The sequence below is a fragment of the Dermabacter sp. HFH0086 genome (assembly GCF_000413375.1).
Lineage (GTDB): Bacteria > Actinomycetota > Actinomycetes > Actinomycetales > Dermabacteraceae > Dermabacter > Dermabacter hominis.
The window spans coordinates 1-57,671 of record NZ_KE340308.1 but is presented as its reverse complement, the minus strand read 5'-3'; the positions used below and the strand labels follow the sequence as shown (position 1 = coordinate 57,671).

The window sequence follows — 57,671 nt, the reverse complement described above, 5'->3', positions numbered from 1 at the left end:
TGAGGCTCTTGCCGCTGCCTGACCGCGTAGGCTTAAGTATCAAGCGTTGGGAGGTGCGGCATGGACGGTGAGCCGTGGCAGCGCGCCATCGCGCATGTCGACATGGATGCCTTTTTCGCCTCCGTCGAAGTTCGCGACGACCCGCGTTTGCGGGGCCGCCCCCTTGCGGTTGGTGGCGATGGGCCCAGGGGAGTCGTCGCGACCGCTAGTTACGAGGCACGCCGATACGGGGTCCACTCGGCGATGCCCATGAGCCGCGCGCGTGCACTGTGCCCCGATCTGATTGTTTTGCCCGGTCGGCACGCCCACTATCGGGACGTGTCCGCGCAGATCATGGCTGTTCTCGACCGGTTTACGCCCCTTCGGGAAGCGGTAAGCGTAGACGAGGCGTATCTCGATATCTCCGGGGTGCAGCGCCTGCTAGGGGAGCCGGCAACGATCGCGAGAGACATCCGCCAGGCTGTATGGGACGAAGTCCACCTGACCTGCTCCGTGGGCGTTGGTATCTCAAAATCCGTCGCGAAGATCGCGTCCTCGCGCGCCAAGCCCCACGGCATTGACGTCGTTGAGCCTGAACGCACGGCTGAGTTCCTTGCGCCGCTTCCGCTTTCCGCCATCGGTGGCGTGGGCCCCGTCGCGCAGAAGAAATTCACGAACCTCGGTGTGGTCACCGTCGGAGATCTTGCGGCCCTCCCTCCGAGCGTTGTGAACAGAGCCGTGGGCTCCGCCGCCCCCGCGCTGCTTGCGCTCGCGCGCGGCGAGGATCCGCGTCCCGTCGGCGCGAGTGCGAAAGATAAGAGCATCGGAAAGGAGCGTACGTTCTCGACCGATATCGCTGATCCCGTGCGGCTGCGCTCGATCGCAACGAGCATGGCTGACGAAGTCTCGTTCCGATTGCGCAGGCGGGGCCTGGCCGCGAAGAGCGTCTCCATCAAGGTTCGCCGCCCCGATTGGTCGAGCCTCACGAGAACGGGTAGCTTCCCCATTCCGGTTCAGGAGAGCGAGGAGTTTCGTGAGCGCGCCCTCGTCGTGTGCGAGCGTGCTCTCGAGGGGGTGGGTGCCGTGCGCCTTCTCGGGGTGCGGGCCGAGCACCTCGTGCCTGCCTCGAGTGTGCATGCGCAGGGTGATCTCGAAGGGCGATCGGCGACGTGGAGCGATGTGGATCGGGCGATGGACCGTGCTCGTGAACGCTTCGGCGTCAGGTCGCTCGCCAGAGCGTCCGGGCTCGACAAACGTGACCTTGAGGCGAAGGACGGCACGGATGCGGGCACAGGCGAGACGCGAGGCGGGGGCTCTCGGTAGCAGTGCGTTTTCCGAATCTCAGGTTTGCTGCCTACACTGAAGGCACGACGATCCGCCGAGCAGCGCCCCTCACTCTCGTGCGTGGATAGGGCCTACTTTGTCTCGGTGTAAGGAGGCACCAATGCCACTTTCCGAAAAAGAGCAGAGGATCCTCGACGAGCTCGAAAAGCAGCTCTCGAGCGATGACCCCACGCTTGCGCACCAGTTCGGTGGGGCTGAAAAGTCGTCGTCGTTTAGCCCGCGCCGCATCGCGCTCGGTGGTGGCATCATCGTCGGTGGTCTCGCGCTTCTGATTTTTGCGGTGTCGCTGCCGGCAGTGTGGCTCGGTGTTCTTGCCTTTATCGTCATGGTCGTTGGGGCATTCGTGTGTCTTTCAGCGGAAAAGCCAAAGACCATTCCCCTCGATGACCCTCGACGGATGCACCCGTCCTTCACGCAGGGAGTTGCGGGGAAGAATTCCAAGGGGTCTCAGCAGTCGAGCTTCATGAAGAAACTCGAAGATCGCTGGGACGAACGCGGTCGCGACCGCTAGCGTTTCCCGGGCGCCGTTGCCCGGATCGTCCTGTAGGAACCGGCTTCACGAAAGGGAAGCCGGTTTATTTGTGTAGGCAAGCGCTAGCGATAAAGGAAACCGGCATCGTCCTTCGATCCCGGCTCTCTACTGCATTCCTTAGGTTCTAAGTCCTAGAGCGTGCTTCCCTCGCCCTTGACTTTCCACTGCCTCCTCCACTTCCCTCCACTCTCCCCACTTTCCTCCACCCGCGTTGCCCTCCAGGATCCTGCGACCTTGGTGCGACGGTGCACTCTTTGCGCCAATTAGCTGTTCTGAACAGGCATTTTGTGTGTAAATGCGTCTCGGTCGGTGTCGCGCAATTTCCTTGCGGGTAGTGCGGTGAGTCTGGGAAAACCCTCCGATTTTGGGTGCTTGAAGAGCTGTGCGGGGAATCTCCTCCACTTGCCTCCACTGCCATGAACTGCAGTTTTATGCCGATTTCGTGACAAAGTGGGGGAGGGGGTGTTGTTTGTGGTGGGAAGTGGGGTAAAGTGGGGGCGTAAGGAGAGGTCCACCCGAATTGAACGGGGGAATGGAGGTGCCCATGTTTCTTGGCACCTTCACGCCCAAGCTCGATGACAAGGGGCGGCTCATCTTTCCGGCAAAGTTTCGTGACCAGCTCGCGGCTGGACTCGTCATGACCCGCGGCCAGGAACACTGCGTGACGGTGTATCCCATGCGTGAGTTTGAGAGTCTCCACGAGCAGTTGCGGCAGGCGCCGGTCACGAGCAAGGACGCGCGCGATTACCTCCGCGTGCTCCTCTCGGGAGCGGAAGACGTCGTGCCGGATAAGCAGGGGCGCGTGACCATTCCTTCGCACCTTCGCTCGTATGCGGGACTCGATCGCGAATGCACGGTTATTGGTGCCGGTAATCGCATCGAGATCTGGTCGAGCGAGGCGTGGGAGACATATCTGGGACAGACCGAGGAGGCCTTCGCTCAAACGGCAACCGAAATCGTTCCAGGTTTGTTCTAGACGACGTGCCGCGAGGCATCTCTTCGCTTGCGCCCCGACGCATCTTCCCCGGTGGCGGGACGCAAGCGAGGAGATGTCTGACGGTATGACGTCACCCGCGAAACGACCACGACATCGGCGCCGCAACGGCGAAAGTAAGCGAAGCGCGAAGGGAGGCACGGCATGGACGCATCCCAGCTTCACGCACCCGTCATGCGCGAGGAGTGCCTCGAACTCCTTCGACCGGCGCTTGAGCGGGAAGAATCCACCTACGTGGATTGCACCCTTGGAATGGCTGGCCACGCCTGTGCGGTGCTCGAAGCCTTCCCGCATGCGCATCTCGTCGGTATCGACCGCGACCGCGCCGCGCTTGGTCTCGCGCGTGAGCGGCTCACGAGCGAAGGCTTCGAGGGGCGTTTCACTCTCGTACACACCACGTACGATCGCGTTGCCGACGCGCTCGCACACGCGGGGCGCGATAGGGCCGACGGCATCCTCATGGACCTCGGGCTCTCGAGTTTTCAGATTGATACGCGCGAACGCGGGTTTGCATACAGCGCAGATGCCCCGCTGGATATGCGTATGAACCCCGATGGAGATGCGCTCACCGCGGCGGACATCCTCAACACGTGGTCGGAGCAGGACATTGCGAACATCCTCTACCGCTACGGCGAAGAAAAGTTTTCCAGGCGCATCGCGCGCACGATCGTGAAGGAACGAGCGTCGGAACCCTTCGAGCGCTCCCCTCAGCTCGTCAGTGCGATCGAAAAGTCCATTCCCGCGAAGTCCCGCCACTCAGGCGGTCACCCGGCCAAGCGCACCTTCCAGGCGTTGCGCATCGCCGTGAATGAGGAACTCGACATCCTGCACGGCGCGCTCGACAACGCTCTCGCGGCCCTCGCGCCGGGAGGGAGGCTCGTGATCGAGTCGTACCACTCTCTCGAGGATCGAATGGTCAAGGAAGCCTTCACCGCGGCGAGCTCGTCGAAGACCCCCGAAGGATTGCCCGTCGACCTCGCTCAGTTTGCCCCCGATTTTTCGCTCGTGAAGCGTGGCGCCATGAAGGCGCCAGCGAGCGAGCAAGAAACCAACCCCCGTTCCGCAAGCGTGCGTTTGCGCGCCATTGAACGCATAACACCACCGGAGATCTCATAGCTATGGCACAGCTCGCTGCATCCCCCGCCTCACGCAGGCGTGCTGGCTTCGCCCCTGCTCATGCGCGCAAGGCGAACCTCGCGCTTGTCTCGCGCCCGCACATCCAACGCAGCTCCATCCCGTTCACGGTGCTGTGCACCCTCGTGCTGCTCGGCGCCGTGGTCGCGACCCTATTGCTCAACATTTCGATGACGAACATGAGCTACGAGGTCGCGAAGCTCCAGCGCGAATCGCGTGAACTGAGCGAGCAGACGCAGATGCTCGAGGAGAAGTCGGATCTTCTCGGAACACCACAGGAGCTTGAGCGCCAGGCACGTGAGCTCGGGATGGTGCCTGCAGGGAAGGTCGCCTACATCGATCTCGCGAACGGCAGCATCATCGGTGAGGCTGCGGCCGCGACGCAGGGAGCGGCCGCGCTCGTTCCGCACGTCACAAAAGCGCCGAAGAATCTTTACGATTACGGCATGGGTAACGAGAGGGCGCGCTAGACGTGCCGAATTCCCGTCCGCCGCGAGATTCTCGCAGCCGCCCGCCGCGCACCGTGCGTGACGGGCGTTCTCACGCTTCCCGTCAATCGGCCGGCGCCGCGCGTGCCCGGAACGGGTATGAGCCTTATCGCCGCCACCGCGTGATCGTGGCGCTCATGCTGATTGCGGCCCTCGCGATCAGCCTGCGCCTGGTGTGGATTCAGGGCATCAACTCGGCGGAGCTCGCGGCTGAGGCCCGGGCGAAGCGCTTGCACACCGAGCCAGTTCCAGCTCTACGCGGCGATATTCTCGACGCGAACGGGCAGGTGCTCGCGACGAGCACCGAGCGCTACACGATCATTGTGGACCAGCGTCAGATGCCCGAGTACCGAGCAAAGTCTCAAACGGCGACGGTCAAGGGAGTCAAGGCCGTCGCGATGGAGCTTTCACCTCTTTTGCAGATGAGCGTGGAGGAGCTCGAAGAGAAGCTCACGGGTAAATCGGGCTACACCGTCCTCGCGAAAGACGTGAGTCCGGAGGTTGAGGCTGCCGTCAAGCAACTCAAGATCGGTGGTGTCACCTCGGAGCGAGTCGCCGAGCGTCTGTACCCGGCGGGCCAGGTCGCCGGTAATATCGTGGGCTTCACGGGCTCCGACGGCACGGCCCTCGCGGGCGCTGAGCTGTCATTCGACAAGATTCTGCGAGGGACCGACGGCGAACGCCAGTACGAGCGGGGTGCGGGCGGCCAACTCATCCCCTCGGCTAAGGTCCATGAAAAAGAAGCGATCGACGGTGAAAGCATCGAGCTCACGATCGATCGAGACCTTCAATACCGCGCCCAGGAAATTCTTGCGCAGCGCGTCAAGGATTTTGGTGGCAGCGGCGGTTCGGCCGTGGTGATCGATCCCAAGACCGGCCATGTTCTCGCGCTCGCGGACTACCCCACGTACGATCCGAACAACCCGGGCGCGTCCGACGCAAAGTACCGCGGAAACCAGTCCGTTTCCAACGTCTTCGAGCCCGGCTCCACAGGCAAACTGTTCACCGTGGCTACGGTGATCAACGAGGGCAAGGCAAAGGTCGACGACCACTTCACGATCCCCTACCGCAAGGAATTTGGCGGAGAGAGTATCAAGGACTCGCACGAGCACCCCGTAGCGCACTACACGCTCGCCGGAGTCCTGAAGCACAGCTCCAACGTCGGCACGGTCGAAATCGCTGAGCGGGTCCCGAAGGAAAAGCGGGAAGAGTACTTGCGGGGGTTTGGGTTCGGCGCGAAAACTGCAGTGAACCTCCCCGGTGAATCCGCAGGCATCCTCCACGCGGCGAAGGACTGGCGCGGGCGTACGCAGTACGCGACGGCCTTTGGCCAGGGATACGCCGTCACCGCGCTACAGATCACCTCGGCGGTGGGGACGTTTGGGAACGACGGTGTGCACATTCAGCCGCGCATCGTCAAGGGACGCGTCGCTAATGACGGCTCTTTCACCCCGGAGCCCGAGGGAGAGCACACTCGCGTGGTCTCGAGTGAGACCGCTGCGACCATGAGGGCCCTCATGGATAACGACGTCGATGATGATGGCAAGGCTGCCGGTAGCGTCGCGGGCTACGCGGTCGGTGGAAAATCCGGAACGGCGCAGGTGCCCGGGGGAACGTACACCTCATCGTTTATCTCGATGGCCCCGATGGATGACCCGCAACTCGTCGTCGGCGTGTTCGTCTACGGAATTAAGGGGTTCAAGTCGGGCTCGGTCGTGGCGGGCCCCGCGGTTTCCGAACTCCTTGGCTACGCTCTTCAACGCCGCGGCATCGCCCCCTCCGGCGAGCCTGGAACTCAACTTCAGAACGAATGGAAGTGAAACTCGTGAGTGATCGCACCGATCTCATGCTGGGAGATCTCGCCCGGCAGCTCGAAGGGGCGCCTGGAGCGGGCGTACTCGAGCTGCGCGGTAGGAGTGTGCCGATCTCATCCGTGACGATCGATTCCCGCAAGGCGGGAACCGGCGCTCTCTTCGTCGCCGTTCAGGGTGAAAACGCGCACGGAGCGACCTACGCCAAGGCGGCGCTCAGCCAGGGCTGCGCCGCAATTCTCACGGACGAAGCGGGCGCTGCGATCGTGAACGACGCGCATCCGGGGGGCGACTACTCGGTGCTCGTGTGCGAGGATCCCCGCGCGCTCGCGGGCTTCGCCGCAAATCTCGTGTATGGCGAGCCCTCGCATGCCATCCCGCTAATCGGTGTGACCGGAACGAACGGCAAGACTTCGGTCACGACGATGTGTGCGCGCACGCTCCAAGAGCTCGGTGAAAGTGCCGGAATCGTCGGCACGAACGGGACGTTTCTCGCCTGGGCAGGCGGGCGCGAGGAGCAAATTCCGACGGAGCGCACGACCCCCGAGGCGACTGACGTCCACGCGCTTATGCGCCACATGGTCGACGAGGGCATGACGTGTGCCGCGCTCGAAGTATCGAGCCACGCGATGGTGCTCCACAGAGTAGCCGCCGTCCAGTTCGAGGTTGCGGTGTTTACGAACCTCAGCCAGGACCACCTCGACTTTCACAAGGACATGGAGGAGTACTTCGAGGCGAAGGCATCACTGTTTACGCCCGCGCATGCGAAGCGGGGAATCGTGTGTGTCGACGACGAGTGGGGCCGTCGTCTCGCAGCCCATGCGAGCGTTCCGGTGACGACGTACTCCGCAAAAGGACACGAAGCCGACTTCACGGTGGGGGAGATCCGCCGCGGAGAGTACGGAACGGTGTTCACCGTGCAACCGTCGGAAGGCGAACCTTTTACGCTTGAAAGCGCGCTTCCGGGAACCCACTACGTAGCCAATACCCTCGCGGTCGCACTCGTCCTTCGAGCGCTCGGCTTCGAGGGGGAGGCGGTGCGTCGGGCGCTTGCGGTGGCGGGCACGGTCCCGGGGCGCATGGAGAGGGTCGCCGAGTCCGACGCTTGCCCGCGCGTCGTCGTGGACTATTCGCACACTCCGGACGCGCTTGAGCAGGCTCTCGAGACGCTCCACACCCTCGAGGGCGTCGGAAAAATCGTGACGGTTTTCGGTGCGGGTGGGCACAGGGATTCGCTCAAACGACCGATCATGGGAGAGATCGCTGCGCGACTTTCTGATCGCGTGTTCGTCACGGACGACAATCCGCGCGATGAGGATCCGGCATCGATTAGGCGCGATGTGCTCGCGGGCATTCCGACGACGTGCCGTGCCGACGTCGAGAACGTGGGAGATCGTGCCGAAGCGATCGCACGAGCGATCGGCGAAGCGGACGCGCGTGACGTCGTGCTTATCGCGGGCAAAGGCGCGGAAAGTGGACAGGTACTCGCCGATCGCACGATTGAGTTCGACGACCGGGTCCACGCACGCACGGCGCTAGCGGCGTGGCAGCGTGCACATAAGGCGGACCTGACGACGGAGGTGCGCGATGCGTAAGACGACGGTTGGCGCAATCGCGCGTCTCGTGGGCGGCCGACTCGTCGGTGGCGCTCACGGCAACGAAAGCGTCCACGGAAAGGCGAGCGTTGATTCGCGTGTCATCGGTGAAGGAGACCTGTTTGTCGCCTTCGAAGGCGAGCACGTCGATGGTCACGACTATGTGGGCGCGGCCGCGAGGGCCGGTGCCGCTGCGGCTCTCGTGACGAAGGCTGTCCCCGGTCTCGAGCTTCCCGCTATTCAGGTCGCGGATCCTCTCGAGGCGCTCGAAATCCTCGCACGACACGAGTTGGCCGAAGCACGTGCGAGTGCGAGGCCGCCGATCGTGATCGCGCTGACAGGCTCGAACGGTAAAACGAGCACGAAGGATCTGCTTCACGCAATCCTCGCGCCAGTCGGGGACACAATCGCACCCATTGGAAGCCGCAATAACGAGCTGGGTCTTCCCCTCACCGTCCTCGAGCTCAGCGAAACGACGCGCTTTCTCGTGCTCGAGATGGGGGCACGGGGCATTGGGCACATCGCCCATCTCACGCACATCGCGCGCCCCGATATTTCCCTTGTTCTTAACGTCGGCTCGGCCCACGTGGGCGAGTTCGGAGGCCTCGACAACATCGCCCTCGCGAAAGGGGAGCTCGTCGAGGTTCTCGAGGAAACCGGAACCGCCGTGCTTAATGCCGACGATGCGCGGGTAAAGGCAATGCAGTCGCGCACGTGCGCTCGAGTCGTGCACTTTTCCCTTACTGACGACTCCGCGGAAGCCTACGCGAGCGATGTCGGCCTTGATGGCGCCGCTAGGGCGAGCTTCATGCTCCATATGGGCGGTAAGAAGGCGCCCGTCTCTCTCACGCTCACGGGCGAGCATCACGTGAAAAACGCTCTTGCAGCCGCGGCCGCGGCCGCAGCTGCTGGGGTGGGCTTTGAGGACGTCGTCGCAGGGCTTCGCTCCGCCGAACAGCGCTCCCCAGGGCGCATGCAGGTGAGCGAGTTGCCGGGCGACGTGACACTCATCAATGACGCCTACAACGCGAACCCCGATTCGATGCGCGCGGGCTTGAGCGCCCTTGCGGTTCTTGGTCATGAACGCCACACCGTTGCGGTCCTTGGCGAAATGCTCGAACTCGGTCCCGAGAGCGAGAAGGCACACCGGGATATGGGTGTTTTCGCAGTAGAGCAGGGGATCGACGTCATTGTCACGATTGGGTGCGGGGCGCATGCGATCCACCAAGGTGTGACCGAAACCCGCGGTGAGAACGAGCGCGCGGTGTATGTCGAACGCCTCGAGGATGCGCCCGCTGTGCTAGAAACGGTGAAGAGGCCCGGAAGTACCCTCTTGCTCAAATCATCGAACGGTGCGGGTCTCGCGAAACTTGGTGAGTCCCTCGTGCGCACGTGGGCAGCTGAGCCCACGAAAGCGGAAGACGCAGGAGAAAAGGCATGATCGGAATCTTGATCGCGGGGGCCGTAGCCGCGGTCCTGTCGTTCTCCCTGACCCCGCTTTATATTCGCTTCCTCGTGAAGAAGCAGTACGGGCAGTTTGTGCGCGACGACGGCCCCACGACCCACGCGACCAAGCGTGGAACGCCCACGATGGGCGGCGTCATGATCATCCTCGCGACCCTCATCGGCTACGGCATGGGGCACCTGAGCATTCTTCGCGCGCCGTCAGTGTCGGGCCTGCTTGCACTCTTGCTCATGGTCGGGCTCGGCGTGCTCGGCTTCATGGATGATTACGCCAAGATTGCCAAGAAGCAGTCGCTCGGTCTTTCTCCACGCGCAAAACTTGTGGGGCAAGGACTGATCGGTACCGCCTTCGCCGTTCTTGCTCTCCAGTTCCCCGATCGCTGGGGGCACACGCCTGCCTCGATGCACATCTCATTCGTGCGCGACATCCCGTGGCTGAATCTCGCGTTTGCCGGTACGGCCGTCGGCATTGTCCTGTTTGCGATCTGGTCCAACTTCCTTGTTGCCGCGTGGTCGAACGGGGTCAACCTCACGGATGGCCTCGACGGTCTGGCCTCTGGGGCCACGATTATCTTTGCGGGTGCCTACGTGCTGATTTCATTTTGGCAGTGGCGCCAGCAGTGCGGCATCGAAGAGATTCGCTCGTGCTATGCCGCGAGGGATCCGCTCGACCTTGCGATTGTCGCTGCCGCGGTGCTCGGGGCGTGCGTGGGCTTCCTGTGGTGGAACACCTCGCCCGCACGCATTTTTATGGGCGACACGGGTTCGCTGGCTCTCGGCGGCGTGCTTGCGGCCCTCACAATCCTGTCGCGCACGCAGCTCGTCGGCGGAATCATTGGCGGCCTCTTCGTCATCATCTCGCTGTCCGTGATCATTCAGGTCACGAGCTTCAAGCTGACGCGCAAGCGCGTTTTCCGAATGGCGCCTCTCCAGCACCACTTCGAGCTCAAAGGCTGGAATGAGGTGACGATCGTCGTGCGCTTCTGGATCATCGCGGGGGTGTTCGCGGCGTTCGGCCTCGGCCTGTTCTACCTTGACGCTTTGCGCTTTATCTAACCCACGTCCGTTCTCGACCAATTGCCAGGTGGCATCGCGTGACTGCATCTGAAACATCTAAGCGACTTCCCGAGCGCCCCTTCCCGGGTCTCGACGTGTCGGGCGCCCGCATTCTCGTGACGGGTTTTGGAGTCTCGGGCTACGCGATCGTGGACCAGACCCTTCAGCGAGGAGCGCACGTCACCGCCGTGGACGCGTCGCGATCAGAATCGAACCTCGAGCGTGCCAAGGTGCTCGAGACCCTCGGAGCCCGGATCCTGCTCGGCGAAGAGCACACTCGCGCGCTTCCCACGAACGCCGACGGTTCCCCCTTCGACGTCGTTGTCACGTCTCCCGGGTGGCGGCCCGACCACCCGCTTCTCGTTGCCGCGCAGAACGAAGGCATCGAGATCTGGTCGGAGATCGAGCTCGCGCGTCGCATGCAAAAGGCCGATGGCCCGGCGTGGCTCGCGGTCACGGGGACGAACGGGAAAACCACGGTCGTCACGATGATTGAGTCGATTCTGCAGCATGCCGGTGTTCGGGCGGTCGCAGCGGGCAATGTCGGGCTCCCGCTCATCGAAGCGGCCCTCGATCCCGTGGGCTTCGAGGCGATTGCGTTGGAGCTGTCGAGTTTCCAGCTTCACTGGACGGACAACCTCGGCGCCCATTCGAGTGCAATCCTGAACATCGGTGCCGATCATCTCGATTGGCACGGGGGGATGGACGCCTACGCGCAGGCAAAAGCGAAGGTTTATGCCGGGACTGAGCACGCGTGCCTGTACAACAAAGCCGACGAAAGGACGCTCCGTGCACTTGAGGATGCCGATGTGGTCGAAGGCTGCCGCGCAATAGGCGTTGGGCTTTCCTCGCCGGGGCCGAGCGAACTTGGCCTTGTCGAGGATCTCCTCGTGGATCGCGCTTTTTGCGAGAGCCGGTACTCTCAGGCAGCGGAGATCGCGAACCTCGATACCGTTGCGCACCTCGGTCCCCACGGCGCCCCGCCGCACGTTGCACTCAACGCCCTTTTTGCCGCCGGCCTCGCGCGCTCGTTTGGCGTCGAACCGATCCACGTGCGCGAAGGTCTCGCGGCTTATCGCGCCGGCGAGCATCGAAGCGAAATCGTCCACGTTGAGGGCGGCGTCGCCTTCATCGACGATTCGAAGGCGACGAACCCCGATTCTGCAGCGGCGGCGCTCAGCGCCGCGCAGTCAGTGGTGTGGATCGCCGGCGGCGACGCTAAGGGGGCGGACCTCCACAGTCTCGTCGCCGCGCAGGCCGAGAGGCTCAAGGCGGTCGTGCTCATTGGCCGCGATCCGGAGCCTTTCACCGCGGCGCTTAATGACAACGCCCCGGATGTCCCTCGTGTCTGGATTGACCCCGAAAAATACGGGGACACGCGTGCGCTTATGCAGGCGGCCGTGACCGAAGCGGCGTCGCACGCGAGCGACGGTGACGTTGTGCTTTTGGCGCCGGCTGCTGCGAGCATCGATCAGTTCACGAATTACGCCGAGCGGGGGAACCTGTTCGCGGAAGCTGCTCGGGGGCTCGGGGGCACGCCGTGAGCGAGCGCGCACGGCAGCGAGGCGCACGCACGCCGCAACGCCCGAGCGAGCAAAACCCGCTCGGTGACGTTGGCGGCGAAGTGAAATCAACGCTCGGCCGCTGGCTCCAGTCGCCCGCGCTTGATTTCTACGCGATCGCCGTGATCGGCGGTATTCTCATCACGGTTGGTCTCGTGATGGTGCTGTCCAGCTCCTCGGTGACCAATATCGCGAAAGGCAACTCCCCGTACGCGTCATTCATGACCCAGGGAGCATTTGCCGTCATCGGCCTTGTACTGCTGATTGCCGCGGCGCTCACTCCGGTGAGGTGGTACAAGAACATCGGCGTTGCGACGCTGCTGCTCGTTCTCGGCCTGTTCCTCCAGGCGCTCGTGTTCACGCCTCTCGGGCTCGGCAAGGGCGGCAATAGGAACTGGATCCACATCGGCCCGATCCGTGGCCAGCCGTCGGAATTTCTCAAGCTTGCACTCGCGGTGTGGCTCGGCGCGTTCTTGTCGAAGAACCGCGACCGGCTGCGCGAACTTCCCGTGCTCGCAACCGCTATCGCGGGAACGAGCGCGGCGCTCGGACTCATTATTCTCGGCCGAGACCTCGGCACGATGATGATGGTGGGCATTCTCGCCGCGGGAGCCTTCTGGGTTGCCGGCGTGCCAAAACGCTGGTTCCTCATCGCTGGTAGCGGTGCCGCCGCGATCGTCATAGGACTCGTCCTCGCGAGCCCTAACCGCATGGCGCGCGCTCTCAACTGGTTGCACGGAGAGTGCGCTGGCGATTCGTGCTACCAGGCCGACAACGGCCTCATGGCGCTCGCGACAGGCGGTTGGTGGGGCGTCGGTATCGGGCAGTCCCGCCAAAAATGGGGGCGTGTGCCCGAGGCCGACAATGACTTCATTTTTTCGATCATCGGCGAGGAACTCGGACTTTTCGGCACACTTTTGATCGTGGTGCTCTTTACGCTGCTCGCTCTCGTGCTGTACCGCATGATGGTCCGCCTGCGCGATCCCTTCGTACAGATCACGATCGCGGGCATCACGTCGTGGATTCTCGCGCAGGCGTTCGTGAACATGGCCGTTGTGACGGGCCTACTGCCGGTTCTTGGCGTGCCGCTACCTTTTGTGTCGGCTGGTGGATCGGCGCTCATTGCCTCGATGCTCGCGCTCGGCGTGCTACTCGCCTTTGCGAAATCGGAACCCGGTGCGGCCGAGGCACTTCGGGCGCACGCGAACTACTCGAAGAAGTCGGCGACGGTGGTCGCGAAGCCGGCGTCGGAAACACGTGCCACGAAGGGATCGCGCTCATGACACCTCAACCCAGCATCCAGGCAGATGCCGAGGCAACCGTTCTCGTCGCGGGCGCCGGAAGCGCGGGACACGTCTCGCCCATGCTCGCGGTTGCCAGAGCACTAACGGAGCGCTATGAGGGAGTGCGAGTGGTCGCCCTCGGCACGAAGGTCGGCCTCGAAGCGGATCTCGTTCCGGCGGCGGGCTTCGAGCTCCTCACGATTGATAAGGTGCCATTCCCTCGCCGTCCAAACGCCGCAGCCTTGCGATTTCCGCGCGAGTTCGGTCGCGGACTGGGCGATGTTCGGCGGTTCATTCGCACCGAGCACGTCGATGCGATCGCGGGGTTTGGTGGCTACGTGTGTCCGCCCGCCTACCTTGCGGGGAGGCACGCCAAGCTTCCGCTAGTGGTCCATGAAGCCAATAAACGGCCCGGAATGGCCAACAAGCTTGGGGTGCGGCTCGGGGCGCGCGCCATGACCGCTTTCGATATGAGCGGGACGTCGGGGCCGTTTTCACAGGCAGAGTGGGTAGGAATGCCCATGCGACCCGAAATCGCGCATCTCGATCGCGAGGCAAAGCGGGCCGAGGCGCGGGAGTCGTTCGGCCTTGACCCCGACAAGCCGACCCTTCTCGTGACGGGCGGCTCGCTCGGCGCGCAGCGCCTCAACGAAACCTTGATCGCGGCTATGGGCCCGCTCGAGGGCCTCGGCGTGCAGATTCTCCACGTCACCGGCAAGGGCAAGCGGATCCCGGCTCGGGGAAAACACTACGTGCAGGTCGAGTACGTGGACGGCATGGAAGGCGCCTACGCAGCCGCCGATTTCGCGCTCACACGCTCGGGAGCGGGAACCGTGTGTGAACTCGCCGCCGTCGGGCTGCCCGCGCTGTTCGTGCCGCTCCCCATCGGCAATGGCGAACAGGCGCTCAACGGGGCCGACATGGTCGCGGCCGGCGGCGCGCGCATGATCAAGGATGCGCTCCTTACCCCCGAGCTTCTCGTCGAGACCGTCGGTGAATGCCTGCTCGATACCGAAGTGCGCGGGCGGATGGAGAAAGCGGCTCTCTCCCTCGGCAAGCGGGATGCTGCTGAAAAGGTCGCCGACCGCATCGCTGCGACGATTCCGGCGCTCGCGACTCAGCGCCCCAAAGGAGGTGCCCGATGACCACGTCGAGCGATTTTCTCTCTCACCTTCGCCCGTTCTCCCCGGGGGAGGTGCGCACTATGCTGAGGCCCGGCGCAGTCGTGACTGCTGCCGAGTGGCCCGAAGAGAGCGTCAGGAAGGTCCACGTGATCCGCATCGGCGGGGCGGGTATGAGCGCCGTCGCGCGCCTCGCGCTCGAAGCGGGCCTCGAAGTTACGGGCTCCGAATCCCAAGAGGGTCGGTTCCTGCCGCCCCTGCGCGAACTCGGTGCACGTATCACCGTCGGTTTCGACGCTGACTCCGTAGAAGAGGACACCGATCTCGTGATCGTGTCGACTGCCGTACGTGCCGATAACCCCGAAGTACGACGCGCGCACGAGCTGTCTATCCCCGTGATTCACAGGGCGGCGGGGCTCGCGGGTCTCCTCGGCACGCATGCGATCATCGCTGTCGCGGGCACTCACGGCAAGACTACGACGAGTGCGATGGCGACACTGGCCCTGCGCGCAGCGGGTGCCGAGCCCGCCTGGGCGGTTGGTGCGGCGGTCGCGCAGCTCGGTGCGAACGCGAGCCAGGGCGCGGGTGAATATGCGGTCGTGGAGGCGGATGAGTCCGACGGCTCCTTTGTCGCCTTCGCTCCCTCGGTTCTCGTGCTCACGAACTTCGAGGCCGACCATCTCGACTTCCACGGCACCGAACAGAACCTCCGCGCGGTGCTCTCGGCGTTCGCCGCGAGGCTCTCAGAGACGAACGGCACGCTCGTTGCGTGCGCGGACGACCCCGGCGCGCACGCCTTTGCCCTGGACGCGCGCGACGCAGGCCTTCGCGTCGTGCTGTATGGCGAACACCCCGAAGCGACGTGGCGGATTGTCGCCGATCACTCGAATGCTTCCGGCGCTCACGTCCAGGTCGTCGCACCGAACGGGCAGAACGTCGACCTCGCCTTGCGCGTTCCAGGCCGACATAACGTCCTCAACGCCCTCGGCGTGCTCGCCGCTCTCGACGTCCTGGGCATTGAGCGCGAGAGCGCCCTTGGCGGACTCGCCGAGTTCGAGGGGGCGGATCGTCGCTTCCAGGTTGCGGGCGAAGTGAATGATGTCGCCGTGATCGATGATTATGCGCACCACCCGCGCGAGGTCGCGGCTGCGCTTGCGGCGGGCCGCGAGCGTGCAGAGGGCGGGCGGCTCGTTGCCGTCTTTCAGCCGCATCTGTTCTCGCGCACGAAAGCGTTTACGCGCGAGTTTGCCGAGGCACTGAGCCTCGCAGATGAAGCCGTTCTCCTGCCGATCTACCCGGCACGCGAGGATTTCGATCCGAGTATTCGAAGCGAGGACATCGCCGCTCTCGTGGACGGCGGTGCCCGCGTTTTGGAGGCGGGCGATGTGCCCAACTACCTCGCTGAGCACGCGCATGACGCGCGCGTGATCCTCATGATGGGGGCCGGAGACATCGTGGATGTGAGCCCGCGCGTGCTCGAGGCGCTCAAGGCGAGGGGCGCATGAGCCCAGCAAAACGCCCGCCGCGCCCCGTGCGCCCCACGCGCAGGACGGAACACTCAGCCCGTTCAGGTGCGAAGGCCGCGCCGAACGCGAGCGCCGAAGCTTCCCACGAATCCGCCCAACAGTCTCGAGTCGTGGCAAAGCCTCGCTCGGGTGCACACCCTCGTCCGTCCGTGAATCCCGAACGCGCGGGGGATAAGAAGGCAAAGAGCAGCCAAATCCCAAAGTCCTGGCGTGCGCTCGGCAACCGTCGGAAGAAAAAAAAGACTCCCGTTGGTGCCCACGCGCCTTCCCGAACGAGACCCTCGGAGGGGCCGATTGTCGATGCAAGGGAGAGGTTCACGAGTCGCGTGCGGAGGAAGCCGTGGCAGCAAGGCCGGCACTGGCTTACTCTCACCGTCGGCACGATCGCGGCGCTTGTCGTTCTCGCGTTGCTCGCCCTGGCCTTTCTCCCGCAGCTCAAGGTTTCCGAGGTGCGCGTGGCTGGCGCAACGTACGTCGATGCGAGTGCCCTGGAACAGATCGGGAGCGCCCGTGAGGGTCAGGCTCTCGCCTTTGCCGACCTTGACTCTCTCGAAAAGGACCTCGCGGCTGTTCCAGGGGTCAAGGAGGCGAAGGCATCGCGTCACTGGCCGAGCACGATCCGCGTCGTCGTCACGGAACGGACCGCGATCGCCAACCTCGATTCGGGCGGCCGCAGCGTGCTCGTAGACGGCTCAGGCACCGCGCTTCCCTCGACTGCGGCGAACCCGGCGGATCTGCCGCACCTTATTGTCGATCCGGCATCGGCGAACACGAAGGCGACTGAAGCGGCCCTCCTCGAGATCGTGCGCGTACTCCCGCCGAATTTGCGTGCCGCCCTCACGAAGGCCACGGCAAGCGCGCCGTCTAACGTGACACTCGAAGTTTCCACGGAAGCGGGCCCTCGCACGGTCGTGTGGGGAGGCCCCGAGGATTCCGAGCTCAAAGCGAAGGTGCTCGAGGCGCTTCTCAGCCAGCCTGGCGCGGTGATTGACGTCTCTTCGCCGGAAGCTCCGACGATTCGCTAAAGGATGCGCGTACGCCCAAGTACGGGCGCGTCGTTCCCACGTTCCGTGGAGGCTGTGACGAGAAAATGACATTCGTGTAAGACACGCGCCCGACAATGTTGCCCTAGACGCCTGTCAGGCAATAGCGTCGAGTACGAGACAAATGTGCCACTCCCCATGTCTCTTCTGTCCTGTCCGCGCCGGGCGCGGGAGGCGCACTAGGCAGTGTGATGGGGTGGAGCTGGAGCAACGAAAGCAAGGACATCCACGTGGACGGATCGCAGAACTACCTCGCAGTCATTAAGGTCGTCGGTGTCGGCGGCGGCGGCGTCAACGCCGTGAACCGGATGATCGAATCCGGCCTCAAGGGCGTCGAGTTCATTGCCATTAACACCGATGCCCAGGCGCTGCTCATGTCGGATGCCGACGTCAAGCTCGATGTCGGCAAGGAACTGACCCGCGGCCTCGGCGCCGGTGCTGACCCGGAGGTCGGGCGCAAGGCTGCCGAAGATCACAACGACGAAATCGCCGAGGCGCTCGAAGGTGCCGACATGGTGTTTGTGACCGCTGGTGAAGGTGGCGGCACCGGAACGGGCGGCGCGCCCGTCGTCGCGAAGATTGCTCGCTCGCTCGGTGCTCTCACGATCGGCGTGGTGACGCGTCCGTTTACGTTCGAGGGCCGCCGCCGCTCGACCCAGGCCGATTCGGGCATCGATGCTCTCCAGGCCGAGGTCGACACGCTCATCACCATCCCGAACGACAAGCTGCTCCAACTTGCCGATGTCAAGGTGTCGATGATCGACGCGTTCAAGCTCGCCGATCAGGTTCTCCTTCAGGGCGTGCAGGGCATTACTGACCTCATTACCACCCCGGGCCTCATCAACCTCGACTTCGCTGACGTCAAGAGCGTGATGAAGGACGCCGGCACTGCGCTCATGGGCATCGGCACCGCGAGCGGTGACGACCGCGCCCTCCAGGCCGCTGAACTCGCGGTCTCGAGCCCCCTGCTCGAAGCATCGATCGACGGCGCCTACGGCGTGCTCCTGTCGGTTCAGGGTGGCAGCGATCTCGGCCTCGTCGAAGTGTCGGATGCCGCGCGCCTCATCCAGGAAGCTGCTCACCCGAGCGCGAACATCATCTTCGGTACCGCCATCGATGATGCCCTCGGCGACGAAGTGCGCGTGACCGTGATCGCCGCGGGCTTCGACCCGAAGCCCGAGCGCGCAGAGGATGCCGCGCAGCAGAAGCAGCAGGGTGTGCCGAATAGCGCCCCGCAGGCTGCCCCCGCCCAGCCCGAGCAGCAAAGCTCGAGCCGCGACTGGGTTTCGGCTCCCGCGCAGGGCCAGGGCTACATCCCGGCTCGCTCGCCGCAGGTCAACACCGAACAGGCTCAGGGGGCGCAGCAGGATCCAGCTGAGGCGGAAGGCGCAGTCCAGGTTGAGCGGCCGCAGGTGCCCAACGTTCCCTCGATCCAGCAGGATTCGAACCCGGACGACGATCTCGATATTCCCCAGTTCCTTCGCTGAACCATGAGCAGCGAACCATATGCGCGGGCCTTCGACTTGTCGGGGGCTCGCGCCCTTTTCACGGGCGTTGCTGAAGGCAACCTTGCGCTGCATGTAGGCGACGATCCGAATAGGGTGCGTGCGCGTCGGGAGGTTCTCGAGCGCGAACTCGGGGTACCTCTCGTTTTCGTCGAACAAGTGCATTCCGCGGACGTCGCTATCGTGCGCAGTGAGCGGGACGTCCGTGCCATGCGGGAGCACGCGCACGTCGCGGATGCCCTCGTGACGGACCGTTCCGACGTCGCCCTTGCGATCATGGTCGCCGATTGCGTTCCGGTGCTGCTCGCCGATGAAGAGCGTGGCGTGATCGCGGCAGCGCATGCGGGGCGCCGCGGCCTTCTCGGCGGAGTCCTCGGTGCGAGTGTTGAGGCGATGATGGGCCTCGGTGCATGCCCCGCGAATATCCGCGCACTTATCGGCCCGTCGGTGTGCGGGCGATGCTACGAAGTTCCCGAGCCGATGTTCCGGGAATCGGTCGAGATTCAGCCTGCGCTAGCCTCGCGCACGTCGTGGAATACCCCGGCGCTCGACCTGCCTGCCGGTGCTGTCGCCGCGCTGCGAGACGCGGGTCTTGCACCCGAGGGGATCGAGGTTCTCGAGCGGTGCACGCTCGAAAGCGAAGAACTCTTTTCCTACCGCCGTGATCCACGAACCGGGCGCTTTGCGGGCGTCATTACGCGAAGCCCCCGGGCCGTGTGAGAATCGCGCCTAAGCGCAACGTGCGACACGCGTGTAAATTCCGCGGCGCCAGGGTTTCCTGCGGTAGTTTCAAGAAAGACCCCGCACTCCCGTGCTTCCCCAGGGGCGAACAACCGGCTTCTTTATAGGGAGAACTTCGATGGGCGCATTGCGCAACTTGATGGTGAGCGTTGGGCTCGCCGAAGAACAGGACACCTACTACGACGACACTCAGAGCTACGCGGCCGAGGACACGCACGCTGCGCGTGTCCCGGAGCGCACCGTGGAGCCCAAGGTCCAGGAGGCAAACGTGACCCCGCTTCGTCCGCACCAGACTGGCGTCTCGCTTGCGCCGGCCGCACCGGAGACCATGCAGCGCATCACGACGATTCACCCCCGCTCCTACAACGACGCCAAGAGCATCGGTGAATCGTTCCGCGATGGCGTTCCCGTTATCCTCAATCTCTCCGATATGAGTGAAGCTGACGCCAAGCGCATGGTGGACTTCTCGGCGGGCCTCGTGTTTGGTCTTCGCGGCACGATTGAGCGCGTGACCACCAAGGTGTTCCTGCTATCGCCGGAGTTCATCGAAGTTGAGGGTGAGTCCCGCACCGACGAGGGCACGTTCTACAACCAGAGCTGAACATGGCGATCCTCGCCTCTGTCGTCTACCTCGCGGCGTATGTTTTCTCGATTCTTCTGCTCGTGCGGATTGGCCTCGAGATGATCCAGTCGTACGCGCGATCGTTTAAGCCGCGCGGCTTTGTGCTCGTCGTATGCGAGTTGATCTATACGGTGACGGACCCTCCGGTGAAGGCCCTGAGGTCCGTGATTCCGCCACTGAGACTCGGTGATGTAGCGCTCGATGTGAGCGTCCTCGTGATCTTCTTTGCGTGCTCGATCATCTCGATGCTCGTCGCTCCCTTCGTGCTGTGAGCGTAGCTGCGGGAAACGATCCGTGTTTTCAGGGTGCGCCCGCACTCTCAGGTAGAGTTAAATGGTCATCATCTGTTCAAACGACAAGAGGTGGAACCCATGGCTCTTATGCCAAAGGATCTCGAAGACAAGCGCTTTACTCCCGTGCGCTTTACCGAGGGCTACGACATGGACGAGGTCGACAAGTACCTCGACGACGACGTCATTCCCCGCCTTCGTGAACTCATCGAGGAAAACGACCGCCTGAAGCGCGAGCTCGAGGAAGCACAGAGCCGCGTTGCCGAACTCGAGGCCCGCGTCAACCAGGAAGGCGACGGTGCCGTCGCACCGGCAGCCGTCGGAACCGAAAGCGCCGATGAGCCGACCGAGGCCCCCGCGACCGAGCCGGAGACCGAAACCGCTGTCGCTGCCGTCGCTCCCGGTGCGGCCGCAGGCGCGACTCGCGTTGGCGAAACCGATTCCGCCTCTGAGCTCATCGCGCTCGCGCAGCGCCTCCACGACGAGCACGTCGCGAACGGTCAGGCCGAGCGCGATCGTCTCATCAGCGAGGGTACCGCCGAGCACGAGCGCATCATCAACGAGGCCAACGAGACCTCGCGCACCACGCTTGAGCGCCTCGAAGGCACCAAGAGCGAACTTGAGAAGGAAATCGAATCGCTGCGCACCTTCGAGCGTGACTACCGCACTCGCCTGCGTAACTACCTCGAGAACCAGCTTCGCGATCTCGACACTGGCGAAAGCCAGGAGAAGGCCGCCAACTACGGCCTGTGAGCGGCAACACGATGAAGGGAAGCGCCGGAACCGCACGTGCGGCCGGCGCTTCCGCCCGTTCCACCTTGATCGTGGCGTTCGCGATCGCCACGATCGTCTTTGTGCTCGACCAGCTGTCGAAGCTGTGGGCCGAAAACACCCTCGAGCACAACGTCGCGCAGCCCCTCGTCGGGGACATCCTCAAACTCCGCCTCATCTATAACTCGGGTGCTGCTTTCGGGCTCGGCGGTTCGATCACCCCGATCATCACCGGTGTTCAGATCGGGATCGCGCTCGCCGTTGTCTTCGTTCTCGTCCGCTCCGTGCGCTCGCGCGCGTGGGCGATATCGCTCTCGCTTCTTCTCGGGGGCGCACTCGGAAACATCGTCGATCGCCTCTTTCGGGACCCGGGGCCGCTCACCGGTCACGTTGTCGATTTCCTCGAGCTCCCGCACTGGCCGATCTTTAACGTCGCGGACATCGCCGTCACGAGTGGAGCCGGTCTGCTCGTGCTCCTCACCCTTGTCAACGTCCCGTTGGATGCGGGGGAGAAGGTCGAGGTGAGCGAGTGAGTGGCGAGCGACTTTTCTTCGTCCCCGGTGGGCTCGAAGGGGAGCGCGTCGACGTCGCTCTTTCCCGCCTCCTGGGGCTCTCGCGCACGAAGGTCGCGGACCTCGTGCAGTCGGGCAACGTCCTCATCGACGGTGAGGTCCCCGCTCGCTCGGAACGCGTGAGCGAGGGCCAGGAGCTCGCGGTGGCGCTTCCCGAGGTGCGCGACATCGCCGATGTTGCCCCCGAAAAGGTGGACGGTATGGACATCGTCTTCGAGGATGCCGACATCGTTGTGGTCAATAAGCCCGTGGGCGTTGCCGCGCATCCGAGCGTCGGGTGGGAAGGCCCAACCGTTCTTGGCGGCCTGCTCGGCGCGGGCGTGGCTATCACGACCAGCGGCGCGCAGGAGCGTCGCGGTATCGTCTCTCGCCTCGACGTAGGCACGAGCGGCCTCATGGTTGTTGCGAAGAGCGAAGTCGCCTACTCGGTCTTGAAGAACGCGTTCCGCAATCGGCTCGTCGACAAGCGCTACCACGCTCTCGCCCAGGGGCACTTCGACAACATGAAGGGCACAATCGACGCGCCTATCGGGCGCAGCCAGAAGCACGACTACAAGTTCGCCGTTATGGCAAGCGGAAAGCCGTCGGTCACACACTACGACGTGATTGAGATGTTCCCGGGCGCTTCCCTCCTCGACATCAAACTCGAGACCGGCAGGACCCACCAAATCCGCGTGCATATGAGTGCCGCCGGGCATCCCCTTGCGGGAGACCCGCAGTATGGTTCCGATCCGAAACTGGCCGAGAAGCTTGGCCTCGTGCGGCAGTGGCTGCACGCGCGAGCGCTCGCGTTTGAGCACCCCACGAGGCATACGCGCGTGACGTTCGAGGCCCCGTACCCGACGGATCTTGAGCACGCGCTCGAAGTGTTGCGCTCAAGCTAAGAGCAGGATCGCACGTGCGGGTTTCTGAGGCCGCCTATTTGCGCTCGGCCGACTACCATCGTGGGCATGGCTTCAGAGGATTTCGTTCACCTTCACGTCCACACTGATTACTCGATGCTCGATGGGGCCTCGAAGATCAGCAAGCTCGTGAACGCCGCCGCTGAAGCCGGCCAGAAGGCAATCGCGATCACCGACCACGGGTACGTGTTTGGTGCCTACGAGTTTTACAAGAACGCTGTAGCCGCGGGTGTGAAGCCCATCGTCGGTGTTGAGGCGTACGTGACGCCCGGAACGAGCCGCCACGATCGATCGCGCGTGCAGTGGGGCACGAAGGCGCAGCAGGATGCCGGCGATGACGTTTCGGCGCGCGGTGCCTACACCCACCTCACGCTCCTGAGCCGCACGACCGCGGGCATGCACAATCTGTTCCGGCTCGCGAGCTTCGCTTCGCTCGATGGCCAGATGGGCAAGTGGCCCCGCATGGACCGCGAGATTCTCTCGAAGTATTCCGATGGTCTGATCGCCTCCACGGGCTGCCCATCCGGTGAGATCCAGACTCGTATTCGCCTCGGGCAGTGGGACGAAGCCGTCAAGGCCGCTGGCGAATACCAGGACATGTTCGGCAAGGAGAACTACTTCGTTGAGCTCATGGATCACGGTCTTGAGCTTGAGCGGCGCGTCACGAAAGACCTCATCGAACTGTCGAAGAAGATTGGCGCGCCTCTTCTTGCCACCAACGACCTGCATTACGTGTACGAAGATGACGCGAAAATCCAGGACGCCCTGTTGTGCATCAACTCGGGCTCGACGTTCGATACGCCGGGGCGCTTCAAGTTTGATGGCTCGGGCTATTACCTCAAGAGCGCACGTGAGATGCGCGAACTTTTTCGTGAGCTACCCGAGGCGTGCGATAACACTCTCCGGGTCGCCGAAATGTGCGACGTGCAGTTCACGACGACCGCGGAGGGCGCGAACTACATGCCGCGCTTCCCGGTTCCCGAGGGAGAGGACGAGCACTCCTGGTTCGTGAAGGAAGTCCAAAAGGGTCTTCACGAGCGGTACCCGAGCGGGATCCCCGACGAAGTGCAGGAACGCGCCGACTACGAGGTTGGCATCATCACGCGCATGGGCTTTCCCGGATACTTCCTCGTCGTCTCCGACTTCATCCGCTGGGCGAAGGAACGCGGTATCCGCGTGGGGCCGGGCCGTGGCTCCGGTGCGGGCTCGATGGTGGCGTACGCGATGCGAATTACCGATCTCGACCCCCTTCCTCACGGGCTTCTCTTCGAGCGCTTCCTCAACCCGGATCGCGTGTCCATGCCCGACTTCGACGTGGACTTCGACGATCGCCGTCGCGGCGAGGTGCTCGAGTATGTGACCGAACGCTATGGAGACGACAAGGTCGCTCAGGTCATTACGTACGGCGTGATGAAAACGAAGAACTCGATCAAGGACTCGGCGCGCGTGCTCGGCGAGCCGTATGCGCTCGGCGACCAGATGACGAAGGCGCTTCCGCCCGCCGTGATGGGCAAGGACATCACGCTCAAGGGCATCTTCGACGAGAACGATAAGCGCTACGCGGAGGCTGAGGATTTCCGCCGTCAGTATCGTGAGAATCCTTCGTGGCAGCGCGTCATGGATATCGCGCAGGGCGTCGAAGGCCTCACGCGCGGCTGGGGTGTACACGCGTGCGCGGTGATCATGTCGAGCGAGACCCTCACCGACATCATCCCGATGATGCGTCGCCCTTCCGATGGGCAGATCATCACGCAGTTCGACTATCCGACGTGTGAAACCCTCGGCCTGCTCAAGATGGACTTCCTTGGGCTGCGTAACCTCACGGTGATTTCTGACGCGATTGAGAACATCGAATCGAACGGCAAAGAGGTCCCCGACCTCGACCACCTTGGCTTCGAAGATCCGGCGACATTCGATCTGCTTCAACGCGGCGATACTCTCGGCGTGTTCCAGCTCGATGGTGCGGGCATGCGCTCCCTGCTTCGCCAGATGAAACCCGATAAGTTCGGCGACATTAGCGCCGTGTCAGCCCTGTATCGTCCGGGCCCGATGGGTATGAACTCGCACACGAACTATGCGCTCAGGAAGAACGGACTCCAGGAGATCACGCCGATCCACCCGGAGCTCGAAGAACCGCTTCACGACATTCTTGCCGAGACCTACGGCGTGATCGTGTACCAGGAGCAGGTCATGCAGACCGCGCAGAAAGTCGCGGGCTTCACGCTTGGTCAAGCTGACATTCTTCGTCGAGCCATGGGCAAGAAGAAGAAGGCAGAACTCGATAAGCAGTACGTGGGCTTTCGCCAGGGCATGCTCGACCACGGCTATAGCGATTCCGCCGTGCAGGCCCTGTGGGATGTGCTGCTTCCGTTCGCGGACTACGCGTTCAACAAGTCGCACTCGGCGGCGTACGGGGTCGTGTCGTACTGGACCGCCTACCTCAAGGCGAACTATCCCACCGAATACATGGCGGCGCTTCTCACGTCGACCCAGAACAACCGCGACCGGCTCGGCCTCTACCTCGGCGATTGCCGCCACCGGCACATCACCGTGCTTCCGCCGGACGTGAACTCCTCGCTCATGAACTTCGCGGCCGTCGGTTCTGATATCCGCTTCGGGCTGTCGGCGATTCAGAATGTCGGCGCGCACGTCGTCGAAGAGATCATCAAGACGCGTGAGGAGAAGGGCGAGTTCACGTCATTCACGGACTTCCTCGACAAGGTTCCGCTTTCGGTGTGCAACAAGCGCACGATCGATTCGCTCATCAAGGGCGGCGCGTTTGACTCGCTCGGTCACAACCGCCGTTCGCTCGTCCTCGTGCACGAGGACGCGGTTGACGGGATCGTGGACGTCAAACGCAAGGAAGCTCAGGGGCAGGATGACCTTTTCGGCGGCGGCATGTTCGGCGACGACTATGCGTCGGGTAGCGCCGCGACGATTCAGATTCCGGAGCTTCCCGAGTGGGATCGCAAGCAGAAGCTCGCGTTTGAGCGCGAGATGCTTGGCCTCTACGTGAGCGATCATCCCCTTCAGGGCCTTGAGCACGTTATTGCGCAGGCGAGCTCGCATTCGATCACAGCCCTCGCGGAAGCCGAGGATACGGACTCGCTTGGGATGGTCACGATCGCGGGTCTCATCACGAATATTCAGCGCAAGATCACGAAGAAGGGCGATACGTGGGCGATCGTCACCGTCGAGGATCTCGAGGGTGCAATCGACTGTCTCATGTTCCCGCAGTCGTATCAGCAGGTTGCCACGGAGCTCGCGGGCGATCTCGTCGTCTCGATGAAGGGGCGCGTCGACAACTCGAAGGGGTCACCCGAGATGCGCGTGCAGGAGATGCGGGTGCTTGACACGTCCGGGGCGATGTCCGATGGTCCCTTGATGATCACCGTTCCCGATTCACGCATGACGAGCGAGGTCGCCCAGCAGCTCCGGGGGATTCTCGAGGATAACCCGGGCGGGAGCGAGGTGCGCCTGCGTCTTACCGAGCCCGGCCGATCGACGCTTATGCGCGTGGACCGGCGACTGTCGGTGGCGCCTTCGCCTGCCCTTTTTGCCTCCCTCAAGACCTTGCTGGGCGCGCAGTGCTTGAACTAGGGGCGCTCGGGGTGCGGCCGCGGGTTTAGTGCGTGGAGCTGTGTCCGACGTCTGCCTGCTTCCGTCGCGTCACAAGCCCCGCGATCACACGCCAGCCCAGGAGGAAGAGCGCGTTGACGGCGAAGGAGACGAGAACGAACGGCAGCGCGGTGCCCGCGCCCGTGAGGGTGCGCAGAAGCATCGCGGTCACGACCGTGATGGCAACGATGAACACGCCGTGGGGCCACAGCCGCCACGGTTCGACCCGCCACGCGCGCAGCACGAGGTGGGCGAGCACGAGTCCCGCGAGGAATGGCCACGCGACACGCGCAAGGTTCACGAGCGTGAGCGCGCCGTTGTGGCTCAGAGTTCCGAGTACGGAAAAGAGGACAACAAGGAAAGCGTCGGCCGCGAGGGCCCTGTAGTAATTTCTCACCCCGCCACCCTAGCCCCTTCCCGGGGCGTAAAATTACGTGAGGGTCCGTGAAGGTGACGGACCCGCCCACCGACGTCGACGAAAGGCCCGCACGATGACCGCGACCCCCAGCAACGGCGAGAACGGCGAGAGCGATCGCGATAAGGCGAAAATCGATGCCGAGTTCGAGGCGATGATGCGGGGGATCGACATCGACGATTCGATCCTAGGCTCAGGGGACGAACCGCCCACCGGATACGCGGTTCCCGGCAGTCTGCGCAAGCCAACGGGACCCAACACGCCGGGAAGCGCCGGCTCGCTCACGGGCCCCACTCCAGCGACGCCCGGCGGAAGCGGCGATGACGTGGAGGTCCCCGACGATCTCTCGACCCTCCATGATTCCGCGCCGGCCGAAGACCCGGCAGCCCCCACCCCGATCGCCATTGTCGCAACCCCACTCGCGTCGGCGAAGGCGCTCGCGGGCGTGGTGCGTCTTGCGCTCGCCGCTGAAGACGATCGCACACCGTTTCCCGAGGGAGCCGTCACTGCGCAGGCGGAAACAGGCGCGATCCTCACGGGCCACGTGGATGAGGAAGAGGCACACACGCTTGCCCGCCTCGTGTCCCTCGGGCTTCAGCGCCAAGGCGTCGTGATGTTTTGGCGCCGCGGTGATCGCATGATTGCGTTCCGCTACCGCGCGGGTCGCAACGAAGGGGAGACCTCACCGGCACTCGTGCTCGGCGCGCTCGCGGGGGAGGTCGAGGATCTTCTCCTCGGCGTCGATGCGCTCGAGGATCTCGAGGAGACGTACGATCCCTCGAGCATCAGCCGCCTCGAAGCGGTTAAGTGGATCGCGGGCGGGCGACGCAAGTGATTCTCGCCTACGTCATGCTTGCCTTTGGAGGGATTCTCCTCGGCGGCGCCTACTCGTTCACGAAGCAAAAGAAGCCGGTTCTCGCTGTCATCGCGCTCGCAGTTACTGGCCTCGCGTGCGTTCTCGTCGCCTTTTGGCGTATCCGGATGGGCTAGGGATGGAGCATGTCTCAGCTCACCCTTCTGCCCGCTATTGACATCGCGGATGGGGCTCTCGCGCGCGCACCGCGCGGGCACGACGGCCCGCACCCAGCCGAGGCTGCGCGCCTCTTCGCGCGCAGCGGCGCCGCGTGGATCCACCTTGCTGACCTCGACCGGGCTTTTGGGAGAGGGAGCAATGACACGCTGCTCGCCGAGATCGTGCGCGGCGCACAGGACCTCGGGGTTCGCACCCAGTGTTCGGGCGGTATCGACTCTCCCGATGCCCTCACCACGGCGCTCGCAACCGGGTGTGCGCGCGTCAATCTCTCCGCTTCCGCGCTCGCGGACCGTGGCTTTGTGCGAGAGGCGATTGATATGCACGCAGAGCGTATCGCCGTGTGCGTCGACGTGCGCGGAACCCTCGTTCACCCTCGCGGAAGCGCGGACCCCATCGGGGAGCTCACGGACATCCTCGCGTTTCTCAACGACGCGGGCTGCGCTCGCCTCATCGTCACGGAGATCGATCGCGACGGCGCTCTCTCGGGCCCGCCCCTTGCCCTCCTCGAGAGCGTCTCGAGGGCGACCGACGCCGAACTCATCGCATCGGGAGGAATCGCGGATCTGAAAGACATCGAGGAGCTCGCGCGGCTTGCCGGCCACACCCGAGTGGCGGGTGCCATCATGGGCCGTGCCCTCCTCGAAGGGCGCTTTGGTCTCGCGGAGGCTCTCGCATGCGTGCAGAGAGCCGAAAGCGAGGGTGCCGAGCAACCGTCGGAAAGGAAAAAATGAGCCTTCGGAGACAAGATCCCAAGGTCGCGCGCACGCTACCCCCGCATTTCGCAACGAAGGATCAGCGCGCGGACACCGCGGGAACACCGTGGCACGGGCGCGACCTCACGCCCTCACACTTCCCCGGTGATGTGGGGGAGCGACACGAGGGTGTCGCCAAGGCGCTCGACGCGTGCGATGCGGGGGAGGACCCTACACGCGAAAAGCTCGTCGAGGCCCTAGCCGGCACGCGTGTGCTCATTCCAATCCAAGCGATCGCAACCGAGACCGCGACAACAGCGAGCGGGCTGCACGCCGATAACGCCTCCGACATGGCTATGCTCAAGCTTCAACTGCGCGATGGGCACATGGCGCTTCCCGTGTTCACAAGCGCCGCGGCTCTATCCGCGTGGAGTCCCGAGGCCCGACCCGTGCCGATGGTGCTCGAACAGGCAGCTCAGTCGGCCGTCGCCGAGGGGTGCACGTGCCTCGCCCTCGACCTCGGACGCGACGGCGCACCGCTCGTTCTTCGCCGATCGGCGCTCTGGGCAATCGCGCAGGGCAGGCGTTGGTGCGCGCCTTACAAAGACTCGACGGTGCTCGACGAAGTTGAGGCACTCGTGGCTGCCATCGACGGAGTTGACGGTGCCGAAGTGCTGGCAGGACAGGAGCGCGAAGTCGAGTTGAAGCTCGGCCTCACTCCCGGCCTCGAGCAAGCAGAGCTCGATGCACTCATGGCGCGGGTCCGCACCTACCTCGCCCACTCCCAGGTCATCGCGGAGCGAGTCAGTTCCCTGAAAATCACCGTGGTCCCGGCGCGGCGATAGGATCGTCTGGTGGCTCTTTCGACGTACCGCGAGGTTCTCCAGGTTCCCAAGGCACCCTCCATTTATCTCCTTGGGTTCCTCGCACGCTTCCCGTTTTCTGCAACGGGTCTCGTGCTGACGCTCCACACCGTCATGAGCCTCGGCCAGAATTACATGATGGCCGGTCTCGTCGTGACCTCTTCGACTCTTGGTGCGGCGATCTCGGCGCCGTGGCGAGGGCGGCTCATGGATACGAAGGGGCTTGCGCGCACCCTCATTCCGCCGATCATCGTCAACCTCGTCTTTTGGGCGATCGCGCCGTTTTTGCCGTTCGGACTTCTCCTCCCAGCGGTCTTTGTTGCGGGGCTGTTTTCGATCCCGGTCTTTTCGATCGTGCGTACCTCCCTTTCGGTTGTCATCCCCGCAAAGATTCGTAAATCCGCGTTCGCTCTGGACTCCGTTATCACCGAGTTCGTGTTCATGCTCGGCCCGGCTGCGGGAACCGTCCTTGTCTTCACGTGGGGCTCGTACGTGGCGATGTGGGTGATCGGGGGCGCGGTTGTCATCGCCGGCATCGGGCTCATGATCGTTGACCCGCCCCTCTCGAGCGAGCAGATCGTGCTGCCGACACGTATGCCCGAGCCGCTCGAAGTTGCCGAGAGCGGCCTCGAGCGCTCGCCCGCAGCGGTCGCTGAGCGCATCGCCTTCGAGAACACACAAACCGGTCAAATCACTGCTCTGTCCCAGGCCGACCTCGACGAGACCTCTCCCGAAACGTCGCGAGCGCTCGACGAAGCCCGCTCCCTCGCGCGCAGGCAACTCCTCTCGCTCGGCGGCATCGCGATCCTCATCGCGACGGCGGTGGGCAGCGTCATCCTCGTCACCGGGGACTTGGGCATCGTTGCCCTCATGGAAGAACTCGATCACAAAGACTTCATCGGCCCCGTCGTCGCGATCTGGTGCCTCGGCAGCGCGATCGGTGGCCTCGCCTACGGTGCCATGAAAAACGATCTTCACCCGCTGTGGGTGCTCTTCTGGCTGTCGATCGTGACCATGCCCATCGCGCTTGTATCGAACCTTCCCACGGCCTTCATCCTGTGCTTCATATCCGGGCTCGGGATCGCGCCGAGCATCGCCGCAACGGGCGAAGCGATCTCGCGGCGCGTTCCCGAGATTGCGCGCGGCGAGGCCATGGGCTGGCACGGTAGTGCCATGACGATCGGCTCGAGCCTTGGCAGCCCAATCGTGGGCGTCGTCATCGACGCGGGTGGCGCCGGCGCGGCGTTCTTTTCCGCGGGTGCGTTCGGTCTCGTCGTCGCCGTGTGCGGGCTCGTGGCCATGCGCGTGCACCGCTCGCGCGTGAGGGCGCGCGCAGCACAAGAACTCGGTATCGAGGCGGCCTAGGTGACCGTCGGCCCCAGAACGGTTCGGGCAGCCGCCTGACGTGCCCTCATTCCCGGCCCGCCCCGCCGGATTTCCTCCCTCGGGTGGCGTGCGCGGCAGGTTTAGAAGTAGACGGCGAGCGGCCCGCGCGGCCCGTCAACGACGTCGACGTCGGTCTTGAACACGCGCGAGAGGGTTTCGCCGCACACGATTTCGGTGGGTGAGCCCTGGACGGTGACCTTGCCGTCGTTCATCGCGATGATGTGGTCCGCGTAGTGGGCCGCGAAGTTGATGTCGTGCACGACGATCACGACCGTGCGCCCCAGCTCGTCGCTCGCGCGACGAAGCTGTTTCATCATTTGCACGCTGTGCTGCATGTCGAGGTTGTTGAGTGGTTCATCGAGCAGCAGATATTCGGTGTCTTGCGCGAGCACCATCGCGACGTATGCGCGCTGGCGCTGGCCTCCCGAAAGCTCGTCGAGAAAGCGATTCTCGAGCGGCGTGAGGTTCACGAAATCGATCGCTTCGGACACGATTCGCTCGTCTTTGACGGTGAGCCGGCCACGCGAATACGGGAAGCGACCAAAAGCGACGAGCTGGCGCACCGTGAGGCGAGTGACGAAGTGATTGTCTTGGCGGAGGATCGCGAGCATCGTCGAGACCTCGCGCGAGGGCATCGTAGCGATATCGCGCTCGTCGATCGTGATCGTGCCCGAATCCGGCTCGAGCAGGCGGCCAATCATGGTCAGGAGAGTAGATTTGCCCGCGCCGTTCGGGCCCACGAGAGCGGTGAGGCCGCTCGAAATCTCGACGTTGACGGGACCGATCTGTACGCCCTGCCCATAGTTTTTCGTGAGGTTCTCTACGCGAATCACAGGCGCCCCTTTCGGAGAATGAACAGCAAAAACGCGAGCCCGCCAATGAGCTCGATGATGACGGTGACCGCGCCCTGCGCGTTAAAGACGTGCCGGAGGATGAAGTAGGCGAGCGTCATGACGTCGTAGCCGATGAGGATTGCCGCGGGAAACAGGAGCCGGTGGTCGTAGGTGTCGGTGAGCTGATAGGTGAGGGCGGCGATGAGGAAGCCGAGGAAGGTCATCGGGCCGACGAGCGAGGTCGTCATCGCCATGAGAATCGAGACGAGAAGAAGCACGAGGATCGTTGCGCGCTTGTGGTGAACGCCGAGGTTGGTCGCCGTTTCGCGCCCGAGTGCGAGAACGTTGAGGCGAGGCGAGTAAGCGAACAACAGTGCTGCGGTGAGCACGACAATCGGGATCACGAACGGGAGGTGGGTGAGTTCGGCGTTTGAGATATTGCCGAACATGCGGGTTGTGAGGATGTCGAAGTCGCTCGGATCAAGCAGCCGCTGCATAAACGTTGAGAGCGAGCCCAGGCCGCCGCCGAGGACGATTCCCACGAGGAGCATGACGTGAATGCTGCCCGTCTTTGAGTTGAGCAGCCAGCCGTACAAGAGCCCGGAGAAGCCCACCATGAGGGCCGCCATAAGGAAGAACTGCCCGGTACCCGTGAGCTGCGTAATCCCCGCCGCGCCAAGGAAAAATACCGCGGACGTGTGCAAAAGGACGTACAGCGACTCGAAGCCCATGATCGAGGGCGTGATGATGCGGTTCGCCGTCGCCGTTTGGAAGGCGATGGTGGCGAATGCCTGGCACGTGGCGACCACCGCCATGACGACGATCGCGCTCGCGCGCATCGTCGCGATCCGCCAGAAACCCTCGCTTCCGAAGGGCAGCGGGTTGTTCCACGCCAAGATTCCGGTGGTCGTCAGCACCGCGATCGTGGCGAGACTCGCGAGCAGGAGCGCGTATCGGGTGCGTGAGGAACGGGTGATGAAGGGACCGGAGTGCCGTTCGGGAGCGCACGCGCTTACGCGCGCTGGTCCGACGGTTGCCAGCAGATTGGGAATGCCCTTGTGTGTGCGCTGCTCCTGTGCTTTCTCGACGTCGCGAATGTCGGTGACGGTCGCGAGCGAGGGATCCTTGAGAGTTGCCGCGCTCGGATGGAGGGTGGGCTCGCGGGTGCTATCGTCCACGACGGTTCCTCCTCACGATAAGGGCGAGAAAAACTGCCGCGCCGATGATGCCGAGCACGACGCTCACGGGCATCTCGAATGGGGCGATGATCGTGCGTGCGATGAGGTCGCAGACCGTCACGACCCACACCCCGAGCAGCATGACCCAGGGAAGGTTTGAGCGCAGATCGTCTCCGCGGATCATTGAGACCATGTTCGGGACGATGAGGCCGAGGAAGGGCAGGCGCCCCACGATCACGGTGACAATTCCGGTGGCCACTGCGACGAGGAAGACACCGAGAAAAACGACGGCGCGATAGTTGAGGCCCACGTTAGTGGCGACATCCTTGCCGAGGCCCGCGACCGTGAAGCGATCCGCGACGATGAACGCCGCGACGAGAACGAGGAGCACGAGGAAGAGAAGCTCGTAGCGGCCGCGGACAAGACCCGTGAAACTTCCCGTGAACCAGATGCCGAGGCTTTGCAGCGTGTCGGTTTCGAGGGCAATAAAGGTTGTCAGTGACCCGACGACAGCGCCGAGCATGATGCCGACGATGGGCACGATGAGAGAGCTCTTGAGGCTTACGCGCTCGAGGAACCCAAAAAATACGAGGGTGCCGATAAGCGCGAAGATGATCGCACCGACCATGCGGGGAACGAGCCCTGCCGTAGGGAAGAGGATCATCACGGCTATGAGGCCGAGACTCGCCCACTCGGTCGTGCCCGTCGTGGAGGGCTCAACGAACTTGTTTTGCGTGAGCAGCTGCATGATGAGGCCGCACATCGCCATCGTGCTGCCCGACAGCACGAGCGCAAGCGTTCGTGGGACGCGCGTGATGAGGAAGATGTCCCATCCACGATCGCCACCCGTGATGTCGTAGACGCCCACGAAAAGTGAGAGCACGAGAAGGGCGAGGGTCGCGAAGAGAGCGACGATCAGGGCGATGCGATTGCGTCGAGGGCCCGCGAGCGAGGTTCCGCTCGCGGGCCTTCTCCGCTCCGCCGGTGGGGCGGCTTCTGTCACACTCATGCAGTCCTTTGTGCGTCAGCTCTTTTTCGACTCGAGAGCGTCCGCGAAGGTCTCGAGGAATTCCGTGTAGGCCTGGATGTCCTCGGTGATGTAGAAGTTCGAGGGCATGTACACGACGTGACCTTCGGTGATGGCCGTGACGTGCGCGAGGGCTTCAGCGTTCTCGATGAGTTCGGCGGCGGGCTTGTAACCTTCCTCGTCGGCGGCGACGGCCGCGTCGCGGTCCATGACGATGATCCAGTCGGGGTTCGCGGAGGCGATGGCTTCAAGGGAGACGTCATCGCCCTGGTGATCGCTCGTGCCTTCGACCTCGAGCGCGGGAGTGAGGCCCAGGACGGGGAACAGGGGGCCTACGGCCCTGCCCGTTTTGGGAGCCGCATAATTGATCGTTCCGCCCGAGGTAATGAGCCCCATGACCGTGTTGTCGGTGGAATATGCCGTCTTGACGCGCTCGATGGCGGCCTCGAAAGCCTCGATGAGCTTCTGCGCTTCGGTTTCGTGTCCGAGGGTGGCGCCGAGGAGTGTGATCTGGCGCTTGAGCTCGTCGTCGAGCGGTTTCTTCTCAGTGTCGATGTCGGTGTCGACGATCGCCGCGTTTGGCACGAGAGCCTTGATGTCCTCGTAGTACTGCGCGTAGCGCTGGCCATTGAGAACGAGATCGGGATCGGCAGCGACGAACTGTTCGAGGTCGGGTTCGCGGTGTGATCCCGAATCGAGAATGTTCTCGTCATCCTTGTAGGAAATGCCCTTCGGCATGAGCTGGCGCGGCGCGACGACCAGGTCGACTCCCCATGCCTCGAGGCTGCGGAAGATCCGGTTGTCGGTTGCACCAATGCGTTTCGGTGATACGGGAACGTCCACTTTGCCGCGAGCGTCGGTGACGGTGCGGGTGCCGCTCGCGTCGCTTGACGACCGGGCGTCCTGCTTTGTCGAGTCGCCACTGCACGAGGCGAGGGCGCCCGTGGAGCACGCGGCAAGGGTGAAGAGGCCGAGCTGTCGGCGCGTCATGGACGTCATAGAGTCTCTTTTCTGTGTCGTCCTCGGTCGCTCATCGACTGAGGTAAGGCTGCCCTATCCTTACAGAGGCCGCGCCGATTATGCAAAATCAGGATTTCTTAATTGGTGATGTGTGAGAAGTGTGGCGAACGGGAAAGTCGTAGGGGATGGGTGGCGTCGGGCTTGTAAGGCCTGCCACACGGGCGCGGCCATCCCTTCCGCACAATCGCGCCGCCTGCTAACGTTGTTGTTCGGAACATTCGCGTTCCCTTACAAGTGGAGCCCACTCCCACCCGAGCGGCCGAGGCTGCCGGGTCAGTACGAGACTCACGCACCCTCGCGTGAGTTGGGCCTCCGCATGCACGGGGGCCTTTTTTGATGTTCCAGGCATTTCTATTGTGTGAGGAGCAGTCATCAGCGAACAGCGAATCAACGGGCAGATCCGCTCGCCCAAGGTCCTTCTTGTGGGGCCCAACGGTGAACAGGTCGGGGAAGTCCGTATCGAAGACGCGTTGCGGCTCGCGAACGAAGCCGATCTCGACCTCGTCGAGGTTGCTCCGGGTGCGAACCCACCGGTCGCACGCCTCATGGACTACGGAAAGTTCAAATACGAAGCGAAGCTCAAAGCTCGCGAGGCGCGCAAGAACCAGGTCAATGCCCAGCAGAAGGAAATTCGCATGGGCCTCAAGATTGACACGCACGACTACGAGACCAAGAAGCGCAACGTCGAGAAGTTCCTCAACGGTGGCGACAAGGTCAAGGTCATGATTCGATTCCGCGGCCGTGAGCAGTCGCGCCCCGAAATGGGCATGAAGCTCATGCAGCGAATGGCTGAGGACGTCGCTGAAGCAGGCTTCGTCGAATCCCACCCGCGCGTCGATGGCCGCACGATGGTCATGGTGCTCGGGCCGCACAAGAAGAAGTCCCAGGCTCGCGCCGAAGCCCGCAAGCGCAAGAGCGATGCGGAAAAGGCCGCAGCGAAGGAAGCCAGCGCCGAATAGGGCGCTTAATCAGAAGGAGAACAGGCACTATGCCGAAGAACAAGACGCACTCCGGTGCGAAGAAGCGCATCCGCATCACCGGCTCCGGCAAGCTGCAGCGCCAACGCGCAAACGCGTACCACAAGGCCGAGGCCAAGACCTCGCGCCACAAGCGCCGCCTCGCCGGCGTGACCGACGTTGCCAAGAGCGACGTCAAGAACCTCAAGCGCATGCTTGGCCGCTGAGTTTTCAGCACCCCATAAGACTTTTCATTTCGACCAAAGGAGAATCACGTGGCACGCGTGAAAAGGGCGGTCAACGCCAAGAAAAAGCGCAGGGAGATCCTCGAACAGGCCTCCGGTTACAGCGGTCAGCGCTCGCGCCTGTACCGCAAGGCGAAGGAGCAGGTGCTCCACTCGGGTACCTACAGCTACCGCGATCGCAAGGTTCGCAAGAGCGACTTCCGTCGCCTCTGGATCCAGCGCATCAATGCTGCGGCACGCGCCAACGGCATGACCTACAACCGCTTCATCCAGGGCCTCGGCCTCGCGGGTGTCGAGGTTGATCGCCGTATGCTCGCCGAACTCGCCGTGAACGACTCGGCTGCTTTCGCCCAGCTCGTGACCATCGCGAAGAACGCCCTCCCGAAGGACGTCAACGCACCGGTAGCCTGATCTACCCAATGACACACTCTGAGCGCCCGGAGGGTGCGATGCTGACGCCGCGCAGTGCGCGTGTCGGAAAAATCGCCGCCCTTTCCGGGCGCTCAGTGCGTCAGCGCGAAGGTCGATTCCGGGTGGAGGGGCCCCAAGCGATACGCGCACTCCTCGAACGCGAAGCTCGCGACAGAGCCGAGGGGCGGGATGGCATCCTCGACGAGCTCTACCTGACGACAAAAGCGCGCGACGCACATCCGGAGCTCGAGCAGCTTGCTGAGACGGTCGGCGCGCGCCCGCGCCTCGTCACCCCCGACGTCATTGAGGCCATGGTGCGCGAGCAGGGCCATCAGAGCGTCACAAATCCTCAGGGTGCCATCGCCGTTGCGCGAAGTGTGGAGCGTGACTGGCGTGATCTGCTCGATGCCCAGGGGACGGGGCCCGTGACGATCGTCGTGTGCGAGCGCCTTCAGGACCCCGGTAACGCCGGGCTCGTCATGCGCACGGCCGACGCCTCCGGTGCCCACGCCGTGTTCTTTTCCGAGGGCTCTGTCGACCCGCTCGCGCCCAAGGTTGTACGCGCAAGTGCCGGAAGCCTCTTTCACGTTCCTTTTGCCCGCAAGGTCCCCATGGGGGAACTCCTCGATGCGCTGCGCTCTCGCAGCATCGCAACGGCAGCGACGAGCCCGCGCGGTGCGCAGAATCTTTTTGACTGGACTCCTCCCGAGCGCCTCGCGTGGCTCATGGGCAACGAGGCCCACGGTCTTGACGCGGCAACGCTCGAGGCGGCCGATGCTCGCGTGGCCATCCCGATTTACGGGAGCGCCGAATCTCTCAACCTTGCAACGGCCACAACCCTGTGTTTGTTCGAGTCGGCGCGCGCACGAGCAGGTGCGCGGTGAAAGGACTCTCGCGCACTCTCCTGCCCCTGAGCGTCCTCGTCATTGTTGCCGGTGGTCTCGCCGGGGTCCTTGGCCTCACCCTCACCGGTGAAGCAAACGGACCGCTTGCGAGCACGTTTGGCACCATTACCAACGACCTTGTCGTCGCCGTCAAGTGCGCCGAATACCTCGCGCTTGCCCTCGCCTTCGGCTATGCCCTCACGCTAAGCCTCTTTCAACCGGGCGTCGGCCGCACGCGCGGCCACAAGAGCCCTCGTCTGAGCGATATGCAGGATCGGCAGCGCCGGCTCGCCGTACGCTTCACCCTCGGCTACGGGCTGCTCCTCGCGCTCGGCACCTATCTCACGTACGCCAACGCGCGGGGGTCGATGTCCCCTCAGCAGCTCGGATACTTCATATGGAGGACCGACCTGGGGCGCGCCACCGTGTGGGCCCTCGTCTTCGCGCTCCTATCCGCGGGAATCGGCGCCCTCACGAGGCACCTGCGCGGAGCAGGGTGGCTGACCGCCCTGCTTGCCCTGAGCGTCATCGCCCTCGGCTTCCTCGGGCACGCCGGCAACTCGACCGACCACCTCAACGCCGTCAACGCCATGATCGCGCATCTCCTTGGCGTTCTCACGTGGCTCGGTCCGCTCCTCGTGTTTCTTGCCGAAGCACACCGAACCGATACCGCGACTCTCGCAACGTGGCTCAAGCGCTATAGCCCGTGGGCTCTCTTTGCCATCCTCGCGCTCGTCTATTCCGGGATCATCAACGCCGCGATCCGGCTGGAAAACCCCGCGCAATTCGTCACCACTCGCTACGGATGGCTCGTGCTTCTCAAGGCCCTGCTTACGGTTGCCATCGCCGCGATTGGGTACGCGCAACGGCGCCGCGCGCTCACCCCGCTTGTGAATACCTACACCTCCGTCGCGCGCGGCGACAGGATGAAGGGAACCGTCGGACCGGCCCACGCGCATGTCGAGCGCGCAGCCCGCCGCGCTTTCGCTCGCCTCGCGCGCGTGGAGGTGCTCATTGCTGCCGTCATTCTCGGCGCCTCAAGTGCCCTCGGCCGTTCCGAGCCGCCCGTACCCCAGTACGTGCCGCCCGAGACCTATCGCGTACTTTCTCTCGTGGGATACGAGCCTCCGAGCGGCGAGTTCTCCCTCCTGAGCCTCGTCACCGTATGGCAGATGGACTGGATGTTCACGGGCGTTGCTGCTCTCTTTGCCGTGCTCTACCTCCTGGGGCTTGCCCGTCTGCGTGCACGCGGAGACCACTGGCCGCACTCGCGCACGATCTTCTGGCTTGCGGGGTGTCTCGCACTTTTCTGGGTGATGAGCGGTGGTGCGGCCGCGTTCGGGCGCGTGCGCTTCGATGCCCACATGACCCAGCACATGGCGCTCATGGTTATTGTCCCGCCGCTTCTCGTACTCGGCGCGCCGGTCACGATGCTCAGCCGGGCCGCGACGCCCAGGAGCGACGGCTCGCGCGGCATGCGCGAGTGGATCCTCGCGATCCTTCACACGCGCTACGCGACCGTCGTCTCAAGCCCGCCGATTGCGGGTTTCCTCTTCGCGGGCTCGCTCGTGCTGTTTTATTTCACCCCGTTTTTCACGTGGGCGATGTTCGAACACGTCGGTCACCTCCTCATGACCGTCCACTTCCTCCTTGCGGGCTACCTGTTTGCGTGGGTGATTATCGGCATCGACCCCGCCCAAAAGCCCATAAGCCCCGTACTCAAGCTCGTCACGCTGCTTGTGACGCTCACGTTCCACGCCTTCTTTGGCATCGCTGTCGTGAGCGCGACCTGGCTCATCGGCGGAGATTGGTACACGCTTCTCAATATGTTCCCGCGCGCTGAACTTGAGCGTCAGCAATTTGCGGGCGGCTCGATCATGTGGGGTATCAGCGAGGTCCCCACGGCGTTCTATGCCCTCATCGCGGGAATCCAGTGGTCGCGCAGCGAAGAGAGGGCGGCCCGTAACTATGACCGCAAGGCGGAGCGCGACGGTGGGGCTGAGCTCGAAAACTACAACGCCTACTTGCGTGCCCTACAGGATGGCGAGGGCACGCACGTAGGCGATGAGTCTGATTCCGCTCAGCGTAGGTAGGCGAGGTCCTCGGCGAAGCTTTCTTTGGCCTTCGCGAGCAGCTCGCGCGCGACACCGACGCCGTCGACGAGCGGGTGGGAGAAGAACGCCTCGACGGCCAGATCGGCGCTTCCCTCGCGGGAAGCAGCGATTACGGTGCGCTCGGCGTTCTTTACCTGGGTGACGAGTGCGAGCTGGTGGCCCGTGAGCCCGGTGACGTCCAGTGGCGTCGCGCCCTTGGAGTCGATGCGGCACGGAGCTTCGACGACGGCATCGTCCGGGAGCGACGGAATGCGGCCCCTATTGGGCGTGTTGACGATCAGCTCGGTCGCCTGATCGAAGGCGAGGGCCTTCATCACGGCGAGCGCAACGCGATCGTAACCGCCCGATTCGATGTCCGCGGCCTCGCGCTCGATTCCACCCGCGGCTTCGCGGTTCGTCGCCATATACGTTTCTTCGCGCTCTTCACGCGTGCGGTTCCATGCCTCGAATGCCGCGTGCCCGTCGAGCTGCGCGGCTTCGCGATAGAAGTCGGCCTGCTGGGCGGCGAGGAAGATCCCGCGCGTTGCTTCCGCGCGGTCGTCGGCAAGGCGAGCCTCGCGCGCGTAATAGTAGTAGTGTAGGTACTCGTTCGGCAGCGCGCCAATGTGCTGAACCCATTTGGCGCCGAAAAGCTTGCCCTCCTCGAACGATTCAATGAGGTCGGGGCGCTCGAGAACCGTGGGGAGAACATCGCGGCCGTTCACGAGGATGCGGTGCACCCAACCGAGGTGGTTGAGGCCCAGGTAGTCGATGTGTACCGGACCGCCGGTTTCGAAAATGCGGCTGCTCGTGCCGGTATCGACCTCGCCGGCATCTTCGAGTGCTGTGAGGGCGTGGCGGGCGAGGCCCACGGGGGAGTCGCAAATGCCGATCACGCGGTCACCGAGAATCTCGCTCGAGACCTCGGTAATGATTCCCGCGGGGTTCGTGAAGTTGATGAGGTAGGCGCTTGGGGCTTCTTCGCGGATTGCCTCCGCGATGGCCCTCGCCACGGGAATACCGCGAAGTGCGTAGCTCAGGCCGCCGAAGCCCGTCGTCTCCTGGCCGAGCACGCCGCACGAATGCGCGATGCGCTCGTCCTGCGCGCGGCCATCGGTGCCGCCGACGCGAATCGCACTGAAAACAAAATCGGCTCCGCGCACTGCATCGCGCATGTCAGTAGCGATGCGTACGCTCGGCGCGTGGGGCACCGAGGCGGTCATGGCCTCGACGATCCGCGCCATCGTGCGCAAACGCTCCTCATTCGCATCCCACAGGGTGAGGGCGCGAACCCGCTGTTCGGAGCTGTCCTTGAGGAGCGTGCGAACCATGAGCGGGACGCGGAAGCCTCCTCCACCGAGCAGCGTGAGTTTCATGTGAGGGCCTCCTCATGGGTGTGGTGTGAACGAGTGCGACAGGTGCACTCGCGTCTTTGACGGGCGCCCGTGCGCGCCATAGCCTTTTTACGTGACGAACCTGAATCAAGATCTAGCCTGCAACGATGCGGCACCAACGACCCTATCGCTTCGTGATCTCGCATGCGTGGGACCTGTGTTCCTCGATGTCCTTTTCACGCCTTTCACCCAGCTCCCGGAGCTTGGCGAGGAGTGCCATACGCAGTCCGTTGCCCTCGCTGTTGGAGGCGCGGCAAACGTTGCGCGTGCCGCGGCGGCGCTCGATATGGACGTCACGCTCGGAACCGAGCTTGGTGAAGGGCCCATTTCCCGACTCGTCGAGCCGATGCTCGAGGCCGACGGTGTGGGACTCGGAGCGAGCGTGAGGCGCGCGGGCTGGGATGTTCCGTGTACAGCGGCGATCCCGTACGAAGGCGATCGCATGTTCTACACGGGGGGCCTGCCGAGCGCTCCGCTTGCGACGACCGAGCATGTTCTTGCCGAGCAAGCGCAGCACCTCACGGTCTCGCTCGAGCGCGACACCATGCCTCTGCTTGCGGGGGAGCGGGAGCGCGGCACGCGAATCTGGGCCGACGTTGGCCACGACGACTCGGGCGCGTGGGATCCGGCGATCTTGCGCCACCTCGAGCATTGCTACGCGTTTTGCCCAAATGACGAGGAAGCCAAACGCTACACACGCACCGATTCCGCGCTCGAGGCCGCGCGCGCACTTGCCGATCGGGTGGAGCTCGTCGTGGTGTCTCGTGGCCGAAAGGGGCTTGTCGCGATCGATGCGGGTCGCGGTCAGGTGCTCGAGAGGCCGGGGTTTGTCGTCGAGCGCGCGAATGCGACGGGAGCGGGGGACACGCTCGTGGCGGCGCTCGTGACCGCGGTGGTCGCGGGGCGTGAGCTCGGGGAGGCTCTCGATTTTGCGCAGCTCGTCGCCGCTGCGCGCGTTGCGGGTGCTGCCGCGCACGGTATGCCGCCGGGCCGAGAGGCGCTCAGCGCTTTCGCTGGCACGTATGGAGCGCGAGAAAAAGAGCTGGTCGAGGAGACCCTCGACCAGCTCGCTTCGCGATAATCGCGGCGTGAGGCGCGTTTAGAGCCAGTCGCCCTTCGCGCGCTCACGCTCGGCGCCGATCGTTGTATCCGGGCCGTGGCCCGTGTGAACGATGGTCGCGTCGTCGAGGCTAAAGAGCTTTTCGCGAATGCTGTCTTCAATTTGCCCTCGGTCACTGTAGGAGCGTCCGGTCGCGCCGGGGCCCCCTTCGAAGAGCGTGTCGCCGGAGAACAGTTGATCGGGCTCGCCTTCGGTGGTGCTGCGCAGGAGGTAGCACACCGACCCGGGGGAGTGCCCGGGCGTGTGGATGACGTTGAGCTCGTGGTCGGCGATGCTGAAAGCGTCGCCGTCCTCAAGGTCGGCATCCCATTCGAGATCCCCGTGGGTGAGTGCCCACAGCTTCTTATCGCCCGGGTGCAGGAGCATCGGTGCGTCAAAGCGCTCGGCGAGCTTAGGGGCAAAACGCGCGTGGTCGTCGTGGGCATGCGTCAAGAGGATCGCGAGGAGCGTACGCTCGCCCACGAGCTTTTCAATGATGTCGATGTCGTGTGGAGCGTCGATCACGACGCAGTCCTCGTCGTTGCCGACGACCCACACGTTGTTGGCGACGTCGAATGTCTCGCCGTCGAGGGTGAATGTGCCCTCGGTGACGGCATGGTCGATTCGGAGGTTCATGGTGAAGTCCTTTTTCGGTGATGTGCGTGAGGGTTGGATCTAGGCGCGTGGCATTTCCACGACGCTGCGGAGGATGGTGCCGCCCTTCATGCGCTCGAAAGCGCCCTCGACATCCGTGAGCGCGATGCGTTCGCTCACAAATTCGTCGAGGGGCAGGCGGCCTTGTGCGAAGAGATCAGCGAGGTAAGGAAAGTCGCGCTCGGGCAGGCAGTCCCCGTACCACGAGCTCTTGAGGGAGCCGCCCCGGCTGAACACGTCGATCAGGGGCAGCGTGATCTCGGCGGTTGGGTTTGGTACGCCGACGAGGACAACACGCCCCGCGAGGTCGCGCCCGTAGAAGGCCGCGGTGTACGTGGCGGGGATACCGACGGCATCGACGACGACGTCGGCACCAAAGCCGCCCGTGAGCTCCCGGATTCTTTCGGCAACCTCCTCGGGTTCGAGCCCTTTCGTGGCAACCGTGTGGGTGGCTCCGAGGGCGCGTGCTTTGTCAAACTTCTTGTCGTCGAGGTCGAGAGCGATGATCGTGGTGGCGCCCCCGAGTTTTGCGCCGGCAACGGCGGCGAGGCCGACGCCACCCGCGCCGATCACTGCAACCGACTCACCACGCTGGACCTCGCCCGTGTTGAGCGCCGCGCCGATTCCGGCCATGACGCCGCATCCAAGGAGGCCGACGGCTGCCGCATCGGCATTGGGATCGACCTTCGTGCACTGGAGTTCGTGAACGAGGGTCTTTTCGGCGAAGGAGCCGATGCCGAGGGCGGCCGTGAGTTCGGTGCCGTCGGTGAGGGTCATCGGTTTCGAGGCATTGAAGGTGTCGAAGCAGTATTTCGGCTCACCCTTTTTGCATGCGCGGCACTGCCCGCACACGGCGCGCCAGTTAAGGATGACGGTATCTCCAACCTCGACGTGGGTGACATCCTCGCCGATCTCACTCACGACTGCGGTTGCCTCGTGACCGAGCAGAAACGGGTAGTCGTCGGTGATGTCTCCGTTGCGGTAGGCGAGATCGGTATGGCACACCCCGCACGTGTTCACGTCGACGATCACGTCGCGCGGGCCGGGCTCGGGAATCATAATGTCGACGACCTCTGCGGGTTCATGTGCGGCGAAGGAGACGAGTCCTTGGACTGTCGTGGGCATGAGGGGAGCCTTTCTGTTGTCGCGCGGTTCAAGGCGCGGGTGAACGCCCGGAAGGGTGCGCGTGCGCCGCCAGGTGCGGAGCTTTGCGCTGAGAGGGCGTGCAAGCCCCACCGTATCGCCCACGTATCATTGCTAATGCAAAGAACGTGCACCCCGCGTATGTATCCGATGCCAGCGGCGATCGAGTGCGGGCATGCGCGCGTGCTGTGTCAACGTGAGGATGTGGAGAATTCGTGTCAGATGTGACGAACAGTGTGGACATGAGCGAGGAGGCGATCGCCCGCGCGGTCGATTCTGCGCTCGCCGCGATTGCGGAGGCCACGACGTCGGCCGAGATCAAGCAGGTGCGCATCGCCCATGTCGGGGACGATTCCCCGCTTTCACGCGCGAATCGCGGCATTAAGGATCTGCCCAACGAGAAGAAAGCCGCTGCTGGCAAGCTCATCGGCGGTTCCAAGGGGCGCGTGCAGCAGGCGCTCGCGGCGCGCTCGAAGGAGATCGCCGAGAAGGAGGAAGCTGAGGCGCTCGCGAAGGATCGCGTGGATGTCACGACAGCAGTTGACCGGCTTCCGCGCGGTGCACGCCACCCGCTCGGCATCCTCCAGGACCACATTGCGGACGTGTTCGTTGGTCTCGGTTGGGAAATCGCCGAAGGCCCAGAGATCGAAGCCGAGTGGTTCAACTTCGACGCGCTCAACTTCGACGAGGACCACCCTGCGCGCCAGATGCAAGACACGTTCTACGTGGCGCCCGAGGGAAGCGGCCAGGTGCTGCGAACGCACACCTCTCCCGTTCAAGCGCGCACGTTGCTTGAGCGCGGCGTTCCCCTCTACATCGCCTGCCCCGGCAAAGTTTTCCGTACCGATGAACTCGATGCCACCCACGCCCCCGTGTTCAACCAGGTCGAGGGGCTCGCGATTGACCGGGATCTGACGATGGCGGATCTCGTGGGTACGCTCGACAAAGTCGCCGAGGCCCTGTTTGGCGGCAAGCCGATCACGCGTCTGCGTCCTTCATACTTCCCGTTCACCGAACCGAGCGCCGAGATGGACTTCCGATGCTTCAAATGCGAGGCGAAGAACGGTCTCGATGCCGATGCGGATCCCGCGTGCCGCGTGTGCAGCGGAACGGGCTGGATTGAAATGGGCGGCTGCGGCATGGTCAACCCCGCTGTGCTTCGCGCGTGCGGGATCGATCCGAGTGAATACCGCGGCTTCGCGTTCGGCCTCGGAATTGAGCGCATCCTCATGCTGCGCAACTCGGTAACGGACATGCACGACATTGTGGAGGGCGACGTGCGCTTCTCCCAGCACTACGGAACGGAGATCTGAGCAATGCCCCGCATTCCCCTTTCATGGCTCGGCGAACACGTTGAGCTTGCCGATGGCGCTAATGCCGAGGCTGTCGCAGCCTCGCTCGTCTCCGTCGGCCTCGAGGAAGAAGGTATCTTTGGCGCTCAGGTCACGGGGCCCCTCGTCGTGGGCCGCGTCTTGAACCTCGTCAAGGAAACCCACAAAAACGGTAAGACCGTCAATTGGTGCCGCGTCGACGTTGGCGAGGCGCACAATGAAGCACTCGACAATCCGAAAGATCCGCAGCCCGGCGAAGAAGTCCCGAGCCGCGGCATCATTTGCGGTGCGCACAACTTCGTCGAGGGCGACCTCGTCGTCGTGTCACTTCCCGGAACAGTTCTTCCCGGGAACTTCGAGATTGCGGCACGCAAGACCTATGGTCACCTTTCCGACGGCATGATCTGCTCGACCAGTGAGCTGGGCCTCGGCGAGGATTCCGAGGACGGCATCATCGTTCTCGGCCGCGGGATCGCCGAAGGTATCGAAGCGAAGCCAGGCGATGACGCGATCGCCCTTTTTGGCCTCGATGAGGAAGTCGTCGAAATCAACGTGACGCCCGATCGCGGCTACTGCTTCTCGATGCGAGGCGTTGCGCGCGAGTACTCCCACGCGACCGGGGCGCGTTTCACCGACCCCGCCCTTGAGGTCGAGGTGCCCGAGGCAAGCGGTGAGGGCATTCAGGTCCTCCTCGAAGATGACGCCCCGATCCGCGGCAACGTCGGCGCGACCTCCTATGTCGCCCAGCGCGTGAACGGCGTGGACACCTCGGCGCCTAGCCCTCGCTGGATGCAGCAGCGCCTTTCGCTCGCTGGCATGCGTCCGATCTCGCTCATCGTCGACGTCGGCAACTACGTCATGCTCGATCTCGGCCAGCCGCTGCACATGTTCGATGCCGCGAAGCTTACGGAACCGATCGTGGTGCGCCGCGCTAAGCAAGGCGAGGTGCTCACGACTCTCGACGACAAGGCCCGCACGCTTCACCCCGAGGACCTCGTGGTGGCGGACTCGACCGGTGGTCATGGCGCACGTCCCGTCGCGCTCGCGGGCGTCATGGGCGGAAGCGAAACCGAGGTCGACTCCTCGACCGTCGATGTCGTGATCGAGGCTGCGCACTTCGACCCGACGACTCAGGCGCGCACCGCGCGCCGCCACAAGCTCGTGTCCGAGGCCGGCAAGCGTGGCGAACGCGGGGTCGATCCTGTGCTGGTGGAGGTTGCAGCCCGGCGTGCCGCCCAGCTCCTCGTCGAGTACGGCGGTGGAACGCTTGACTCGAACCGAACGCATGCGCGCGCCGGTAAGGAGACCGCAGCCGAAATTTCGCTGCCCCTTGACTACGCGGAGCGCGTCGTGGGCGTTGCATACACGCGTGAGCAGGTCGTCGGATCGCTCGAGAAGATCGGCTGCACCGTATCTTCCGCCGCAGGGGGAGACAACGGAGAGGAAACTCTCACGGTTGTTCCGCCCACGTGGCGCGGCGATCTTCGCATCCCCGAGGATCTCGTCGAGGAGATTGCGCGGCTCGAGGGTTATGACGCGATTGCGTCGAGGCTGCCGTCGGCCCCCGGCGGGCGCGGCCTCACTCGCGCCCAGCGGGCGAGGCGTGCCGTCGCAAATGCCCTCGCCGAGGCGGGCGCGACCGAAGTTGTGAGCTTCCCGTTCACGAACGACAAGACTTTCGCGAAGCTTCGTTTGCCGGAGGATTCTCCGCTGCGTAATGCGGTGCGCCTGCTCAATCCTCTCGCTGACGATGAACCGCTCATGCGAACGGCGATTCTCGAAACCCTTCTTCCCGTTGCCCAGCGCAATCTCGCGCGCGGCGAGGATTCGGTTGCGGTCTTCGAGTCCGGTCTCGTTTTCGAAAAGCGAGGCGAACGCGTTCCGGTGCCGAGTGCTTCCTCGCGCCCCAGCGATGCCGAGTTGGAGGAGATCGCTTCTTCGCTCGCGAAGCAAGATCGCCACGTTGCGCTCGTGGCGGGCGGCCCCATCACTGCTGCGGGGCCGTTGACCGAGCCTCGTGCGTGGGACTGGGCCGATGCGATTGCCTTCGCGCGTCGCGTCGCTGCCGCTGCCGGCACCGAACTCGTGGTCGAACAGGGAACAGCGAGTGCTTTCCACCCGGGTCGCACGGCGATCCTGTCGACCGTTGAGGGGGAGCGTGTGGGCGTTGCCGGCGAGCTTCACCCGGCGGTCATCAAGGCGTTCAGTCTTCCGAAGAACGCGGCTGCGTTCGAGCTTGATCTCGAAGCCGTGATTGAGTCCGCACCCGCCGTGGTGCCGGCGGAGCCGATCTCGACATTCCCGATCGCCAAGGAAGATTTTGCGTTCGTCGTGAATGACGACACGCCCGCCGAGGCCGTGCGTGCGGCCCTCATCGTGGGGATTGGCGATGTTGCGGAAGAGGTTCGCCTCTTTGACGAATACCGTGGTGACCAGGTTCCTGAGGGCAAGAAGTCGCTCGCATTCGCCGTGCGACTTAGGCCGCATGAGAAAACGCTCAAGGGTGCCGAGATCGACGAGATTCGTGCCCGAGCCATCGCCGCGGTTGAATCGGCCGTGGGTGGTGAGCTGCGCGCCTAAGGATTTCGCCCCTCGCGGGTAAGAAGTCGGCCTGAGCCCCGTCGCTTGCATTGAGCGGCGGGGCTCAGGCTCTTTATGTATAGTCATGCATACGACTGCAATAGAATGCTTTGGTGGTGCGCGGTGTGCCGCCCGCGCGAGGACCCCCGCGGCATGAAAGGACATCGATGAGCGATCAACCGCAGCAACCGCAGACCAAGATCTCGCGCCAACGCAAGATCGTCGACATCCTGAACCGCACCGAGGTCACATCGCAAACCGCTCTTCTCGCGCTTTTGGAGAAAGACGGCGTGAGCGTTACTCAGGCGACGCTGTCGCGCGACCTCGTGGAGCTGCGTGCCGAAAAGGTGCGCTCGAGCTCCGGTTCTCTCGTGTACATGCTTCCTCCCGAAGGAGGCGAGCGGGTTCACAGTTTGCGACGCCCGCCCTCGCAAGAACATTACGCGGCGAGGCTTCAACGTCTTGCGGAAGAGCTGCTCGTGAGCGCGGAGGCAAGCGACAACCTGGTGGTCGTGCGCACGCCGCCCGGAGCCGCACAGTATCTCGCGAGCGCGCTGGATCACTCCGTGCTGCCCTCGATCCTCGGCACGGTTGCGGGAGACGACACGATCCTCATTGTCGCTCGCGGCGCAGCGCAGGGGCGCGAACTCGCGTCTACGCTGCGCGAGCTCGCCGACGGTCGCCGGGCAGCAGTCGACGATCACACGTAGAGCACGGATGCGAGCCACCCCGATCCACTCGACCTAGGAGGAAAAACCCCCATGACAGAACGCATCGTTCTTGCCTACTCAGGCGGTCTCGATACATCCGTGGCTATCGGCTGGATCCACGACGCCACGGGCGCTGACGTCATCGCGTGTGCGGTGGATGTTGGCCAGGGAGGTGAAGACCTCGAAGTAATCCGCAAGCGTGCGCTGGACTGCGGAGCCGTCGAAGCATACGTCGCCGATGCGCGTGAGGAGTTCGCGAGCGAATACTGCATGCCCGCTCTCAAAGCGAACGCCCTGTACATGGACGCATACCCGGTCGTTTCCGCGCTTTCGCGCCCCGTGATCGCAAAACACCTCGTGAAGGCCGCAAAGAAATACGGTGCGAGCACCGTCGCGCATGGCTGCACCGGCAAGGGTAACGACCAGGTGCGATTCGAGGTCTCAATTACCTCGCTCGCCCCGGAACTTCAGTGCATCGCACCCGTGCGAGACCTCGCACTCACTCGCGACAAGGCAATCGACTACGCGGAGAAAAACAACCTTCCGATCACCACGACGAAGCACAACCCGTTCTCCATTGACCAGAACGTTTGGGGGCGCGCTATCGAAACCGGGTTCCTCGAGGATATTTGGAACGAGCCGACGAAAGACGTGTACAACTACACGGATGACCCGGCATTTCCACCGGTCGCCGATGAGCTCGTCGTGACGTTCGAGCGCGGCATCCCGGTCGCTATCGACTCTCGTGCATTGAGTCCGCTCGAAGCGATCCAAGAGATGAACCGCCGTGCTGGAGCTCAGGGAATTGGCCGCATCGACATCGTCGAGGACCGACTCGTAGGTATCAAGTCGCGCGAGATTTATGAGGCCCCGGGAGCGATGGCGCTCATCGAGGCGCATCGCGAACTCGAGCGTGTGACCCTCGAGCGCGAGCAGGGGCGCTTCAAGCGTGAGGTGCAGGACCGCTGGACTGATCTCGTCTACGACGGCCAGTGGTTTAGCCCCCTCAAGCGCTCACTCGAGGCCTTCATCGACGACACCCAGCGTTACGTGAGTGGCGAGGTTCGCATGCGCCTGCACGGCGGCCGCGCGACGGTTACCGGTCGCCGCAGCGACAGCAGTCTCTACGACTTCAATCTCGCGACCTACGACGAAGGCGACACCTTCGACCAATCGCATGCGAAAGGCTTCATTGAGATCTACGGTCTCGGCTCGAAGCAGGCAACGGCTCGCGATGAAAAGTTCGGCAACGCACCCTCCCTCGAGGCAAACGTCGGCGCTAGCGAGGAGTGAGACACGTGAGCGATACACACGAGGCACACAGGTGCGCAGATGCGCCGGAGGAATCCGTCGAACGCGTCGCCCTGTGGGGCGGACGCTTTGCCTCCGGTCCCGCCGACGTCATGGCTGCCCTGTCCAAGTCCACCGACTTCGACTGGCGCCTCGCGCCGTACGATGTGCGCGGCTCGAAGGCGCACGCGCGCGTCCTCGCACGCGCGGGGCTCTTGAGTGAGAGCGAGCTTCGCGACATGCTCGCGGCGCTCGACGAGCTCGGGCGGCGCGTTGAAACCGGGGAGTTTACGCCACACGTGAGCGATGAGGACGTGCACTCCGCCCTCGAGCGAGGCCTTCTTGAAATCGCCGGCCCGGCCCTCGGAGGGAAGCTTCGCGCGGGCCGTTCACGCAACGACCAAGTCGCGACCCTTGGGCGCATGTATATTCGCGACCACGCCCGCGTGATTGCGGCACTCACGCTCGATGTCGTAGACGCACTCATCCAGCAAGCGTCGGAATACCCCGAGGCTCCCATGCCGGGCCGCACCCACCTTCAACACGCCCAGCCCGTGTTACTCGCGCACCACCTTCTCGCCCACGCGTGGCCGCTCATGCGCGACGTCGAGAGGCTACGTGACCTGGACGCGCGCGCAGCGATCTCGCCCTACGGCTCGGGTGCCCTCGCGGGATCGTCACTTGGGCTTGACCCCGAGGCAGTAGCGGTCGAACTCGGTTTTGATGCGGCGAGCGAAAATTCGATTGACGGCACGTCCGCGCGCGATGTGTACGCCGAGTACTCGTGGTGTCTCACGATGCTCGGAGTCGACCTTTCGCGACTGTCTGAGGAGATCATCGTGTGGAACACGAAGGAATTCGACTTCGTGACCCTGGACGATGCCTATTCGACCGGATCATCGATCATGCCGCAAAAGAAGAACCCCGACGTCGCCGAGCTTACGCGCGGCAAGGCCGGTCGCTTCATCGGCGACCTCGCCGGGCTGCTCGCAACGCTCAAAGCGATGCCCCTTGCCTACAACCGCGACCTGCAGGAAGACAAGGAGCCGTTGTTCGATCAGACCGACCAGCTCGAATTGCTCCTGCCGGCATTCGCGGGCATGGTGCGTACCCTCTCCTTCAACACCGAACGAATGGCGTATCTCGCGCCGCGCGGTTTTGCCCTGGCAACGGATATCGCCGAATGGCTCGTGCGCCAGGGAGTTCCCTTCCGCGAGGCTCACGAGATTTCCGGCGGATGCGTCCAACTCGCAGAATCGCGAGGCGAAGAGCTGTGGGACTTGAGCGACGAGGATCTCGCGTCGGTCTCGCCCTCTCTCAAGCCCGAGGTGCGCGGCGTTCTCACAACCCTCGGATCGATCGACTCGCGTTCCTCGAAAGGGGGAACGGGGCGAAAAAGCGTCGCGACCCAGCTTCGACACGCAAAAGTGACCTCGAGCGAACTGCGGGAGTTCGCGAAGCCTCTCTAGGGGGCGTGCGCTACTGTGGAGAAGATGCGCGGCGTGTGAGAGCCGCCCTGACGAAAGGAATGGAGAGGCACGATGGTCAACATCGTTGACGAGCTTGAATGGCGTGGCCTGCTGGTGAATTCGACCGGGATCGAGGCGATCCGCACCGCAGCAAACGAGGGCCCGATCAAGCTCTATTGCGGTTTTGACCCGACCGCGTCCTCCCTCCACGTTGGGCACCTCACACAGATTCTCACCATGCGCCGCTTTCAGCTCGCGGGCAACAAGCCGTTCGCCCTCGTCGGCGGCGCTACGGGCCTCGTGGGCGATCCCCGCATGTCGGGCGAGCGCAAGATGAATTCGGCCGACATCGTGGCGACCTGGGTTGAGTCGCTCCGCGGCCAGATTGAGCGCTTCCTCGATCCCGAAGGCGAATTCGGGGTCACGATGGTCAATAACTACGACTGGACCAAGGATCTCAACGTCTTGAGTTTCCTTCGCGACTACGGCTCGCAGTTCCGCATGGGCACGATGCTGTCGAAGGAAATCGTCGCGAAACGCCTGAACTCTGAAGAGGGCCTCAGCTACCTCGAGTTCTCGTACCAGATTCTCCAAGCGATGGACTTCCTTGAGCTGTACCGACGCTACGGCGTGACGCTTCAGTATGGCGGAAACGACCAGTGGGGCAACATCGTTGGCGGTGCAGAGCTGATCCGCAAGGTCGAGGGCGTGCAAACGCATGCCCTCACGACCCCGCTCGTGACGAAGGCCGATGGAACGAAGTTCGGTAAGAGCGAGGGCGGCGCCGTGTGGCTCGATCCCGAGCTCACGAGTCCGTATGCCTTCCACCAGTTCTGGCTCGGAGCTGACGACCGCGACGTGCTCAAGTACCTGCGTTACTTTACGTTCCGTCCCGAGGAAGAAATTGCAGCGGTCGAGTCGGCAACGGCCGAGCGCCCGCATGAACGTGCGGCGCAAAAGCTTCTCGCGGACGATATGACGACCCTCGTTCACGGCGAGCAGGCCACGGCCCAGGCGAAGTCGGCGGCATCGGTGCTGTTTGGGCGCGGAGATGTGCGTGAGCTCGATGGTCCGACGGTTGCCGTGATCGCAGGGGAGCTCCCGTGTGTGGAGCTTCCCGCGACGGCGAACATCGTCGAGGCCTTTACAGCTACCGAGCTTTTGAACTCGAACGGCGCAGTGCGGAGGGCGCTCAAGGAAGGGGGCCTCTCGATCAACGGCGAAAAGATCGCGGGCGACGTCGACGTTCTTGAGACCGATCTAGGCGCCTACACCATGCTTGCCGGTGGCTACCTGCTGCTGCGGCGCGGCAAGAAGAATGCCGCCATGGTGAAAGTTGCAAGTTGAGCACGCGGTGAACTGCTGCTGAACTCGCCTACTTAGCGCCTGCTGCCCCCTCGATAAGGGCCGCAGGCGCTTTGCATTGTGGCGGTGAGCACGCGCGCGCCCATGTGGCTTGACCAGGGGGGTGGGGTCGCGTAATGTCTTTGTTCGTTGGTTCGCGAAGCCGGAGAAATTCGACTTCCAACCGCGGCCGAGAGTGGCCGCCGTGAAGATCGTGCACGAACCCCGGGTGAGCATCCGGTAAAGAGTGGCACGGAACACGGTGAGTCAACTTGACCGGATCGGAAAGGGTTGCTAAGCTAGTGACTCGCGCCGAGAGGTCGAGTGAACTTCCGGCGAACATCAGCTCCTCGCGAGCCCCACGGAAATGGGGCGAGTGGGGTGTGCGCGTGTTGTTTGATATCTCAATAGTGTGTCTGTTTATTGATGCCAATTTTTTGGCAGGAACATTGAATTTCTTGTTCAATTTCTGGATGGTCAGCGTAATGTTGATTGTTTTGTTTCTGCTGGGTTTAGATTTTTCTGTTTTTTAATGGAGAGTTTGATCCTGGCTCAGGACGAACGCTGGCGGCGTGCTTAACACATGCAAGTCGAACGATGAAGCTGTGCTTGCACAGTGGATTAGTGGCGAACGGGTGAGTAACACGTGAGTAACCTGCCCTCCACTTTGGGATAACTCCGAGAAATCGGGGCTAATACTGGATATGACTATGGCCCGCATGGGTTGTGGTGGAAAGTTTTTCGGTGGGGGATGGGCTCGCGGCCTATCAGTTTGTTGGTGAGGTAGTGGCTCACCAAGGCGATGACGGGTAGCCGGCCTGAGAGGGCGACCGGCCACACTGGGACTGAGACACGGCCCAGACTCCTACGGGAGGCAGCAGTGGGGAATATTGCACAATGGGCGAAAGCCTGATGCAGCGACGCCGCGTGGGGGATGACGGCCTTCGGGTTGTAAACCTCTTTCAGCAAGGAAGAAGCGAAAGTGACGGTACTTGCAGAAGAAGCGCCGGCTAACTACGTGCCAGCAGCCGCGGTAATACGTAGGGCGCAAGCGTTGTCCGGAATTATTGGGCGTAAAGGGCTTGTAGGTGGCTTGTCGCGTCTGCCGTGAAAACTCGAGGCTTAACCTTGGGCGTGCGGTGGGTACGGGCAGGCTAGAGTGCGGTAGGGGAGACTGGAATTCCTGGTGTAGCGGTGAAATGCGCAGATATCAGGAGGAACACCGATGGCGAAGGCAGGTCTCTGGGCCGTTACTGACACTGAGAAGCGAAAGCATGGGGAGCGAACAGGATTAGATACCCTGGTAGTCCATGCCGTAAACGTTGGGCACTAGGTGTGGGGAGCATTCCACGTTTTCCGCGCCGTAGCTAACGCATTAAGTGCCCCGCCTGGGGAGTACGGCCGCAAGGCTAAAACTCAAAGGAATTGACGGGGGCCCGCACAAGCGGCGGAGCATGCGGATTAATTCGATGCAACGCGAAGAACCTTACCAAGGCTTGACATGCACTGGATCGCTGCAGAGATGTGGTTTTCTTTGGACTGGTGCACAGGTGGTGCATGGTTGTCGTCAGCTCGTGTCGTGAGATGTTGGGTTAAGTCCCGCAACGAGCGCAACCCTCGTTCCATGTTGCCAGCACTTCGGGTGGGGACTCATGGGAGACTGCCGGGGTCAACTCGGAGGAAGGTGGGGACGACGTCAAATCATCATGCCCCTTATGTCTTGGGCTTCACGCGTGCTACAATGGTCGGTACAATGGGTTGCGATACTGTGAGGTGGAGCTAATCCCAAAAAGCCGGTCTCAGTTCGGATTGGGGTCTGCAACTCGACCCTATGAAGTCGGAGTCGCTAGTAATCGCAGATCAGCAATGCTGCGGTGAATACGTTCCCGGGCCTTGTACACACCGCCCGTCAAGTCACGAAAGTCGGTAACACCCGAAGCCGATGGCCCAAGCTTTATGCGGGGAGTCGTCGAAGGTGGGATCGGTGATTGGGACTAAGTCGTAACAAGGTAGCCGTACCGGAAGGTGCGGCTGGATCACCTCCTTTCTAAGGAGTTTACTTTTGCCCTGCACTGCTTTTTGTGGTGTGCGTGTTCTGTGCCGTGTGTGTGCAGCGCGTATGGGGCTGGGTGGAACATCAATAAAAGATGAGTGGCTTTCTGGTTGTGTTTGAGTACGCCCTGTTGTGGGGTTGGAAAGAGTGCGGTTGGGGGTTGCTTGTTGTGGGCACACTATTGGGGTGTGAGGCTGCACGCGTGAGCGTTTTGGTCTTGTCCCTTCCTGTTGCTGCTGACTGTGGTTGGTGGTGGTGGGTGTGGGGGTGTTGTTTGTCAACTGCATAGTGGACGCGAGCATCTTGTAAGCAATTTTTTGTTACAGATAGTTCAATGTTTTTGGTCTATGTGTTCATTTTTGAGTGTTTCTAAGTTACTTAGAGCATACGGTGGATGCCTGGGCACAAGGAGCCGATGAAGGACGTGGGAGTCTGCGATAAGCCTCGGGGAGGTGACAACCGACCTGTGATCCGGGGATGTCCGAATGGGGAAACCCGCCGCGATGTGAGTCGTGGTACCCGCCGCTGAATGTATAGGTGGTGTGGGGGGAACGAGGGGAAGTGAAACATCTCAGTACCCTTAGGAAGAGAAAACAATAGTGATTGCGTGAGTAGTGGCGAGCGAAAGCGTAGGAGGCTAAACCATGCTGGTGTGAGACTCGGTAGGGGTTGCTGGTGTGGGGTTGTGGGGTGCATTTACACAATATCTACCGGTGTTGTGGCGTCGTGGTGTGTGGTAGGTGAAGCCTTGTGAGTGGGGCGCCATAGTGGGTGTGAGTCCCGTAGCTGAAACTGCATGGCCAGGCGTGGTGTTGCCCCGAGTAGGGCCGGGCTCGTGGAATCCGGTGTGAATCTGCCAGGACCACCTGGTAAGCCTAAATACTTCCTTGTGACCGATAGCGGACTAGTACCGTGAGGGAAAGGTGAAAAGTACCCCGGGAGGGGAGTGAAAGAGTACCTGAAACCGTGTGCTTACAATCCGTCGGAGCCTTGAGGGGTGACGGCGTGCCTATTGAAAAATGAGCCTGCGAGTTAGTGGTCGGTGGCGAGGTTAACCTGTGTGGGGTAGCCGTAGCGAAAGCGAGTCTGAATGGGGCGTTCAGTCGCCGGCTCTAGACCCGAAGCGAAGTGATCTATCCATGGGCAGTGTGAAGCGCGGGTAAGACCGTGTGGAGGCGCGAACCCACTTCAGTTGAAAATGGAGGGGATGACCTGTGGATAGGGGTGAAAGGCCAATCAAACTTCGTGATAGCTGGTTCTCCCCGAAATGCATTTAGGTGCAGCGTTGCGTGTTTCGTGCTGGAGGTAGAGCACTGGATAGGCGATGGGCCCCACCGGGTTACTGACCTTAGCCAAACTCCGAATGCCGGTACGTGAGAGCGTAGCAGTGAGACTGTGGGGGATAAGCTTCATGGTCGAGAGGGAAACAGCCCAGAACATCAGCTAAGGCCCCTAAGCGTGTGCTAAGTGGGAAAGGATGTGGAGTTGCTGAGACAACCAGGAGGTTGGCTTAGAAGCAGCCACCCTTGAAAGAGTGCGTAATAGCTCACTGGTCAAGTGATTCTGCGCCGATAATGTAGCGGGGCTCAAGTACACCGCCGAAGCTGTGTCACTCCATTTTGTGTGGGGTGGGTAGGGGAGCGTCGTGTGGCCGGTGAAGCTGCGGGGGAACCCAGTGGTGGAGGCTATGCGAGTGAGAATGCAGGCATGAGTAGCGAAAGACGGGTGAGAAACCCGTCCTCCGAATGATCAAGGGTTCCGGGGCTAGGTTAATCCGCCCCGGGTTAGTCGGGACCTAAGGCGAGGCCGACAGGCGTAGTCGATGGATAACGGGTTGATATTCCCGTACCGATAGTGTGAGGACCCATACCGAGGCGTGTGATGCTAACCACCCGAGCTGCTGCTTCCTTCCCTTTGGGTTGGTTGTTGGTGGTGAGGCTGGGAACCAAGTGCGTAGTAGGTCAGCGTGTGGGATGACGCAGTGAGGTAGCTTCCGCGGGGTAATGGTTGTCCCCGTTCAAGCGAGCAGCCCGAGTGCGAGTAATGTTGTGCTCTTGTGGGTGAGTCGTGATGAGGACCCTTTATTGGGGTAGGTGGGTGATCCTGGACTGCCGAGAAAAGTTCCGGCGTGACGAGCACTATTGCCCGTACCCTAAACCGACTCAGGTGATCAGGTAGAGAATACTAAGGAGTTCGAGAGAATCGTGGTTAAGGAACTCGGCAAAATGCCCCCGTAACTTCGGGAGAAGGGGGGCCTGAGGTGTGAGAGCACTGATGGCCGCAGAGACCAGGGAGAAGCGACTGTTTACTAAAAACACAGGTCCGTGCGAAGACGTAAGTCGCTGTATACGGACTGACGCCTGCCCGGTGCTGGAAGGTTAAGAGGACTGGTTAGCCCCTTGTGGGCGAAGCTGAGAATTTAAGCCCCAGTAAACGGCGGTGGTAACTATAACCATCCTAAGGTAGCGAAATTCCTTGTCGGGTAAGTTCCGACCTGCACGAATGGCGTAACGACTTCTCCACTGTCTCAACCGCGAACTCGGCGAAATTGCATTACGAGTAAAGATGCTCGTTACGCGCAGCAGGACGGAAAGACCCCGGGACCTTTACTATAGTTTGGTATTGGTGTTCGGAACGGCTTGTGTAGGATAGGTGGGAGACTGAGAAGCTGGCACGCTAGTGTTGGTGGAGTCGTTGGTGAAATACCACTCTGGTCGTTTTGGATTCCTCACTTCGAACCATGATCTGGTTCAGGGACAGTGCCTGATGGGTAGTTTAACTGGGGCGGTTGCCTCCTAAAGAGTAACGGAGGCGCTCAAAGGTTCCCTCAGCCTGGTTGGCAATCAGGTGTTGAGTGTAAGTGCACAAGGGAGCTTGACTGCGAGACAGACATGTCGGGCAGGAGCGAAAGCTGGAACTAGTGACCCGGCACCTCATTGTGGAATGGGTGTCGCTCAACGGATAAAAGGTACCCCGGGGATAACAGGCTGATCTTGCCCAAGAGCTCATATCGACGGCATGGTTTGGCACCTCGATGTCGGCTCGTCGCATCCTGGGGCTGGAGTTGGTCCCAAGGGTTAGGCTGTTCGCCTATTAAAGCGGTACGCGAGCTGGGTTTAGAACGTCGTGAGACAGTTCGGTCCCTATCCGCTGCGCGCGTTGGATATTTGAGAAGGCCTGTCCCTAGTACGAGAGGACCGGGATGGACTAACCTCTGGTGTGCCAGTTGTTCTGCCAAGGGCATGGCTGGTTGGCTACGTTGGGAAGGGATAACCGCTGAAAGCATCTAAGCGGGAAGCCTGCTTCGAGATGAGATATCCGTACACTTTGTGTGTGGGAGGTCCCCTGTAGATGACGGGGTTGATAGGCCAGATGTGGAAGCGCGGTAACGTGTGGAGCTGACTGGTACTAATTGACCGATGACTTACTAGCACTCTTGTTTGCTTTGTTTGTGTGTTCGCGTTCACTGTGTGGTTGACATTCCACACCCCCTGCTTGTTTGTGGGGAGGGTTTTGGTTGTTTCGGTGGTCATAGCGTTGGGGAAACGCCCGGTTCCATTCCGAACCCGGTAGCTAAGCCTAACTGCGCCGATGGTACTGCACTCGGGAGGGTGT

At 63.0% G+C, this 57,671-nt stretch carries 48 protein-coding genes and 3 rRNA genes (1 of these 51 running past the window's edge); 43 read left to right on the top strand and 8 right to left on the bottom strand.

What is annotated here, in order from left to right; all coding sequences use genetic code 11:
- From HMPREF1484_RS00245 to dnaE, 23 genes are all read left to right on the top strand, one after another.
- Positions 1 to 22, top strand: partial view of a hypothetical protein gene (locus tag HMPREF1484_RS00245; RefSeq protein WP_016662998.1) — the 3' end only. 425 nt of this gene lie to the left of the window's left edge; the window shows 22 of its 447 coding nt (coding positions 426-447); the start codon falls outside the window, past its left edge; it ends in the stop codon at positions 20 to 22.
- 38 nt (positions 23 to 60) lie between these two features.
- Positions 61 to 1,302 carry a DNA polymerase IV gene (gene dinB, locus HMPREF1484_RS00240; protein WP_016662997.1) on the top strand — a complete coding sequence of 414 codons (1,242 nt, stop codon included), beginning with the start codon at positions 61 to 63 and terminating at the stop codon, positions 1,300 to 1,302.
- 121 nt (positions 1,303 to 1,423) lie between these two features.
- Positions 1,424 to 1,834 (top strand): DUF3040 domain-containing protein, encoded by a 411-nt coding sequence (locus HMPREF1484_RS00235; RefSeq protein WP_016662996.1) that lies wholly within the window; start codon positions 1,424 to 1,426, stop codon positions 1,832 to 1,834.
- A gap of 565 nt (positions 1,835 to 2,399) precedes the next feature.
- Positions 2,400 to 2,831 (top strand): division/cell wall cluster transcriptional repressor MraZ, encoded by a 432-nt coding sequence (mraZ, locus tag HMPREF1484_RS00230; RefSeq protein ID WP_016662995.1) that lies wholly within the window; start codon positions 2,400 to 2,402, stop codon positions 2,829 to 2,831.
- A gap of 162 nt (positions 2,832 to 2,993) precedes the next feature.
- Positions 2,994 to 3,965, top strand: coding sequence for a 16S rRNA (cytosine(1402)-N(4))-methyltransferase RsmH (gene rsmH / locus HMPREF1484_RS00225; RefSeq protein WP_016662994.1), 972 nt, complete (start codon positions 2,994 to 2,996; stop codon positions 3,963 to 3,965).
- Positions 3,966 to 3,967: 2 nt separating this feature from the next.
- Positions 3,968 to 4,453, top strand: a complete 486-nt coding sequence (locus HMPREF1484_RS00220) for a septum formation initiator family protein (protein ID WP_016662993.1) — start codon at positions 3,968 to 3,970, stop codon at positions 4,451 to 4,453.
- A gap of 2 nt (positions 4,454 to 4,455) precedes the next feature.
- Complete coding sequence (locus tag HMPREF1484_RS00215; RefSeq protein ID WP_232049669.1) at positions 4,456 to 6,291, top strand: penicillin-binding protein 2; 1,836 nt, start codon at positions 4,456 to 4,458, stop codon at positions 6,289 to 6,291.
- 5 nt (positions 6,292 to 6,296) lie between these two features.
- Complete coding sequence (locus tag HMPREF1484_RS00210; protein ID WP_016662991.1) at positions 6,297 to 7,877, top strand: UDP-N-acetylmuramoyl-L-alanyl-D-glutamate--2,6-diaminopimelate ligase; 1,581 nt, start codon at positions 6,297 to 6,299, stop codon at positions 7,875 to 7,877.
- Complete coding sequence (murF, locus tag HMPREF1484_RS00205) at positions 7,870 to 9,318, top strand: UDP-N-acetylmuramoyl-tripeptide--D-alanyl-D-alanine ligase (RefSeq protein WP_016662990.1); 1,449 nt, start codon at positions 7,870 to 7,872, stop codon at positions 9,316 to 9,318. The genes HMPREF1484_RS00210 and murF overlap by 8 nt, the downstream gene beginning before the upstream one ends.
- Positions 9,315 to 10,397 carry a phospho-N-acetylmuramoyl-pentapeptide-transferase gene (gene mraY, locus HMPREF1484_RS00200; protein ID WP_016662989.1) on the top strand — a complete coding sequence of 361 codons (1,083 nt, stop codon included), beginning with the start codon at positions 9,315 to 9,317 and terminating at the stop codon, positions 10,395 to 10,397. Before murF ends, mraY begins: the two co-directional genes overlap by 4 nt.
- A 38-nt stretch (positions 10,398 to 10,435) precedes the next feature.
- Positions 10,436 to 11,941, top strand: coding sequence for a UDP-N-acetylmuramoyl-L-alanine--D-glutamate ligase (murD, locus tag HMPREF1484_RS00195; protein ID WP_016662988.1), 1,506 nt, complete (start codon positions 10,436 to 10,438; stop codon positions 11,939 to 11,941).
- On the top strand, positions 11,938 to 13,242 hold the full coding sequence (locus HMPREF1484_RS00190) for an FtsW/RodA/SpoVE family cell cycle protein (RefSeq protein WP_016662987.1): 1,305 nt from the start codon (positions 11,938 to 11,940) through the stop codon (positions 13,240 to 13,242). Before murD ends, HMPREF1484_RS00190 begins: the two co-directional genes overlap by 4 nt.
- Positions 13,239 to 14,387, top strand: coding sequence for a glycosyltransferase (locus tag HMPREF1484_RS00185; RefSeq protein WP_016662986.1), 1,149 nt, complete (start codon positions 13,239 to 13,241; stop codon positions 14,385 to 14,387). Before HMPREF1484_RS00190 ends, HMPREF1484_RS00185 begins: the two co-directional genes overlap by 4 nt.
- Complete coding sequence (gene murC / locus HMPREF1484_RS00180) at positions 14,384 to 15,868, top strand: UDP-N-acetylmuramate--L-alanine ligase (RefSeq protein WP_016662985.1); 1,485 nt, start codon at positions 14,384 to 14,386, stop codon at positions 15,866 to 15,868. Before HMPREF1484_RS00185 ends, murC begins: the two co-directional genes overlap by 4 nt.
- Positions 15,865 to 16,914: a cell division protein FtsQ/DivIB gene (locus HMPREF1484_RS10685; RefSeq protein ID WP_016662984.1), complete on the top strand. Its 1,050-nt coding sequence runs from the start codon at positions 15,865 to 15,867 to the stop codon at positions 16,912 to 16,914. The genes murC and HMPREF1484_RS10685 overlap by 4 nt, the downstream gene beginning before the upstream one ends.
- Positions 16,915 to 17,162: 248 nt before the next feature.
- On the top strand, positions 17,163 to 18,419 hold the full coding sequence (gene ftsZ, locus HMPREF1484_RS00170; RefSeq protein ID WP_040386615.1) for a cell division protein FtsZ: 1,257 nt from the start codon (positions 17,163 to 17,165) through the stop codon (positions 18,417 to 18,419).
- 3 nt (positions 18,420 to 18,422) lie between these two features.
- Positions 18,423 to 19,157, top strand: a complete 735-nt coding sequence (pgeF, locus tag HMPREF1484_RS00165) for a peptidoglycan editing factor PgeF (RefSeq protein ID WP_016662982.1) — start codon at positions 18,423 to 18,425, stop codon at positions 19,155 to 19,157.
- A gap of 139 nt (positions 19,158 to 19,296) precedes the next feature.
- Positions 19,297 to 19,779, top strand: coding sequence for a cell division protein SepF (locus tag HMPREF1484_RS00160; RefSeq protein ID WP_016662981.1), 483 nt, complete (start codon positions 19,297 to 19,299; stop codon positions 19,777 to 19,779).
- Positions 19,780 to 19,781: 2 nt separating this feature from the next.
- Entirely contained in the window at positions 19,782 to 20,072 is a 291-nt protein-coding gene (locus tag HMPREF1484_RS00155; protein ID WP_016662980.1) for a YggT family protein, read from the top strand.
- A 99-nt stretch (positions 20,073 to 20,171) separates the two neighbouring features.
- Positions 20,172 to 20,843, top strand: coding sequence for a DivIVA domain-containing protein (locus HMPREF1484_RS00150; protein WP_016662979.1), 672 nt, complete (start codon positions 20,172 to 20,174; stop codon positions 20,841 to 20,843).
- Positions 20,840 to 21,394, top strand: coding sequence for a signal peptidase II (gene lspA / locus HMPREF1484_RS00145; protein ID WP_197736220.1), 555 nt, complete (start codon positions 20,840 to 20,842; stop codon positions 21,392 to 21,394). Before HMPREF1484_RS00150 ends, lspA begins: the two co-directional genes overlap by 4 nt.
- The gene (locus HMPREF1484_RS00140; protein ID WP_016662977.1) at positions 21,391 to 22,317 is read left to right on the top strand and encodes an RluA family pseudouridine synthase; all 927 of its coding nucleotides are present in this window, start codon (positions 21,391 to 21,393) and stop codon (positions 22,315 to 22,317) included. Before lspA ends, HMPREF1484_RS00140 begins: the two co-directional genes overlap by 4 nt.
- A gap of 66 nt (positions 22,318 to 22,383) precedes the next feature.
- On the top strand, positions 22,384 to 25,935 hold the full coding sequence (gene dnaE, locus HMPREF1484_RS00135) for a DNA polymerase III subunit alpha (protein WP_016662976.1): 3,552 nt from the start codon (positions 22,384 to 22,386) through the stop codon (positions 25,933 to 25,935).
- Between the two features lie 25 nt (positions 25,936 to 25,960).
- On the opposite strand, the gene HMPREF1484_RS00130 is transcribed toward dnaE, so the two are convergent.
- The gene (locus HMPREF1484_RS00130; protein WP_016662975.1) at positions 25,961 to 26,350 is read right to left on the bottom strand and encodes a DUF3054 domain-containing protein; all 390 of its coding nucleotides are present in this window, start codon (positions 26,348 to 26,350) and stop codon (positions 25,961 to 25,963) included.
- 94 nt (positions 26,351 to 26,444) lie between these two features.
- On the opposite strand from HMPREF1484_RS00130, the gene HMPREF1484_RS00125 reads away from it, so the two are divergent.
- Genes HMPREF1484_RS00125 through HMPREF1484_RS00110 form a run of 5 tightly spaced genes read left to right on the top strand, consistent with a single transcriptional unit; the run spans position 26,445 to position 30,321 of the window.
- Positions 26,445 to 27,203 (top strand): hypothetical protein, encoded by a 759-nt coding sequence (locus HMPREF1484_RS00125; RefSeq protein ID WP_016662974.1) that lies wholly within the window; start codon positions 26,445 to 26,447, stop codon positions 27,201 to 27,203.
- Positions 27,200 to 27,358: a hypothetical protein gene (locus tag HMPREF1484_RS11610; RefSeq protein ID WP_016662973.1), complete on the top strand. Its 159-nt coding sequence runs from the start codon at positions 27,200 to 27,202 to the stop codon at positions 27,356 to 27,358. Before HMPREF1484_RS00125 ends, HMPREF1484_RS11610 begins: the two co-directional genes overlap by 4 nt.
- Positions 27,359 to 27,367: 9 nt before the next feature.
- Positions 27,368 to 28,132: a HisA/HisF-related TIM barrel protein gene (locus HMPREF1484_RS00120; RefSeq protein WP_016662972.1), complete on the top strand. Its 765-nt coding sequence runs from the start codon at positions 27,368 to 27,370 to the stop codon at positions 28,130 to 28,132.
- Entirely contained in the window at positions 28,129 to 28,938 is an 810-nt protein-coding gene (locus tag HMPREF1484_RS00115) for an SseB family protein (protein WP_040386325.1), read from the top strand. Before HMPREF1484_RS00120 ends, HMPREF1484_RS00115 begins: the two co-directional genes overlap by 4 nt.
- Before the next feature lie 9 nt (positions 28,939 to 28,947).
- On the top strand, positions 28,948 to 30,321 hold the full coding sequence (locus tag HMPREF1484_RS00110) for an MFS transporter (protein ID WP_016662970.1): 1,374 nt from the start codon (positions 28,948 to 28,950) through the stop codon (positions 30,319 to 30,321).
- 101 nt (positions 30,322 to 30,422) lie between these two features.
- Here HMPREF1484_RS00110 and HMPREF1484_RS00105 read toward each other — a convergent pair whose 3' ends face one another.
- The 4 genes from HMPREF1484_RS00105 to HMPREF1484_RS00090 are packed head-to-tail and all read right to left on the bottom strand — an operon-like array spanning position 30,423 to position 34,379.
- Complete coding sequence (locus tag HMPREF1484_RS00105) at positions 30,423 to 31,175, bottom strand: ABC transporter ATP-binding protein (protein WP_016662969.1); 753 nt, start codon at positions 31,173 to 31,175, stop codon at positions 30,423 to 30,425.
- Positions 31,172 to 32,353 (bottom strand): iron chelate uptake ABC transporter family permease subunit, encoded by a 1,182-nt coding sequence (locus HMPREF1484_RS00100; protein WP_016662968.1) that lies wholly within the window; start codon positions 32,351 to 32,353, stop codon positions 31,172 to 31,174. Before HMPREF1484_RS00100 ends, HMPREF1484_RS00105 begins: the two co-directional genes overlap by 4 nt.
- Positions 32,343 to 33,362, bottom strand: a complete 1,020-nt coding sequence (locus tag HMPREF1484_RS00095) for an ABC transporter permease (protein ID WP_040386324.1) — start codon at positions 33,360 to 33,362, stop codon at positions 32,343 to 32,345. The genes HMPREF1484_RS00100 and HMPREF1484_RS00095 overlap by 11 nt, the downstream gene beginning before the upstream one ends.
- Before the next feature lie 15 nt (positions 33,363 to 33,377).
- Positions 33,378 to 34,379, bottom strand: coding sequence for a siderophore ABC transporter substrate-binding protein (locus HMPREF1484_RS00090; protein WP_016662966.1), 1,002 nt, complete (start codon positions 34,377 to 34,379; stop codon positions 33,378 to 33,380).
- A gap of 392 nt (positions 34,380 to 34,771) precedes the next feature.
- Here HMPREF1484_RS00090 and infC point away from each other — a divergent pair, with 392 nt between their 5' ends.
- From infC to HMPREF1484_RS00065, 5 genes are read left to right on the top strand one after another with little or no spacing between them, the layout of a single operon-like run.
- The gene (gene infC, locus HMPREF1484_RS00085) at positions 34,772 to 35,359 is read left to right on the top strand and encodes a translation initiation factor IF-3 (RefSeq protein ID WP_051120580.1); all 588 of its coding nucleotides are present in this window, start codon (positions 34,772 to 34,774) and stop codon (positions 35,357 to 35,359) included.
- A 29-nt stretch (positions 35,360 to 35,388) separates the two neighbouring features.
- The gene (gene rpmI / locus HMPREF1484_RS00080; RefSeq protein ID WP_016662964.1) at positions 35,389 to 35,583 is read left to right on the top strand and encodes a 50S ribosomal protein L35; all 195 of its coding nucleotides are present in this window, start codon (positions 35,389 to 35,391) and stop codon (positions 35,581 to 35,583) included.
- A 48-nt stretch (positions 35,584 to 35,631) separates the two neighbouring features.
- A complete protein-coding gene (rplT, locus tag HMPREF1484_RS00075; RefSeq protein WP_016662963.1) occupies positions 35,632 to 36,012 on the top strand; it encodes a 50S ribosomal protein L20 in 381 nt (126 codons plus the stop codon).
- 8 nt (positions 36,013 to 36,020) lie between these two features.
- Positions 36,021 to 36,896 carry an RNA methyltransferase gene (locus HMPREF1484_RS00070; RefSeq protein ID WP_040386323.1) on the top strand — a complete coding sequence of 292 codons (876 nt, stop codon included), beginning with the start codon at positions 36,021 to 36,023 and terminating at the stop codon, positions 36,894 to 36,896.
- The gene (locus HMPREF1484_RS00065; protein WP_016662961.1) at positions 36,893 to 38,989 is read left to right on the top strand and encodes a cytochrome c oxidase assembly protein; all 2,097 of its coding nucleotides are present in this window, start codon (positions 36,893 to 36,895) and stop codon (positions 38,987 to 38,989) included. The genes HMPREF1484_RS00070 and HMPREF1484_RS00065 overlap by 4 nt, the downstream gene beginning before the upstream one ends.
- Here HMPREF1484_RS00065 and HMPREF1484_RS00060 read toward each other — a convergent pair.
- Entirely contained in the window at positions 38,977 to 40,365 is a 1,389-nt protein-coding gene (locus tag HMPREF1484_RS00060; RefSeq protein WP_016662960.1) for a hypothetical protein, read from the bottom strand. The genes HMPREF1484_RS00065 and HMPREF1484_RS00060 overlap by 13 nt on opposite strands.
- Before the next feature lie 91 nt (positions 40,366 to 40,456).
- Here HMPREF1484_RS00060 and HMPREF1484_RS00055 point away from each other — a divergent pair, with 91 nt between their 5' ends.
- A complete protein-coding gene (locus HMPREF1484_RS00055) occupies positions 40,457 to 41,464 on the top strand; it encodes a carbohydrate kinase family protein (RefSeq protein WP_084813894.1) in 1,008 nt (335 codons plus the stop codon).
- A gap of 18 nt (positions 41,465 to 41,482) precedes the next feature.
- On the opposite strand, the gene HMPREF1484_RS00050 is transcribed toward HMPREF1484_RS00055, so the two are convergent.
- Together HMPREF1484_RS00050 and HMPREF1484_RS00045 are read right to left on the bottom strand one after the other, a co-directional pair.
- Positions 41,483 to 42,118 (bottom strand): MBL fold metallo-hydrolase, encoded by a 636-nt coding sequence (locus tag HMPREF1484_RS00050; RefSeq protein WP_016662958.1) that lies wholly within the window; start codon positions 42,116 to 42,118, stop codon positions 41,483 to 41,485.
- 39 nt (positions 42,119 to 42,157) lie between these two features.
- Positions 42,158 to 43,261 (bottom strand): S-(hydroxymethyl)mycothiol dehydrogenase, encoded by a 1,104-nt coding sequence (locus HMPREF1484_RS00045; protein ID WP_040386612.1) that lies wholly within the window; start codon positions 43,259 to 43,261, stop codon positions 42,158 to 42,160.
- Positions 43,262 to 43,521: 260 nt separating this feature from the next.
- Between HMPREF1484_RS00045 and pheS the strand changes: the two genes are divergently transcribed.
- The 9 genes from pheS to rrf form a co-directional block, all read left to right on the top strand.
- On the top strand, positions 43,522 to 44,592 hold the full coding sequence (gene pheS / locus HMPREF1484_RS00040; RefSeq protein ID WP_040386609.1) for a phenylalanine--tRNA ligase subunit alpha: 1,071 nt from the start codon (positions 43,522 to 43,524) through the stop codon (positions 44,590 to 44,592).
- 3 nt (positions 44,593 to 44,595) lie between these two features.
- Positions 44,596 to 47,190 (top strand): phenylalanine--tRNA ligase subunit beta, encoded by a 2,595-nt coding sequence (pheT, locus tag HMPREF1484_RS00035; protein WP_016662955.1) that lies wholly within the window; start codon positions 44,596 to 44,598, stop codon positions 47,188 to 47,190.
- Between the two features lie 167 nt (positions 47,191 to 47,357).
- Positions 47,358 to 47,900 (top strand): arginine repressor, encoded by a 543-nt coding sequence (locus tag HMPREF1484_RS00030; protein ID WP_016662954.1) that lies wholly within the window; start codon positions 47,358 to 47,360, stop codon positions 47,898 to 47,900.
- A gap of 51 nt (positions 47,901 to 47,951) precedes the next feature.
- Positions 47,952 to 49,193 carry an argininosuccinate synthase gene (locus HMPREF1484_RS00025; protein ID WP_016662953.1) on the top strand — a complete coding sequence of 414 codons (1,242 nt, stop codon included), beginning with the start codon at positions 47,952 to 47,954 and terminating at the stop codon, positions 49,191 to 49,193.
- 5 nt (positions 49,194 to 49,198) lie between these two features.
- A complete protein-coding gene (gene argH, locus HMPREF1484_RS00020) occupies positions 49,199 to 50,659 on the top strand; it encodes an argininosuccinate lyase (protein WP_016662952.1) in 1,461 nt (486 codons plus the stop codon).
- Positions 50,660 to 50,731: 72 nt separating this feature from the next.
- Entirely contained in the window at positions 50,732 to 52,006 is a 1,275-nt protein-coding gene (gene tyrS, locus HMPREF1484_RS00015; RefSeq protein WP_016662951.1) for a tyrosine--tRNA ligase, read from the top strand.
- Positions 52,007 to 52,532: 526 nt separating this feature from the next.
- Positions 52,533 to 54,050: ribosomal RNA gene (locus HMPREF1484_RS00010) — 16S ribosomal RNA — on the top strand.
- A gap of 373 nt (positions 54,051 to 54,423) precedes the next feature.
- Positions 54,424 to 57,488, top strand: a 23S ribosomal RNA gene (locus tag HMPREF1484_RS00005).
- Between the two features lie 89 nt (positions 57,489 to 57,577).
- A 5S ribosomal RNA gene (gene rrf / locus HMPREF1484_RS10680) occupies positions 57,578 to 57,671 on the top strand; the annotation flags it as partial.

What these genes read in the sequence shown, in the direction of transcription:
- dinB (WP_016662997.1), top strand. Translation starts at nt 61, where the DNA reads ATGGACGGTGAGCCGTGGCAGCGCGCCATCGCGCATGTCGACATGGAT.
- HMPREF1484_RS00235 (WP_016662996.1), top strand. Translation starts at nt 1,424, where the DNA reads ATGCCACTTTCCGAAAAAGAGCAGAGGATCCTCGACGAGCTCGAAAAG.
- mraZ (WP_016662995.1), top strand. Translation starts at nt 2,400, where the DNA reads ATGTTTCTTGGCACCTTCACGCCCAAGCTCGATGACAAGGGGCGGCTC.
- rsmH (WP_016662994.1), top strand. Translation starts at nt 2,994, where the DNA reads ATGGACGCATCCCAGCTTCACGCACCCGTCATGCGCGAGGAGTGCCTC.
- HMPREF1484_RS00220 (WP_016662993.1), top strand. Translation starts at nt 3,968, where the DNA reads ATGGCACAGCTCGCTGCATCCCCCGCCTCACGCAGGCGTGCTGGCTTC.
- murF (WP_016662990.1), top strand. Translation starts at nt 7,870, where the DNA reads ATGCGTAAGACGACGGTTGGCGCAATCGCGCGTCTCGTGGGCGGCCGA.
- mraY (WP_016662989.1), top strand. Translation starts at nt 9,315, where the DNA reads ATGATCGGAATCTTGATCGCGGGGGCCGTAGCCGCGGTCCTGTCGTTC.
- HMPREF1484_RS00185 (WP_016662986.1), top strand. Translation starts at nt 13,239, where the DNA reads ATGACACCTCAACCCAGCATCCAGGCAGATGCCGAGGCAACCGTTCTC.
- murC (WP_016662985.1), top strand. Translation starts at nt 14,384, where the DNA reads ATGACCACGTCGAGCGATTTTCTCTCTCACCTTCGCCCGTTCTCCCCG.
- HMPREF1484_RS10685 (WP_016662984.1), top strand. Translation starts at nt 15,865, where the DNA reads ATGAGCCCAGCAAAACGCCCGCCGCGCCCCGTGCGCCCCACGCGCAGG.
- pgeF (WP_016662982.1), top strand. Translation starts at nt 18,423, where the DNA reads ATGAGCAGCGAACCATATGCGCGGGCCTTCGACTTGTCGGGGGCTCGC.
- HMPREF1484_RS00160 (WP_016662981.1), top strand. Translation starts at nt 19,297, where the DNA reads ATGGGCGCATTGCGCAACTTGATGGTGAGCGTTGGGCTCGCCGAAGAA.
- HMPREF1484_RS00155 (WP_016662980.1), top strand. Translation starts at nt 19,782, where the DNA reads ATGGCGATCCTCGCCTCTGTCGTCTACCTCGCGGCGTATGTTTTCTCG.
- HMPREF1484_RS00150 (WP_016662979.1), top strand. Translation starts at nt 20,172, where the DNA reads ATGGCTCTTATGCCAAAGGATCTCGAAGACAAGCGCTTTACTCCCGTG.
- dnaE (WP_016662976.1), top strand. Translation starts at nt 22,384, where the DNA reads ATGGCTTCAGAGGATTTCGTTCACCTTCACGTCCACACTGATTACTCG.
- HMPREF1484_RS00125 (WP_016662974.1), top strand. Translation starts at nt 26,445, where the DNA reads ATGACCGCGACCCCCAGCAACGGCGAGAACGGCGAGAGCGATCGCGAT.
- HMPREF1484_RS00120 (WP_016662972.1), top strand. Translation starts at nt 27,368, where the DNA reads ATGTCTCAGCTCACCCTTCTGCCCGCTATTGACATCGCGGATGGGGCT.
- HMPREF1484_RS00115 (WP_040386325.1), top strand. Translation starts at nt 28,129, where the DNA reads ATGAGCCTTCGGAGACAAGATCCCAAGGTCGCGCGCACGCTACCCCCG.
- HMPREF1484_RS00095 (WP_040386324.1), bottom strand. Translation starts at nt 33,362, where the DNA reads ATGAGTGTGACAGAAGCCGCCCCACCGGCGGAGCGGAGAAGGCCCGCG.
- HMPREF1484_RS00090 (WP_016662966.1), bottom strand. Translation starts at nt 34,379, where the DNA reads ATGACGTCCATGACGCGCCGACAGCTCGGCCTCTTCACCCTTGCCGCG.
- rpmI (WP_016662964.1), top strand. Translation starts at nt 35,389, where the DNA reads ATGCCGAAGAACAAGACGCACTCCGGTGCGAAGAAGCGCATCCGCATC.
- HMPREF1484_RS00070 (WP_040386323.1), top strand. Translation starts at nt 36,021, where the DNA reads ATGACACACTCTGAGCGCCCGGAGGGTGCGATGCTGACGCCGCGCAGT.
- HMPREF1484_RS00060 (WP_016662960.1), bottom strand. Translation starts at nt 40,365, where the DNA reads ATGAAACTCACGCTGCTCGGTGGAGGAGGCTTCCGCGTCCCGCTCATG.
- HMPREF1484_RS00050 (WP_016662958.1), bottom strand. Translation starts at nt 42,118, where the DNA reads ATGAACCTCCGAATCGACCATGCCGTCACCGAGGGCACATTCACCCTC.
- HMPREF1484_RS00045 (WP_040386612.1), bottom strand. Translation starts at nt 43,261, where the DNA reads ATGCCCACGACAGTCCAAGGACTCGTCTCCTTCGCCGCACATGAACCC.
- pheS (WP_040386609.1), top strand. Translation starts at nt 43,522, where the DNA reads ATGAGCGAGGAGGCGATCGCCCGCGCGGTCGATTCTGCGCTCGCCGCG.
- pheT (WP_016662955.1), top strand. Translation starts at nt 44,596, where the DNA reads ATGCCCCGCATTCCCCTTTCATGGCTCGGCGAACACGTTGAGCTTGCC.
- HMPREF1484_RS00030 (WP_016662954.1), top strand. Translation starts at nt 47,358, where the DNA reads ATGAGCGATCAACCGCAGCAACCGCAGACCAAGATCTCGCGCCAACGC.
- HMPREF1484_RS00025 (WP_016662953.1), top strand. Translation starts at nt 47,952, where the DNA reads ATGACAGAACGCATCGTTCTTGCCTACTCAGGCGGTCTCGATACATCC.
- tyrS (WP_016662951.1), top strand. Translation starts at nt 50,732, where the DNA reads ATGGTCAACATCGTTGACGAGCTTGAATGGCGTGGCCTGCTGGTGAAT.